This window comes from Wolbachia endosymbiont (group A) of Clivina fossor (genome assembly GCF_964026865.1).
Lineage (GTDB): Bacteria > Pseudomonadota > Alphaproteobacteria > Rickettsiales > Anaplasmataceae > Wolbachia.
Map to the genome: position 1 here is coordinate 922743 of NZ_OZ034707.1, position 57671 is coordinate 980413.

Sequence of the window (57671 nt, forward strand, 5' to 3'; positions counted from 1 at the left end):
CAACCTCCCTAATTAATTGATATATTACCATTTGTTCACATCTCCGTCAAGCAGAAAATTTTAGTGGGGCGAGCGACCAGGATCGAACTGGCGACATTCAGTACCACAAACTGACGCTCTACCAACTGAGCTACGCCCGCCAAGATATAAAATATCTAACATACGAGCGCAAATAGTCAATTGATTATTTAACTCTCCTTTTGCAGAGGGTTTTAAGTTTAGCCAATAAATATTTTCATTGATACTTTTACTATTATAGTTAATTGTATTGATACTAATGAAGTAGTGGTATGTTTAAAAGTATTTTCACATTTAGTTTTTTTACGGCTATTTCAAGGATCTCAGGGTTAATAAGAGATGTATTGATTGCTACGGTTATTGGTGCAAACTCTCTTGCAGACATATTTTTTTCTTCGTTTCGTTTTGCCAATCTATTTCGCGCATTTTTTGCAGAGGGAGCATTTACCACGTCCTTTATACCGTTATATTCAATAGAATCACACGATGATAAAAAGGCATTTAATTTTGCAAGTAGTGTAATATCCATTACGTTTATTATCTTAGTAATTTTTTGCCTTATCATGCAAACTTTCTCCCCTTATATGATTCAAATTTTTGCTCCTGGATTTGACCAAAGTAAGTTTACCCTTACTGTTACTTTATCAAGAATTATGATGCCCTACATAATCTTTGTTTCAATTGCATCACTTATTGGTGGAATGCTGCAAGTAAAGCAGCATTTTGCTTCAACAGCTATTGCACCAATCGTTTTGAATCTCTGTTTAATCATCAGTTTGTTTGTGCCTTACATAAAAACTCCAGCGCACAACCTTTCTATAGCTGTCCTTATAGGAGGAATTTTCCAGCTACTTTTGATACTATTTAGTGCATACAAGTTAAAGGCAGCTTTTTCTTTTAGCCTTGAATTAAGCAATGAAGTAAGGTTGTTTTTTAAGCGTGTGATACCTGCAATTATCAACAATTGTGTAACTCAAATAAGTGTATGGATTGACACAATCATGGCGAGTTTTATACCAAATGCGGTGTCCTATATATATTATGCCGATAGACTAAATCAACTACCGCAGGGAATAATCGGTACTGCAATCGGTACAGTGCTTCTTCCTTTAATTTCAAAACAGGTAAATAATACTGAAAATATAGTCAAAATACAGAACAAGGCTCTCAACATAGGATTAATGTTAATTATGCCAACAACTGCTGCCTTTATTATTATTCCCGACATAATTTTACTTACGCTTTTTTCTTACGGCCGGTTTGATCATTATGCAGTGCAGCAAACTGCTCCCACGTTAATAGCATTTTCTCTTTCTTTACCTGCATTTATTATAAATAAAGTATTGCTACCCACGTTTTTTGCTAAAGGCAATCTAAAAATACCAACTATGTTCTCACTAATGTGCCTTGGAATTAATGTAGTGCTAAACCTTTTGTTAATGAACGAGTATCAGCACACGGGGATTGCTATCGCTACTTCCGTTTCCACTTGGATAAACTCCATTCTATTAATTAGTTATTTAACAATAAATAAAATGTATAAGGTTAGCCAAGCGTTATTGTTAAATATCATGAAAATTTTTGTAGCAACGGTAGTCATGTCAATAGCCCTTTATATTTTTAATTCTTTGTTGGCAGGATTATTTTTTGATAAAATATTGGCTCGTATTGTTTATTTAACGACTTTAATAGCTTTGAGTGTTATTGTTTATTTTGGTATTCTCTATTTAATGTTTAGAGGAAATTTGAATAATTTGAAATATGTATAAACTAGATCTTTTGCTAAAGGAACAGCAAACGGTGTCATCCCAGTGCTTGACACTGGGATCCAGATATAAAAATATTTGCAAATTATGCAATAGACAACAGATTCTAGGAGCATACGCTGAAATAATGCTCATGATGAAAATAAGATGGATCCCAGTGTCAAGCACTGGGATGACAAGACGAAGAGATGCCGGAATGAGAGGTCTACTATGAAACTTTCTTTATACGCCATATTATCAATTTCTTTAGTATTAGTCCTTCTTCATGTTGCCGCAGTTTTTAAGGATTGGAGTGACTACAGGGAATATATCATAAAAGAGTTAGAGGAGAAGTATGATGCTAAAGTCCATATTGGAGGAAAAATTAAAGTTTCACTCATTACTCCAAAGCTCACTATTCATAATGTATATATACAATACAACGAAAATAAAGAGCAAAAGCTATCAGATTTAATTAGTGTAAGAAAAATTGAAATAAGGCCATCGTTCCTATCGTTGCTTTTATTCTCGTTGCAACCAAAGTCAATCACATTGTTTGGCATGAAAAGCAATAAAGAAAATTTAATTAATATTATAAATACAAAAGCCAGTGGTAACACAGTCGATATAGTAATAAAAGACAGCCAAGTAAGTTTTAAGAATGATTTCGCTAATTATAGCAGCATTGTTAATATAAAGGAAGTTGCTGTAAAAAAAAATAGGCAATTCTCTGGTAAAGTAAAGGTAGGTGATAATAATTACGATTTTTCAGGAAAGGTTAATATCACAAAAAAGAATGCATACATTAGTGTTGAATCAAATTTTGTAAATTTGCTATTTACAGGTAATAGAAATCAAGAAGAACTCCAGGGTAATTTAACACTAACGATTAATAATAGTTCTGGTTCTGTGAGTGATTTAGCAAAAATCATTAATCTTAGCTTTCTCTCTTGTGTTATTCCTAGTGAAAATATTGAGATATCATCTAATATCAACCTCGATGAAAATGAGTTTACGGTAACTGACTTGAAAATTGATTCCAAAAGCATGCAAGCCAGTGGTACAATACAAAATGATAGAAAAGGCGATCACACTAATCTCAATATTAGCTTCAGCAAAGTTGACTTAGATTCCATACAAAATGATTCACAAAGAACAACGAATATGAAAGACCTTCTGGAATGCTTTAGAGCAGTTGTGCCAAAGAACTTGAGCTTAAATTTTAATATGGAAGCTTCTAACATTCAATATCAAAACAAAATATTGGACAATTTCCGTGCTGTACTAAAATCCACTGATGGCAAAGTAAAAGTTAATACGCTTCTCAAATTTCCTGGAATCAATAATATATCTTATTTATCAGGAGAGATCTCAAACAATAATGCCCTATCTGAATTCAACGGTGATTTGTTAGTAGAAGGAAATGATTTTGAGTCGTTCATTTCATGTTTTTTCCCTTCTATAAAGATGAAAGAAAACCAGAAAAATCAATTTACACTAAGTTCTAAACTGCACCTTGCACCAAGAATATTATCTATCTCAGACATTAGACTGCTAAATAATAAGGAATCCTTGCAAGGGTCAATTAGAGTAAGCCACACAAAAAAACGCAGTGTGATTGATGGTAAATTTAGCATGCATAATCTTGATGCAGATAAATATGATCATTCATTATTTAGCAGTTTATCTAAAATGCAACGGCTGAAAAATTTTCAGTATGATGCAAATATAAAGGCCAGTGTTAATAACCTTACATTGAATGATACGAAAATTAAAAATTTGGATTTTTTGCTGAAAATGGAAAAAGGTAAGCTAGTTGCAGATAAAATAAAACTATCTGGAGAAGATTTCGATATTACCGGTAATGCAAAAATATTAGTAGATCAAAAATACGCCAAACCTTTATTAGATGTGAACCTTACGGGCAATAAATTTAATGGAAATATCTTTAAATTACCAAATTTAGTAGAGGTAAAAAGAAATTCAAGAAATGAGATAGATCAAATTCAATGGTCAACAAAGCAGCTTGATTTTTTGGATGACAAAGAAGGCTTTGATGCAAATGTGCAAATCAATACTGCAGAATTTAAAACCGAGCAGAATGTTTTGAAAGATTTTAATTTGGATGCGGTAATGAGAAACAACGTTATCACTATCAGGCAGGCAAGTTACGTATTAGAACACGGGCAAGTGTTTTTTCAGGGTTATTTAAGATCAGACTCAATGAATACAAGATTTTCTATTGTAAATTTGGACACTAAAAAGATTGGTAAGGTTATAGGAATTGACAATGTAAATGGTCAGATAAGCTTAAGTGGTGCAATCAAAACTCAAGGAAAAAGTTTTCATGATTGGGCTAATAGCTTATCAGGAGATGTAAACTTACAAGCGCAGGGAATAGAAGTTACTAATGTAGATTTCAATTCATTTATCGCTAATTTGTTAAGCAGTAAGAATAAGTCTGAAATTTCCACATTTGCTTATGTTGATATATATAATGGCAGTACATTTTTTGAAAATATTAGCGGAAAAGCAAGTATTAAGAGTGGTATATGTTCAACTAGTTTACAATTCGGGATTGATCAAGCATCAGGGTCGATCTCTTCTAATTTAACCTTATCTAACTTCGCTTTAGCTTCTATATTCAGGTTCTTTTTCATACCACCAAACTATAGTAATCCAATCTATATCGATATGCATTTGGATGGCCCTATTTGGCGTCCTAAGATGAGTTTTGATGTAGACCAAATCTTCATCGCTCTGGTTGGCAAGAGGAATAGTTAATTTACTAATATCTGTTTATAAGAGTCATATGTGCTTGACACCTGGTTAATATTAGGTTAATATATTGATATGAGCGTTAAGTTGTAGGTAAAAAAAAATGTTTAGTATGTTTTCGAATCTTTTTGGCAAAAATTCTAATAATTCAAGTGTTATTGGAAGTGATGTAGAAGTTAGCCCTATAAAAGAAACAGTGACTCCTGTAGATATTGATGAGGGTTTTGAAGAGATTGATCTTGCAGAAATTGATGAGAAAGAATTTTTTGAATGTGCAGCAACACAAGAAGAACTAAATTCGTTGCTTGAATCTGAATCACAAGGTAAAACTATTTCTTATGCCCTTAAGCCATTGCTTTATACTGCAAAATATGGAGCTAAAGCGCTATCAGCAACAACGGTAGTTGTATCGTACGCCTTAAATGGGGCTTCATATGGTATAGCTGGTATATCTTATATTCCTCATGGTGCATCAAAAGTGCTTAAAAAATGCAAAGGAGAAGATAAAAACACAGTAGGGTATAAAATTACCACTTCTTCTCAGAACTTACTAGATTTTACGTCAGGTGCTATATATACTGTGTCATATGTACCATATGGTGCTGGAGTAGTTTTAAATGGAGTGTCTGGTATAGCGAATCAATTAGATTCCTCTTTATCTCCTGAAAAAATAGAGCAGATCTGCACTAAATCAGATTTGTTTGTAGACAACTTATCCAGTAAATTAAAGGGAATAAAAATAGAGAATTTTTCACAAGCTCTAGCGGTAGCTTGTTAGGCGTGTACGGTTTAGGAGACAATAAACTCATCTGAACGGATATCTTCAAGCATATCTGTTCAATGGTGCGGTAGAAAATGGTTGCGCAGACAAAGTTGCTATAGCTAGTGCAACCCTACGTCACACCGCCGCGGCGCTAACATGTAGCAGAATGACGAACCCTCGGTAAACCCAAAACTATAGGATAAAATAGACTAAATATGGTGTAATTTGGCTGATTTTTTTAATATTTTACAAAGTACAAAGCAAAAACTTAAACTCTTTTAAGTTGTCTTTTAGCCGTACAACTGAACGGATCAAACTTAACCTAACTCATCACCACCTGGCAGTGGTGGCAAGCCAAATGCTTCCCTTTTTTCATTGAGTGTCATAAAGCTTGCGTTTTCTACGTATTTCCACAACTTTTGCCTCTTTTCCATGAGAATTTCTATTGCATCTTTGTCGTACGACAAGCACAGATCCTCGCCAAATTTTGGTGTTAGCCAAGAATTCAGGTGACAGATAATATTTTCTAGCGTTGGTAAAACCGTCTGTTCCCAGAGGGATAAGCGTGCTTCGACTAAATTGCTATAAGTGTTATCACCTGGTATGCCAAGCAACTGCGGCGGGACGCCAAAAGCCAGGGCAATATCACGAGCTGAACTGTGTTTGGACTCAATAAAATCCATATCCCTTGGTGATAAGCTCATTTCTTTCCACTCCAAGCCTCCTTCAAGCAATATCGGTCTTCCAGCATTGACAGAACCTGAATAATGATCATTTATTTGCTCTTTTAAGCGTTGGTACTGCTCTTGACTTAAACTTCCACCACTCCCGTCCTTCGCTGATTTCACAACTATTGCACCACTTGGTCTTGCCCCATTTTGCAACATCGCTTGATTCCAAGCACCCGCCTGATTATGCTGATCTATACTGTATGCAGCTGCCTCAATTGGTGATAATCCATACCAATCATTCAAAGGGTTAAAGGTCTTTAGGTGCAACACTGCTGAACGTCCGGTTAGTTTATCAACTTTAAAGTCATAACCGTTGTTATTTATGGTATAACGATAGATATAAGGAACGTTATTTCTCCCTGGAACAATTTCAACCCTATCAGGGCGCAGAAGATAAAGCTCTGTTGGTGGTTTTCTATTGTTCTGCGACTCAACCATCAATATATAAGAATTGCCGTTAACTAACCGATAAGTTACAATCCCCTCAATAAATTCCGATTTTGATGTCATTGGATTAGGAGAATAAAGTAATTTCAGTAATGGATGGGCTTTTAGTTGCGATTTTCCCTGTTCAGTAAGCTGGCAGAGAGTAAAAGGTACCGAAGATGCAGCACTTGCAATCATATTAATTGCTCGAAAGGCAATAACATTTTTTATGTAACCTTCCTCAGCAAAACTTACATAATCACGCTTACTCCAACTTGGCTCCATCATTAGTTGCAAAGCAGAATATTTAGTAAATACTGCGCTTTTTTTTCTTTGAAAGATGTTGAAATTCATATGTGCCTCATGAAAGATGTTTAAAAGTTAAAAGTGTTTTAGATTCTGTAGTTAAACTAAGACATAGATCCCAGTGTCACGCACTGGGATGACATCATAGGGGGCACTGGGATGACGGAAGGAAAGCACTTGGATGACAGGAAAAGAATGCACTGCTATACTAAAAAGAAAAGAAATTGAACATGACAGAATGGCTAATATCTAATCAGCTTATTGATTATAACTGTGCCGTAAAATCTATGGAAGAAAAAATTCAACAAATTTACAATAATTCAGCAGACGAATTGGTATGGCTACTCCAGCACCCTCCACTTTATACTGCAGGAATCAGTGCAACAGATGATGATATTGTTGAAAAACTATTTCCTATATATAAAACAGGAAGGGGTGGTAAACACACATATCATGGTCCAGGACAGCGCATCATATATTTAATGTTAAACCTTAAAAAAAGAAATAAATGTGACATAAAGCTATATATTAGAGACCTAAGTAAGTGGATAATAAATGTTTTAAAGCAATTTAATATACTTGGAGAATTTAAAGAGGATAGAATAGGTGTTTGGGTGAATAACAATGGAGTAGAAAAAAAAATTGCAGCTTTTGGTATTCGCTTAAGAAAATGGGTAACTTATCATGGCATAGCGCTTAACGTCTTTCCAGATCTCTCTCACTATAAGGGTATTATTCCTTGTGGACTGCAAGGTTATGGCGTCACATCAATGGAAGAACTAGGAGTGAAAGTTCCACTCTCTGAATTGGATGATATACTAAAAAAAGAGTTTTATAAGATATTTTAATGATCATTTACCTTTTATATTTTATTTTCACTTTATGTGCTAACACAGGTATTCATGCAATCGACCGAGTTGATATTATTGCTCCTTCTTCCAAGGGAAAAGAATCAGATCTGACTACTATAAAAGAATATGTAGAAGCTTCGGATTTTAATCCCCATATTTCGGAAAAAATATATAGTAATGACAATCCATTTTATTCCAACTCTGATGAATTCAGAGCAAATGATTTGGTTAGTGCACTAACTAATGATAGTAAAATAATTTGGTGTATCAGAGGAGGAGAAGGGGCTTCTCGGTTAATTCCCTATCTAGAAAAGTTACCCAATGATAAAAAAGAAAGGATTGCTCAAAACAAAAAAATCCTCATAGGCTATAGCGATATAACTGCCTTGCACATCTATCTACAAGCTAAATATGATTGGCAAACTCTTCACGGCACCATGTTGGAAATGATAGTAAATAGCTCCGTTTCTGAAAGCTCTGTTGAAAAATTGAAAGAGTTAATTCTTAACAAGCGGGATTCTATCAGATTTGATAACCTAAAGATGATAAACAATGGCATTAGACTAAAAGATGGCAGATTAGAGTCTAAAATCATCGGTGGTAATATGACTTTAGTTGAAAATAGTATAGGAACCGCTTGGCAAATAAATGCGAAAGGTAAAATTCTATTTTTAGAGGACATAAGAGTTTACCCATACGCAATAGAGCGCAGTTTAGATCACCTAAAACAAGCTCACATTTTTGATGGAGTGCATGCAGTAATCTTTGGGGATTTCGTTAACTGTTATAATGATAATCTTGTTGAAGTTGTAAAAGAAAGGCTTGCAAAAAGTGTTAACTTTCCTGTATTTACAATGAAAGGGGTAGGCCATGGACATACAAATGACCCTTTACCTCTTAACACTCACGCTATTATTAGCGTTCAAGACGAAAAAGAAGGTTTGTTTTTTATGGATGTGCAGAATGTTAGCTAATCTTATAGCTAATGCGAGCTCTACGTCATGCCGCCACGGTATCTCTTAGCCGCTAACACGTAGCGGGATACTTAACCGTCATACCGCGATTCATTCGCGGTATCTCTAGATCCCGCTAACACGTACTTAACCGTCATACTGCCGCGGCGCTAACAACTGTACGAACGTTGTAGTTTGGGCCACCAGTGGGGTGTCATCCATAAGTGTTGAAAGTGCTATAAATGGCATTATATAAGGTGGTTAACGGCATAAATTTCAATGGTAATAAAATAAATTAAAAAAGCGCCTTTTTGCCTGTGGTTAGAAGGTTTAAGCGAATTTTCGACGTGGTTTATCTGCTTTCCCAACAACGAAGGTTGATATCAAGAGGAGATTTACATACCATTAATCACCTTGTGTGATTGCACTTTCAACACTTATGGGTGTCATCCCAGTGCCCAGACACTGGGATCCAGCTTCTATGCAACTTAATTAAAAACGTTTGTTTTAGCGTAAGACAACTACCTTTAGCTCATCAGCTCAGTTATAAGCAAAATTTCTGGATCCCAGTGTCTGGGCACTGGGATGACACCATTTGCTATGCAATTTACCTTCAAAAACGAATGTTCGTACAGCTATGAGTGAGATCAAAGAATTGCAGAATTAAGTGTGAATGGTTACAGAGTAATTTCAAAGTGCATTTGCAGTTGGACTGGCTGAATGGATATATTTAATGAAAGTCCCATTTCACGGTGTTCAAATCTACTCCTTCTTGTACCATCTCCCAAAGTGGGCTCATTTCTCTCAGTCGGCCAATATTTTTAGCAACAAGATCTGCTGCGTACAAAACTTCTTCTTTAGTTGTAAATCGGCCTAGGCCAAATCTAATTGATGAATGCTCAAGGTCGTGGCCATTATTTAGCGACCGTATGACATAGGAAGGCTCAAGAGACGCAGACGTGCACGCAGAACCAGAACTTACTGCTAAATCCTTGATTGCCATGATGAGAGACTCACCCTCAACATAGGGAAAGCTCAAGTTTAGGTTGCCAGGAATTCTATTTTCATAATCACCATTTAAAACGATATCAGGAAATGCTTCTTTTATCTTATTGTACAAAATATCTCTCAGTCCTTCCAATTTGCTTGCTTCTGTTTCCATTTCTTCTTTAGCGATACGTGCCGCTTCACCAAAACCAACTGCAAGAGGTGTTGGAACTGTTCCAGAACGCATACCTCTTTCTTGTCCACCACCACTAATTAGTGGTATTAGCCTAACACGAGGATTCTTTCTACGGACATATAATGCGCCTATTCCCATAGGTCCATAAATTTTGTGGCTAGAGAGACTCATAAGATCAATGCACATCTCATTAACATCAATTGGAACTTTTCCAAAGCTTTGAGCTGCATCTGTATGGAAAAATATATTATGCTTTCTGCATATTTTACCAATCTCCTTTACAGGCTGAATTACTCCGATTTCATTATTTACCATCATCACTGAAACCAGGATTGTTTTATCAGTAATTGCTTCCTCAAGCTTTGATAAATCTATAATTCCGTTTTGCTTAACAGGCAAATATGTAACTTTAAAGCCTTCATTTTCCAGATGCCGACAAGAATCCAGAACACACTTATGCTCCGTGCAGACAGTTATTATATGATTTCCTTTATTTTTGTAAAAGTGAGCAATGCCCTTGATTGCTGTATTATTTGACTCAGTTGCACCTGAGGTAAAGATAATTTCTTTGCTATCTGCGTTCACCAGATCAGCGATGTGTTTCCTTGCTTTTTCCACTGCTTCTTCAGCAGTCCAACCAAATGAATGGCTGCGAGAGTGTGCATTACTGAACTCACCAAAATAAGGTATCATTACCTCCAAAACACGGGGATCCACTTTAGTAGTAGATTGATAATCAAGAAATATTGGTAATTTTATTTTAGTATCATGTATTTTCTTACTTTCAACATTCATAAAGCTACCACAGGGACAAAATTTACAACTATTTAATAGCACTAAAACTTAATTTTTTCAAGGTATAATCTTGCATTTGTAATAGTAATTGAGATTCTGGATTATCGCTAATTTGATAATTTAAAAAAATGACTTCCACTCCTAATTTCTTAAACTCTTCAAGTAATATCATCTGATATGCATACTTACGAGATAAACGATCAGGAGAATGAATATAAACCTTATCAATGTTACCTTCTGCTATTTTATCACGTAATTTTTCCAAACCAGGACGGATTATGTTATACCAAATCTCATAAATAAGTAGGCAAATAACTCACAGAACAAATGGTTTTGATCGAACTTTCCGTAATATTACGAATGAATGCACATACAGTATCCTCCAATAAACTAACAGAGTCATATATTCTATTTTTAATGAGATTGTCTTTCAAATATTGCCATAAACGCTCTACTGGATTTAACTCTGGTGAATATGGAGGTAAATAGATTAAGGTAATATTTTGTGGTATTTTTAAACCTTTGGATCTATGCCATCCTGCACAATCCACAACAAGAAATGCCTCCCTTGTTCCTAAATATTGTGACATCTGCTCAAGGAATATATTCATACAATCAGTATTGACGTTTGGTACGAATAAGCTAGAACTCTCTCCATTTCTAGGATTAACTGCACTATAGAGATAAAAGTTTTGCCTACCTAATTTTACCTTAACCTGTGTCCTAATGCCTTTTTTAAACCACCCGTGTCCAATCTTTGAATGTGTGCCAAACCGCGACTCATCGAAGAAAAATAGCTCTTTTTCGGGATACGTGACAATAGTTTCATTAAGATTTTTTTTTAAACTCTTCTTGTTTATTTTTATCCTGTTTATTGTGCACAGGCCTTGGAGTAATATACGAAAAACCTAACTTTTGCATCAGTCTATGTGCTGTAGACTTACTTATACCAAATCTCATAAATAAGTAGGCAAATAACTCACAGAACAAATGGTTTTGATCGAACTTTCCGTAATATTACGAATGAATGCACATACAGTATCCTCCAATAAACTAACAGAGTCATATATTCTATTTTTAATGAGATTGTCTTTCAAATATTGCCATAAACGCTCTACTGGATTTAACTCTGGTGAATATGGAGGTAAATAGATTAAGGTAATATTTTGTGGTATTTTTAAACCTTTGGATCTATGCCATCCTGCACAATCCACAACAAGAAATGCCTCCCTTGTTCCTAAATATTGTGACATCTGCTCAAGGAATATATTCATACAATCAGTATTGACGTTTGGTACGAATAAGCTAGAACTCTCTCCATTTCTAGGATTAACTGCACTATAGAGATAAAAGTTTTGCCTACCTAATTTTACCTTAACCTGTGTCCTAATGCCTTTTTTAAACCACCCGTGTCCAATCTTTGAATGTGTGCCAAACCGCGACTCATCGAAGAAAAATAGCTCTTTTTCGGGATACGTGACAATAGTTTCATTAAGATTTTTTTTTAAACTCTTCTTGTTTATTTTTATCCTGTTTATTGTGCACAGGCCTTGGAGTAATATACGAAAAACCTAACTTTTGCATCAGTCTATGTGCTGTAGACTTACTTACCTCAATAGAAAACATTTTCTCAATTATGATTTTTAATTTCTTAGCCGTTAGGTTGGCTCCTTCTTCTGCTATGACATTTTTAATTTCTTCTTGCTGCTTGTAGCTCAACTTCGGCTTTACTCCACGTCCTGGTTGTATTTTAAACGCATTGACTCCTCCTTCCTTAAATCTTGTAATCCACTTCATCAATGTAGTTCTAGTAATTCGGTATATTTGAGCAACTTTTGTTATTCCATATTCTTTTGCAGATATTATTGCCTGTAATCTTCTTCCTATCTCTCCTCTTATGCCGTGCTTCTTTAATTCCAGGTTACACTTATTATATAATTCTTCTCCTATTGCTTTACTTTTTCCTGCCATAACTCCCCACTAATTCTTAAATTATTCTATTTTAGAAATTTTTCTTTATTCGTCTATTTATTTTTAGGAATTGGTATTACCTCAATAGAAAACATTTTCTCAATTATGATTTTTAATTTCTTAGCCGTTAGGTTGGCTCCTTCTTCTGCTATGACATTTTTAATTTCTTCTTGCTGCTTGTAGCTCAACTTCGGCTTTACTCCACGTCCTGGTTGTATTTTAAACGCATTGACTCCTCCTTCCTTAAATCTTGTAATCCACTTCATCAATGTAGTTCTAGTAATTCGGTATATTTGAGCAACTTTTGTTATTCCATATTCTTTTGCAGATATTATTGCCTGTAATCTTCTTCCTATCTCTCCTCTTATGCCGTGCTTCTTTAATTCCAGGTTACACTTATTATATAATTCTTCTCCTATTGCTTTACTTTTTCCTGCCATAACTCCCCACTAATTCTTAAATTATTCTATTTTAGAAATTTTTCTTTATTCGTCTATTTATTTTTAGGAATTGGTATTAGAACCACTATAACCATTATCAATAAATTTATATTCATTTAATAATTTATGTCCATCCATACTAATTTGATTCTCTATAGCAGCAATTTGGCTTGCTATTGTATCTTCTTGTGCTTGCCTACCTGAAGAAACTCTTGCATATAAACTAACTGTTACCATTTTACCGTCCTCAAATCTACTTTCTTATACCAATTCTCAATAATAATGAGACAAATGAAAAAGAGTGCTTTCCGCCTATAACTGGAGGTTTAAGTGAATTTATCGTATATTCTATTTGTCTTCCCAATAACGAAGTTTGGTATTATATTCAGAGTTTTCTTCCTTTTTGCTCGCTTTTATTGGTTTACTTAACACTAATTTTTCATATGCATCTAATAGATACAACTCTGCTAATCGATTTACTTCATAACTACAACTAATCCGAACTATTAATTTTTTGTTGCCCATGAGCTCTACCATATATTATTCATCGAGACATATGGTTATTTGATCATTAGCTCTATAAATAAATTCAACTCTCCGTTCTTTTTGTAGAAGCTTTCGAGAAATAGTCTTCTCAAGTTTCAGGTTTATTGCAATATTGTTGGCGGAGTCTTTGCGCTTGTTATAGCAATAATGGTAAGTGAGATGAGCAAAAGATATATAGAAAAGGAATTTCAGAAAAAGATGTTTATGGAACTGGAGGAGTGTAGTTCTACTGTTAATGATGTTGCAATTGTGAGTAGATGCAGATAATGATATACGCTAGAGCTTTTTCTGAAGGTTTAAGACCAGATCCGCAACTTAAAGTATCAGAGTGGGCGAATGAGTATCGAGTTTTAGCAGCAACTGCAGCATCAGAGCCAGGTAAATGGAGAACAGAAAGAACTCCTTATTTAAAAGAAATCATGGATTCACTTTCTCCGTCCTCACCAGCAGAAAAAGTAGTATTCATGAAAGGAGCGCAGATTGGGGGAACAGAAGCTGGCAACAATTGGATTGGCTATATCATCGATCAAACACCAGGACCAATGCTAGTAGTACAGCCAACAGTTGAAATGGGGAAACGTTGGTCGAAGGGAAGATTTGCACCGTTAATAGAGAGTACACCATGTTTAAAAAGTAAAGTAAAAGACCCAAGATCAAGAGATTCAGGGAATACTGTACAAAGTAAGGAATTTCCAGGTGGAATAGTAGTAATAACCGGAGCAAACAGCAGTGTAGGCCTCCGATCTATGCCAGTAAAATATCTCTTTCTTGATGAAATAGACGCCTATCCAGGAGATTCAGGAGGAGAGGGAGATCCAGTACTGCTCAGTATTGCTCGAACTAATACATTTGCACGGCGAAAGATTTTTTTAGTATCAACACCAACGATTCATGGAATAAGCAGAATTGAGAAAGAATTTGAAGCAACAGATAAGCAGTACTTTTTTGTACCATGTCCGTATTGTAATTACTATCAAGTTCTAAAATGGTCACAAATAAAATGGGAAAATAACGACTCAAGAACAGCACATTATGTCTGCACTGAATGTAGCGGCAAAATAGAAAATCATCAAAAAACAGAGATGCTAGAACATGGAGAATGGAGACCTACTAATCCAATAAAAGGTGAGAAAAAAGGATTTCATCTTTCAAGTCTTTATAGCCCAGTTGGTTGGTATAGTTGGCAACAAGCAGTAGAAGATTTTCTCCATGCCAAAGAAAGTGAACAATTACTGAAAGTTTGGATAAATACAACGCTTGGAGAAACCTGGGTAGACAAAGGAGAAGTACCAGACTGGAAGCAATTATTTAACAGGAGAGAATTTTTTCCCATAGGCACAGTACCAAAAGGAGAAGTGGTACTTACTGCAGGTGTTGATGTCCAAAAAGATCGTTTAGAAGTAGAAGTTGTTGCATGGGGAAAAGGCAGAGAAAATTGGTCAATAGATTATCGAGTATTTGAAGGAGATACAGGAGGTGGAGAAGTATGGAAAAAGCTTTCGGAGCTCCTCAATCATCATTTTATCGGTGAAAATGGGCTTGAATACATGATAAGCATGATGGCGGTTGATGCTGGATATGCAACACAAGAAGTATACAATTGGGTAAGAGGTCATCAAGGATCGGGAAGAGTAATGGCAGTAAAAGGTGCAAATAAAGCACTAGTGCCGCTGAGTAGCCCAAGTAGAGTTGATATAACAGTTGGTGGTCAAAAGCTAAAGAGAGGAATAAAGCTCTGGCCAGTAGGAGTATCGATATTAAAGTCAGAGCTTTTTCAGCTACTTAATATTTTAAAAGAAGAAGAGAAAGTGCCAGCAGGATATTGTCATTTTCCTGAGTATGCACCTGAATATTTTAAGCAGTTAACGGCAGAGCAATTAGTCAGCAAAGTGGTGAAAGGATATACCAAACAAGAGTGGCAAAAGGTAAGAGAAAGAAATGAAGTACTAGATTGCCGAATTTACGCAAGAGCAGCATCTATTGCACTTGGAATTGATCGTTGGCCAGAGAGTAAATGGAATAGTTTGAGTGGAAAAATGGAAAGCAAAAAGCCCAAAAAATTAAGACAGAGTAAATGGCTTGGTAATCAAAATGTACAGTGAAGAATATTTAACTCAAGTTGAGAAAGCAATTCAAAAACTGCAAAGCGGAGAAAGAGTTGTCTCAATTGCATATGGTGACCATGTTGTGCGGTACGGGGAAGTTCAAATAAAGGATTTATTGGATCTCAGGCAACGAATAAAAGCGGGGTTAAAAGTTGCAGGCATGAGGCCAAAGAGGAAAATTGTTTTTTCAACGAGTAAAGGAATTTTATAAATGCTGCTCAAAACCTTCAAGCAATTATTTAACAAACCAAAGATAAAAAGCTCTGCATGGGATGCAGCAGGCTCAGGAAGAAGATTTTTTCACTTTCAACCAGAGTTAGGAAGTGTAAACAATTTGCTGTCTCAAAGCCTTGAGCACTTGCGTAGCCGCTCTCATGATATGGTAAGAAAAAATCCATATGCAGCAAATATCATTGACACAATAGTAAGTAACTCTATTGGAACAGGAATAAAACCACAATCAAAAGCAAGAGATGGGGAATTTCGAAAGAAGGTGCAAGAATTATGGCTAAGATGGACAGATGAAGCAGACAGTAGCGGAGTAAGTGATTTTTATGGATTACAAGCTCTAGTATGCAGAAGTATGATAGAGGGAGGAGAATGTTTTGTACGTTTAAGAACGAGAAAGCTAGAGGATAGATTTTCTGTACCACTACAACTGCAAGTACTTGAGTCTGAACATTTAGACAATAAAACAAATCAAACTTTAGCAAATGGTAATGTAATAAGAAACGGGATTGAGTTTAACAAGCTTGGGCAAAGAGAAGCATATTACCTATTTAAAGAACACCCTGGTGAAGGCTCGTTTGGTGAATCAGTGAGAGTACCAGCAAATGATGTTTTACATATTTATAGACCTTTAAGACCTGGGCAAGTTAGAGGGGAGCCTTGGCTTTCTAATATACTGCTGAAGCTTTATGAGCTTGATCAATACGATGATGCAGAATTAGTAAGAAAAAAGACAGCAGCGATGTTTGCAGGGTTTATTACGAGACTTGATCCTGAGGCAAATATTTTAGGTGAGGCGCAAGCAAATGAGCAAGGAGTAGCATTATCTGGCCTAGAACCTGGAACTATGCAGCTTTTAGACCCAGGAGAGGACATAAAATTTTCAGAGCCGTCTGATGTTGGAGGAAGTTATGAAGCATTCATGAGACAGCAACTGAGGGCAATAGCGATTGGTACAGGGATAACATATGAACAGCTAACAGGAGATTTAACAGGTGTTAATTATTCATCCATTCGAGCAGGGCTGATAGAGTTTCGCAGAAGGTGCGCAATGTTACAGCATAACGTGATAGTGTTCCAGTTTTGTAGACCTATTTGGAATAGATGGCTAGAGTTAGCAGTACTTTCTGGAGAATTGAGTATAGATGAAAAAGTAGTAAAAGCAGCGAAAGAAGAAGTAAAATGGATACCACAGGGATTTGATTGGGTGGATCCTTTAAAAGATCAACAAGCACAGCAAATGGCAGTAAGAAATGGATTTAAGAGTCGATCGGAAGTAGTATCAGAAATGGGTTACGATGTTGAAGAAATTGATCAAGAAATAGCAGAGGATCAAAAACGTGCAAATAGTCTCAACTTAATGTTTGACTCTGATTGTAAAGGATTATGATGCTCTTAGGAAAACCATTAATGCTTGAGCCAAGAAGTTTTGAGCTATTGTCATTGAACAATCAAAAACATCCTACGTTTAAAAATATAAAGCATTCCATCAAAAGTAACGTAGAAAGAACTGAAATTATACCAATTCATGGAATCTTGACGAAAAAACCAGGTGCGTTTGATGAAATGCTCGGAATGACATCATATGAGCAAATAGAAGTACAAGTAAAGCAAGCATTGGAAGATAGTAGTATAGAGGCTATTTTACTGGACATAGATAGTCCCGGAGGAGAGGTAAACGGTATATTTGACCTTGCTGATTTTATCTATAGTGCAAGAGGAAAAAAGAGGATAATAGCGATAGCAAATGATGATGCGTATTCTGCTGCATATGCTATAGCTTCTAGCGCTGAAAAGATTTTTCTCACCCGCACTTCAGGAGTAGGAAGCATAGGGGTAATCGCAAGTCATATAGATCAAAGTGGTTTTGATGAAAAACAGGGAATAAAATATACCACAGTATTTGCAGGAAGTAGAAAAAATGATTTAAATCCGCATGAGCCAATAACATCTGAAAGTCTGGGAAGCTTAAAAAAAGAAGTAGACCGACTATATGAAATGTTTGTGCAGCTAATAGCAAGGAACAGAGGTCTTTCAATTGAAAAGATTCGATCAACAGAGGCAGGGCTATATTTTGGGGAGAAAGCAGTAGAAATAGGTCTTGCAGATGGAATTACAATTCTTTCATCTATTAATAAAAACAGGAGTATTACTATGAATGAACAAACTACAACTGACCTAAAAACTGATAATTTAACTAAGTATCGTAATGAAGTTCTTGAATTAATACGTTTATGTAACTTATCACGAATGCCAGAAAAGATAGGAGAATTTATTGAGCAAAGCGTAAGTGTTGAGCAAGCCAGGGAAGTTTTAATGGAATTACTTGCAGAAAGAACAAAGAAGACAGAGATAATAAGTACAATACCACAGAATTCAGGAGAAGAGTTGATGATGCAGGTAGCAAAAAGTCGTGCGCAATTAGGCATTTAAAATATTTGCAGTATAATAAAAGGAGAAAAGCAAAATGAGTACTATAACAGAACAAAATAACCTTGGTGATCTTCTGAAATACGAAGTTTCAAATCTATATTCAAGAGACCAAATAACAGTGGCAAAGGGGCAAAATCTTAAACTTGGTACAGTTGTTGGTCGTGATGAAGATGATCTAATTAAGATTGTAAACCCAACTGCAACAGATGGTACACAAACAGCAATAGGTGCAATAGTAAGTGATGTAAATGCGACAGAAAATGTGAAAGCAGTAATTATTACTCGTGGTGCAATTCTAGCAGATCATGCAGTTGTATGGCCAGCAAATATCACTGAAGAACAGAAAGCTGCAGCAATAAAGCAACTTGAAGCACGAGGGATCATCATCCGCAAGGGAGTTTAACTAGCTATTTAAAAACAGCATTAAAGGGGGAAAGATGCAAAATCCATTTACAAATACAGCATTTAGCATGACGGCACTAACAAATGCGATGAATATATTGCCGATAAATTATGGACGAGTTGAAAATTTAAATTTATTTCCAAGTAGGTCAGTAAGATTTAGACATATTACCATAGAAGAACATAGTGGAGTTTTAAGTCTACTACCAACGCAAGTCCCCGGAGCACCAGCAACAGTGGGAAAAAGAGGAAAAAGAAAAGTAAGAACGTTTACGATTCCACATATTCCGCATGATGATGTAGTATTACCAGAGGAAGTACAAGGAATAAGAGCATTTGGATCAGAAAGTGAACTTAAAGCGCTGGCAGATGTAATAACTGACCATTTGCAGCTAATGAGAAACAAACACGCGATAACATTAGAACATTTGCGGATGGGAGCGCTGAAAGGGATTATTCTAGACGCAGATGGCAGTGAATTATTAAATCTGTACAACGAATTTGAAATAACACCAAAAGTAGTAAATTTTGCCCTTGGAACAGCAACAACTGATGTAAAACGTAAGTGTCTGGAAGTATTGAGGCATATTGAGGATAACTTAAGTGGTGAATATATGACCGGGATTCATGCCTTGGTAAGCCCTGAGTTTTTTGATGCACTCACTTCGCATAGTAAAGTAAAAGAAGCATATGAAAGATGGCAAGAAGGAGCAGCACTTCGAAATGATATGAGGTCAGGATTTACGTTTTGTGGAATAACGTTTGAGGAATATAGAGGGCAAGCAACAGATCCTGAAGGAACCGTGAGAAGATTTATAGAAAGAGATACAGGTCACTGTTTTCCACTAGGAACAGCGAGCACATTTACAACATATTTTGCACCAGCAGATTTTAATGAGACAGTAAATACTCTTGGACAGCCACTATATGCAAAGCAAGAACCAAGGAGGTTTGATAGAGGGACCGATTTACATACGCAGTCAAACCCTTTGCCAATGTGCCATAGACCTGGAGTATTAGTAAAAGCCTCTATAGCGTAACATACTGGTAGAGTAATTACAAGTTGGTGAGGCACAAGAAGACTCTACCAGCATATAGCATACTTATGAAAGAATGCAAGCATCGAACAGACGAAATCTGTCAAATCAGAAAGAAACACACAAATTTAAGTTTTTAGTAGTTTTCAAGTATAGTTGTACAGGGAGCGCCTCTGCAGTTATGACCGACATTTTCAATGGTGCCTAAGTGCCCGTATGCAAGCATGGTTTTGGAAGGAACGGTCAAATCATTGATGGAGTCATTTAGACTACCTCGGTTAGGAGATTGTACTATCAACCGTTCCAAGCTGAAGCGTTTCCCTATTACAAATTATATGTAGGAGTTACCATGAAAAAAGCAAAAAGTAAATTAGAAATAGTGAATCCTAATGCAGCAGGAATAGACATTGGTTCAGCTGTACACTATGTGTGTGTACCTGAAGGAAGAGATGAACAACGCGTTCAGAAATTTGACTGCTTTACTGAAGACCTTCATAACTTAGCACAGTGGTTGAAAAAGTGTAAAGTTACAACAGTAGCTATGGAATCAACAGGAGTATACTGGATTCCTTTATTTCAAATACTTGAGTCATACAAATTCGAGGTAAGATTGGTAAATGCACGGCATGTAAAGAATGTACCTGGTAGGAAGTCTGACGTTCAAGATTGCCAATGGCTCCAACAACTGCATAGCTACGGACTGCTTCATGGATCGTTTAGGCCAGATAATCAGATGTGTGTATTGCGCAGTTACGTGCGGCAACGCAAAAATCTCACTGAAAGTGCATCTACACATATTCTGCGTATGCAGAAGGCATTAATTCAAATGAATATACAATTACACAAGGTTATTAGTCATATTACTGGGATAACTGGTATGAAAATCATTGAAGCTATAATTGAAGGCGAAAGAGATTCTGAAAAATTAGCAGAATTCAGGGACGTGCGAATGAAAAATGATCAGTCTACTATTGCAAAAGCGTTAGCTGGTGACTATAGAGAGGAACACTTATTCACGCTAAAGCAAGAATTTGAGTTATATAATATTTATCAAGAAAAAATAGCAGAATGTGATAGAAATATTGAAGCCTATTATAAAACGTTTGAAACAAAGTCTTGTGAAAGCAAACAGCTAATACCAAATCTCATAAATAAGTAGGCAAATAACTCACAGAACAAATGGTTTTGATCGAACTTTCCGTAATATTACGAATGAATGCACATACAGTATCCTCCAATAAACTAACAGAGTCATATATTCTATTTTTAATGAGATTGTCTTTCAAATATTGCCATAAACGCTCTACTGGATTTAACTCTGGTGAATATGGAGGTAAATAGATTAAGGTAATATTTTGTGGTATTTTTAAACCTTTGGATCTATGCCATCCTGCACAATCCACAACAAGAAATGCCTCCCTTGTTCCTAAATATTGTGACATCTGCTCAAGGAATATATTCATACAATCAGTATTGACGTTTGGTACGAATAAGCTAGAACTCTCTCCATTTCTAGGATTAACTGCACTATAGAGATAAAAGTTTTGCCTACCTAATTTTACCTTAACCTGTGTCCTAATGCCTTTTTTAAACCACCCGTGTCCAATCTTTGAATGTGTGCCAAACCGCGACTCATCGAAGAAAAATAGCTCTTTTTCGGGATACGTGACAATAGTTTCATTAAGATTTTTTTTTAAACTCTTCTTGTTTATTTTTATCCTGTTTATTGTGCACAGGCCTTGGAGTAATACCAATTCCTAAAAATAAATAGACGAATAAAGAAAAATTTCTAAAATAGAATAATTTAAGAATTAGTGGGGAGTTATGGCAGGAAAAAGTAAAGCAATAGGAGAAGAATTATATAATAAGTGTAACCTGGAATTAAAGAAGCACGGCATAAGAGGAGAGATAGGAAGAAGATTACAGGCAATAATATCTGCAAAAGAATATGGAATAACAAAAGTTGTTCAAATATACCGAATTACTAGAACTACATTGATGAAGTGGATTACAAGATTTAAGGAAGGAGGAGTCAATGCGTTTAAAATACAACCAGGACGTGGAGTAAAGCCGAAGTTGAGCTACAAGCAGCAAGAAGAAATTAAAAATGTCATAGCAGAAGAAGGAGCCAACCTAACGGCTAAGAAATTAAAAATCATAATTGAGAAAATGTTTTCTATTGAGGTAAGTAAGTCTACAGCACATAGACTGATGCAAAAGTTAGGTTTTTCGTATATTACTCCAAGGCCTGTGCACAATAAACAGGATAAAAATAAACAAGAAGAGTTTAAAAAAAAATCTTAATGAAACTATTGTCACGTATCCCGAAAAAGAGCTATTTTTCTTCGATGAGTCGCGGTTTGGCACACATTCAAAGATTGGACACGGGTGGTTTAAAAAAGGCATTAGGACACAGGTTAAGGTAAAATTAGGTAGGCAAAACTTTTATCTCTATAGTGCAGTTAATCCTAGAAATGGAGAGAGTTCTAGCTTATTCGTACCAAACGTCAATACTGATTGTATGAATATATTCCTTGAGCAGATGTCACAATATTTAGGAACAAGGGAGGCATTTCTTGTTGTGGATTGTGCAGGATGGCATAGATCCAAAGGTTTAAAAATACCACAAAATATTACCTTAATCTATTTACCTCCATATTCACCAGAGTTAAATCCAGTAGAGCGTTTATGGCAATATTTGAAAGACAATCTCATTAAAAATAGAATATATGACTCTGTTAGTTTATTGGAGGATACTGTATGTGCATTCATTCGTAATATTACGGAAAGTTCGATCAAAACCATTTGTTCTGTGAGTTATTTGCCTACTTATTTATGAGATTTGGTATAATATACGAAAAACCTAACTTTTGCATCAGTCTATGTGCTGTAGACTTACTTACCTCAATAGAAAACATTTTCTCAATTATGATTTTTAATTTCTTAGCCGTTAGGTTGGCTCCTTCTTCTGCTATGACATTTTTAATTTCTTCTTGCTGCTTGTAGCTCAACTTCGGCTTTACTCCACGTCCTGGTTGTATTTTAAACGCATTGACTCCTCCTTCCTTAAATCTTGTAATCCACTTCATCAATGTAGTTCTAGTAATTCGGTATATTTGAGCAACTTTTGTTATTCCATATTCTTTTGCAGATATTATTGCCTGTAATCTTCTTCCTATCTCTCCTCTTATGCCGTGCTTCTTTAATTCCAGGTTACACTTATTATATAATTCTTCTCCTATTGCTTTACTTTTTCCTGCCATAACTCCCCACTAATTCTTAAATTATTCTATTTTAGAAATTTTTCTTTATTCGTCTATTTATTTTTAGGAATTGGTATAAGTAAGCAAAAGAATAAAAATAGCAAAAGTAAGCCAAGCTTTGCTTTGTATGAGGAACTGCACCGAATAACTGGTATGGATTTCACTAAAATTCCTGGATTTGATGTATTAAGTATACAAACCATAATTTCAGAAGTTGGTATAAACCATAGTAAATGGCCAACAGAAAAGCACTTTTCGTCGTGGTTGGGACTCAGTCCTGCTAATAAAGTTACAGGGGAAAAAGTGTTTAACACAAGAACACGTAAAGTCATTAACCGTGCTGCGAATGCTTTGCGAATAGCTGCTCATTCTGTAGGAAATAGTAAAAGTGCGTTGGGTGCATACTACAGAAGATTGAAAAAACGACTAGGAGCACCAAAAGCAATAACAGCTACTGCAAGAAAAATGGCATGCATATTTTATAGTATGCTCAAATACGGACAGGAATATGTAGAAAAAGGAATGGAATACTATGAAACACGCTATAAAGATAGAACTGTAAAAAATTTGATCAAAAAAGCGAGCGAATTTGGCTACATATTAGTTCAACAAGAAGAGTTAGTTGAGTGAGTTTCTTAGGAGAAAATATTAAGCGATTATTAAAAGATTGTTTTGCCCATTTAGGAGAAGTAGCTTTGTATGAGTCGAAAAATAAGGCGTACATGGTACAAGTATTAAAGCAAGAGCCAGATAAATTATACGAGATTGGTGAAGGACAATTTGTAGGAGAAACTTTAGTGTTGGAAGTAAGTGCGTTTGATGTACTGCAGCCAATTGTAGGAGATATTTTTGTTATAAGTAACCGTAAATATAAAGTATATTCTCCACCGCTGCAAGATAATTCAGGAATGGTATGGAAAATTCGAGCGTCAGGAGTATAAATGCGTATTAACACCGGTAGTATTATACAAAGTATAGATGCTGAAAGGAAAAAAGTGGAAAAAGCGACGGTGAGTGCATTAAACAAAACAGCAATATGGCTAAAATCAAAAGCAGCTAAGGAAATTAGTGAGGAAAAGAAGATAAAATTAAGTTTGATAAGAAAGAGATTAAGAATTTTTAAAGCAAAAACAAGCAGATTGGAGGTTTTAATAAGAGCAAACTTGTATGATATCAGAGTATCATCAATGAGTAAAATGAAACAAACAAGAAGGGGTACAAAAGTAGGAAAACATGAATTTATTGGAGCTTTTACTGCAACCATGCCAAGAGGTTATAAAGGAGCTTTTAAACGTGAAGGAAGAGCAGCATTACCAATACAAGAAGTTAAATTGCCACTGGAACCAGAAGCTTCAAGGATAATAGAAAATCTTGTTAATTATGAAGTTGAAAAGGTATTTGAAAAATATTTCATACATTACATGAGTTAAATTATATGCATGACAAAGTTCTGGAAAGATTTACATCAAGCAATTTGCAGCACACTGAAGGAAGAAATACCAGCAATTCAAACTTGCGATCAATCACCTTAATACCCCCTTCAACAACCAAAAAGAAATTACAGTTACAGATCCAACACATCCGCTATTCGGTAGGACTTTTCCCATATCATCTGCCAGTGTAAAAGCCTATAACAGTGGTAATGTACTCGTTATTTACCGTAGTAATATAACTCTGCGTATTCCTTTTTCTGCTACCAACTTGGCCGGTAAGCAAGATTTACTCACCAGTAAGTTAACATGGAATTCATTATACGAATTTGTTTCTCTAGCAAAGGAGTATAAATTATGCCATGTAAACCAAATAGAGTGTGGAAGAAAATGCCGCAACACCTCAAGTCAGAAGTTTTAGAAAATATATTACTAGGATCAAAAAAGGTTATTCATGAGTACATCAGAGCTAATCACAGTACAACATCTAGCACGCGAAGCAATAATTTACATCAGACAATCAACACCTCATCAAGCACTGAGCAATCAAGAAAGTTTGGAGTTACAGTATGCACTGAAACAAAGAGCAATTGACCTTGGGTGGAAAGCTGATAATATTGTTGTTATTGATAATGATCTCGGCTTAACTGGTGCTAGTGCTGAAAAGCGCGAAGGATATAAAGAGATTCTCGCTAAAGTCGCTTTATCAAAGGTAGGGATTATCCTATCTTACGATGTGACTCGTTTGTCACGTAATTGTTCTGACTGGTATCCGTTATTGGATATATGTGGCTATAAACAGTGTTTGATAGCTGATCGGGATGGTGTTTATGACCCTGGTACTATTAATGGTCGGTTGTTACTTGGTCTGAAAGGACAGCTTGCTGAAATGGAGTTATCTACTATAAGAGCCAGACTAAATGCTGGACTGCTAAATAAAGCAACCAGAGGAGATACCGTCTTGTTAGTCAACAAAAAAATTATAAAAATTTCCCAAGTTGCATCATAAAATCAAAAAATACTTCCAATTGTGTAACAGTACACAGATTATAGTTAGTGGATATGTTGATAAGTAAATTAGTTTTATACGCACAAAACAGATGAAGTTTACTTATCAACATATCCACTAACCAACAACATTCAATAAATTTGTGTAAGATACCACTTTACATAAGATAGATAGGAAGCATTTTTGATTTTAAAGTACTAAACCTTCAGTCAACCTCCTAGCCCTGTAGTTTTTGATATGGTTAGGATCAAAAGCACTTTTGGATGTCAGAATACCGAAAATGATATGGAGTAGCTTACGCATTGCAGCACCAACGATGGCCATATTATGCTTACCCTTTTCCTTTAATCTTTGGCAAAAGCTCATAATGATAGGATTGTGATTCTTAGCTACTATGGCAGGAAAGAAAAGTGCCTTACGTAATGTTTGTGAACCGGATTTACTTAATCTGGGTTTGGCATATACAGAGGAACCTGACGTCATATTTCGTGGTATAACTCCTGTATATGCTGCCAATTGCCTGGCATCTCTAAAAACCTCTATATCAGAAACTTCAGCTAAAATAGCTATTGCTGATTCTTCTCCTATGCCTGGAATAGTCAATAGAAGTTGAAAATTTTCCAACAATTCTTTGTGTTGATTTAATAGTTCACGTACGGAGTTTTTTATTGTTTCTATTTTTTGAGCTATATTCATTGCAAGGTCTTCCCAAGCATTTGCAACTTCTTTAGGCAGTCTCTCTTTTTTTTCTAAGTGGTTATTTACTAATGTTAACTCATCTTTTAACGCAACTGAGCAACGATAAAGATGTTTTAATTTTTTCATTTCAGGAGAAGGTGGTGTCCAACTAGAAGGTTCCTGTCTTTGGCAATAATCAGCAATAACTTCTGCATCGGTCTGATCATTCTTTTGTCGTATCAGCTTACTCCTTGCATAAGATTTTATGCAATAAGGATTTACAACACTTACAAAATGTCCAGCATTGTGTAGAAATTCAGCCAGTGCTTCGCTATAACAACCAGTAGATTCCATACAGGTTTTTGCTTTTTCTACATTATGTTTGTGTAGAAAATTCAGTAGACTTTGAAACCCATGATCATCGTTCTTAAAGCTTCTTTTTCTAGTTTCACGCTTTCCTTTTTTGCTTATAAATGAGAGAAAAACATCAAAGCGATCTTTTGATATATCTATGCCCAAAAAGTTGTTGATCATATATAACCCCATACGTTACCATTAAAAATGAAAAGTAAGGCTAGTCTTGTGAATACAGAATTAGAACCATTCAGGTCTTTCTACGATACCGTCCAGCCTATACTTTTGAGAAGGGAATTCTTATCTCCTCTACAGATTTTATATCTAAGAAGAAGCACAGAGTTCCTCCCTTCTCCACCTAATGCTTAAGCTTAAAACATTAGATGCTTTTGACAAGATACAAGATTTAGCCTTATCCCTTCCAGTCGGTTTCGTTCGTAACATTGATGATTCTGTGCATAAGGATCCTAACCTTGAAGTTCAGCACCGTATTAAGCTTATTTTTGAAACTTTTTTAGAAAAGCGAACAGTAGCAAAAGTTCTAAGATACTTTAACAACAACCAACTTACCATTCCTAGGTATGACAAATTTAAAGAATTGCAATGGAAAAAACCGACGATTACAGCAATTCTCTCAACACTAAAAAATCCAGCTTATGGAGGAGCATTTGTTTATGGTCGTTCTTGTACTACACGTCACAAACCATCTTCTGCTGACAAAACAACAAAGAAATTGCCAATGGAGGAATGGAAAGTTCTGATTAAAGATAAATATCCAGCTTATATAGATTGGGAAACTTTTATAAAGATTCAGGGAATACTAAAAGATAATCATGCAGAGTATAATCACAATAGAACACGTGGTATAGCTAGACCAGGTGCAGCATTATTACATGGAATAATCTATTGTGGAGAATGTGGACACAAAATGAGAGTGAAGTATAAAGGAGGAAATCATTATTTATGCAAGTACTTACACCAACAATATCTTTTACCTGCATGTCAATTTTTACCTGCTGATATTATTGACAATGAAGTAGTTCCTAAATTTTTTGCAGCACTTAGTCAAATCGAGCTAGACGCTTATACCGAGGCTATTAATTCGCAACTACAATCTGAACAAGCAGTTAATAAAGCTTATTTACAACAATTAGAACGCCTGAGATACCAAGTGGGATTGACAGAACGACAATTTAATCAAGTTGATCCTGATAATCGTCTTGTAGCTGCAGAACTTGAAAGACGTTGGGAACAAGCGTTGAATGAACTTAAGCAAGCGGAAATTACATGTGAACGTCAGTATCCAAGTAAACCGATTCCTCAATTATCTGAGGAACTGAAAACAGTATTTTTAGATGTAGGTAAGAAATTACCTGAAATTTGGCATCAATCAGTTCTGTCACGTCAGCAACAAAAATCTTTTCTTCGTTGTCTAATTGATAAGGTGGTAGCACACCGGATCAGACGTGATTGCCTTCAAGTACGCATTGTATGGCATGGCGGTGAAACTACGACTTCTCACGTTCCTATTCCAGTACGCTCCTTCCACACATTGACTAGAGCAGCAGAAATGGAACAGTCTATAATAGAGTTGAGTAAAGAAGGTAAAACAGATGCAGAAATCGCTAAGTACTTAGAAAAACAAGGACATCGTTCTCCCTCATGCTCAAAGAATATCGTTTTAGAATGTACAGTAGCAAATATTCGATTAAAAAATAATATTATGCGAGAAAAGAATAAATCACAACCACTTAAAGTACCTGGATACCTTACTGTTCCACAAATTGCAAAAATCCTCAATGTTACTAAATATTGGCTTTATTATAGAATCGATAATGGCCAAATTAAAATACGAAAAGATTATAGTAAAACCAAAGGCAAATATTTATTTGAAGATACGCCAGAGACTGTTAGAATCCTTACGGATTTTAAAAATGGTAAACTCAACAACCCAAATTTTTTATAGGAGCATCAATATGTATAATCATGTGAAATTTATCCAGCAATAAGAAAAGAATTATTAGCGCCAGCGGTATTTGTAGAGCTTGTGAGTTTAGAATCGGGAAAAGATCCTGGAACAGAGGAATTAGCGTTGAAAGCAAGATTTGAAGCGAGAATTGTAGTTGATGGAACAGTCGAGGATTCCTCGTTAGTTGTAAGGTCATTAGCAGCAGAAGTAGCAAGAGTAGTAAATAAAAATACTTGGAACGTGAAGAATGTTTCGCCAGGAGAATTTATCTCTGCGGAAATTGACGGATTTAGGCCGGAGTTAGATGCGTATTTAGTGTGGTTGATTGAATGGGTCCACTATCTGCATTTGGGAGAATCAGTCTGGTTAGAGGGAAAAATTAAGGGACATAAAATAAACGTGGGAAATATAAATGTTAGAAAATAATTTTGCAATTTCGGAATTACAGAGGAAACTGGCCAATATTGTCCGTATAGGTGTTGTAAAAGGAGTAGATTATGAAAAAGCAAAAGTAAGAGTGAAAATAGGAGAATTTTTAACAGATTGGTTGCCATGGATAACAATGAAAGCAGGAAAAGATAGAAATTGGTCTCCGCCAGATATCGATGAACAAGTTGTGGTATTTTCTCCTCTTGGTGAACTATCATTAGGAGTGGTATTAGGAGGAATATATCAGGAAAGATACCCTGCATCAGAGAATAAAAAAGAAATAAATAGTGTAAAATTTCAAGATGGGACAAGATTGTTATATGATAAAGAGAATCATCATTTAGAGATTGAGGTAGTAGGCAAAATAACACTGAAAGCTGGGGAATCAAGTATAGAAATGACGAAGAGCGAAATAAAACTGAAAGCAGATAGAATAGAACTTAATTAATTGGAAAAATGAATAAATCAGTTGTGCGATTAGGAGATTATTGTGTAGAAGCAACACCGCATTTTTGCATTAGCGGCAGTAACAATGTTTTTGTAAATGGTAAGCCGATATGCAGACAAGGAAACAATTTTAGTGAAGGAAGAGCATTAACTGAAGGATCAAAAACAGTATTTGCAAATGGTCTTGGTATAGGAAGAGTAGGAGATGTAGTTTCATGTGGGTTTAAAGTAATAAAAGGCAGTGAAAACGTGTTTGCAGGCTAAAAATGAAAGGAATGGATGGTAAAATAGGAAAAGCTCTTGAAGGAATAGAGCACTTAAAGCAATCAATAATTGATATACTGACCACTCCTATTAACAGTAGAATAATGAGGAGAGATTATGGGTCAAGACTATTTGAATTAGTAGATAAGCCAGTTAGTCGTGATTTAACACTAGAAATTTACGCAGCAACAGCAGAAGCACTGGGGAAATTTGAGAGAAGATTTAAATTAGAAAAAGTAAAAATTACAGAAGTAAAAGAGGGAAAAGTAACGCTTGATCTAGAAGGATTGTACTTACCAGTGGGGAAAAAGATTCGCTTCGATGAGGTTGTAATATAAAGATGCAGCAGACTAACATTATTGAGCCGCTGAACTTCGAAGAAATTCTGTCTCGGATGAGGGAAGAGTTGGTGAAGCGTGACGCAAGTTTTACAGCATTCGTTGAAAGTGATCCAGCGATAAAGATTCTGGAGGTAGCAGCATGGCGAGAACTTTTGCTTAGAGAAAGAATAAATGAAGCTGTAAAAAGTAATTTACTAAAATTTGCAACGGGAGAAGATCTTAATAATTTAGCTGAATTTTATGGAGTAGAGAGAGAAAAAGAAGAAGAGGACGAACGATTTAGAAAGAGGGTAAAAGCAAAAATAAAAGGCTGGAGCACATGTGGGAGCAAGGAGTATTATAGGTATCATGCACTGTCAGCAGATAGTAGAGTAAAAGATGCATCAGTAGAATCACCTATACCAGGGAAAGTACAAATTTCAATCTTATCAACAGAATTATCCACACTGCCAGAAGAGCTACTTGAAATTATAAGAAAGCAGGTTACTAGAAATGATATAAGGGTTTTAACCGATACAGTAACAGTAATTGGTTGCAATATTATGGAAATAGATATTCACAGCAGAATGAGTATAAGTCCTATAATATCAAAGAAGGAAATCAAGAAGCAGTTTATTGAGAAGTTTGAATTAGCAAAAAGATTAGGGTGGAGTGTAACAAGATCATGGATAATAGCGAATCTATTTGTAGATGGTGTAGAAAATGTGGAATTAATCGAGCCAAGAGAGGATGTTATGGTGCTAGGTAATGAGTGTGCAAATTTGAGAAATTTAAAGATTGAGTTGAATTAATGTTACTGCCACCAAATGCAACAAAACAAGAAAAAGCGCTAGTAGATGCAACAGATTATAGGGTTGATCCAAGCTGTATAAGAGGGTTTAAATTTAGATTGGAAGAAGAAACATTGCCGTGGATAATAGAAGAATATGGCTTAGAGGAAATACTACGCTGGGTAAAAGATAAAAGAAGAGCTATAGTAGAAGGAGTAAAATTTCAAAGACTGAGAGGAACTCCAGCATCACTCAAAATAGCGCTCAAATGGGCAAATATAGAAGATATTACAATCATAGAAGAACCACCTGGTAAACATTTTTTCGAGTTGCAAATAGGAATAAAAGATGTTCCAAATGACTTTTTTGTGGATGCAGTAGTAGAACTTGCAAAACTATCGTTACCAGCAAGATCGCGGCTAATGAGGATTTTCAATGAAAACTATAATATTAGCAGATTTATTTTAGATGAAAGCTTTTTTGGAAGTTTATTATCGGATTACTCAGGGATAAAAATTGAAAAAGATGGACCAGTACTGTCATTTGGTAGAAAGAACACATTTGAGCTAAAAGTCTTGAATTCAAGTTTTAAGTTTAGTACTTTTCGTGTTCATTATGAGCAAGCATTTAGTAATGACATATATCGGTTAGATATAGCAGTACTTGGAGAAACAGAGCCTCATACAAAAGATTACAAAGGCATCTATGAAAGAAGTCATCAGTGGTACAACTTAAAAGCACTATATCCACTACCACAGAGCTTATTGCCAGAAATAAAGTTTGCTAAGGCGCAAATAGTATTATCGGATAGTTGGGATTTAGGAGAAATAAATGCGTGCTTTCCAGTTAGTAGTGTAGAGGAAAGAGGGAATAAATTTGTATTGGGAAGTAGTAAACTGTCTGAACAATTTTGGAATTTAAAACACAAGCCAATTTTAGAAAGATTCAGCGTTACCCATGATTACAAAGTAGAAAATCATACCGATCAAAAGATTACAAAATACGCTTTAGCAGAGCACAATATTCATTTTGAAAGTGAATTAGATTCAGAGCAAAAAGACTCAATACACGAATTAGAAAAGCGCATTTTAGTATTTTACCCAGGAGTACTGAAATGGCACGAACATCGACATTTGAACAGAAGTTGGAAAAGTAGTCAAGTTGTATCTATAATAAGTTAAGTACTTATATTTAGATCCTCATACATTATATTAATAATAGTTTAAAGTGTATGAAATAAAAAGAAAAAGACTTGCTTTTTTATGCTAAAACAGACATGACTTGAATAGCAGCAGGTAAATATAAGAAATTTGTCTGACGCTAGAAAAGCTAATTTTGTGAGGTAAGTATGAAGTTTAGCAAAGAAAAGAGAGAATCTTTTAGTAAGTTTTTTAAAGAAGTATCAAGTAACGGATTTAAAGATATTAATAAAAGAAATGAAGAAGGAGAGACAATATTACACCAAGCGGTAGAAATCTCTGATTACAAAACAGTAAGGTTATTAATAAATAAAGGAGCAGAGATCAATGCAAGAGATAAAAATGGTTATACACCACTACACTGTGCAGTATTTGCGAAAAGCTTAGAAAATATAAAAGTGCTGCTAAGATCGGGAGCAGAAGTAAATGCCACTCAATATGTCACTGGGTGTACGCCACTGCACTCTGCGTGCAAAATAGGAGGAGCAGGAGTTGAAATAATAAAAGAGCTAGTAAAAGCGGGAGCTGAGGTTAATCAACTGAATAAGTACGGTGCAACACCAATGTATTACATCTGGGAAAGTGAAAAGTATTGCCTATGTGATAGCAAAGAGAGTGAAAAGGCGAGCAAATTTCTGAGAGAAAAAGGTGGAGTAACAAAAAGTAGAGAACTGACGTGCTATGGAATAGAGAGGTTATGGGAGAAATAGCAGACATGTTGAATGGGAGTTATTTACCGGAGCTAAAAATAATAGAGATAGGAGAAATAAGGAAGAAAGATAAGTCACTAATAAAGGAAGAATGTAAAAATTTAGCAAGCAAGATAATGGGCCAAGTGAACGAAATGATAGATGAGGTGGTGAGAAAGAAGGCTTAAAATTTAAAGAAAAGGTGAGGTGGATTATGTTAAAGCTTGGTAAATTTAATAAGTCAGCAAAAGAATTATTAGAGAACTCATATAAAAATATTTATGCAAGAGACGAGAAGGAAAGAACAGCTCTGCATTATGCAATAGACGCAAAAACAGTGAGGTTATTAATCGAAAAAGGAGTAGATGTGAATGTAGCAGATGTAAGAGGACATACAGCACTGCATCTAGCGATAACGGAGAAACGTCTAGAAACAGTTAGAGAATTGATAAAATCAGGAGGGAATGTAAATGCTGAAGAGTATGGCAATAAATGCACTCCGCTGCATCTTGCATGTATGGTAGGAGAAAAAGAAATAGTGGAGGAGCTAGTAAAAGCAGGGGCTGAAATAGAGCAAGCAGATAAATTTGGAATGACAGCGATGGATTATGCGAAAAATAGCAAAGAAATAGCCGAGGTATTAAAGAAAGAAACAGAGAAAATGGAAAGTTTGTTAAAAAAATAAGAGTCGTATCAGAAAGCGCAACAGCAGTTGGCAAAGGAAGGGCTAGACCAAATTTAAAGGCTGTAGCTGATAAAAGTTGGTCTTTTTCATAAGAGTAAATGGATTGATGGAAAAAAGGAGTGGTAAGGCTCCTTGCACTACAAGAACATTTGCAGGAGAAACTATGAGAAAAAGAACATTAACTTGCCGATACGAGCCAGATGAATTAGCGGAACAACATCTAGCAGACGCCTATGAGCTGTTACTAAGGTATGCGGTAAAAAGAAACAATGAAAAGGAGATAAAGAAAAATGATAACAGTGGCCTTATATGCAAGAGTTTCATCGAAGAGTCAAGCGCAGAACAATACAATAGAGAGTCAAATTGCCGAGCTCAAGCATAGCAACGAACCAACAAACTGTTGGTTATACCAGAAAGAAACTCCTCTCTTCATTTATACGATCTTAGTATAATCGTGACGAAGAAGCTGCTTCTGCAGTTATAGCCGAACATTTCAGTGGTGTCGTAAGTCCCGTAGCATAGCATGGTTTTGAAGGTGACGGTTAAACCATTGATGGAGTCTATTCAGACTACCTCGTTTAGGAGAGTGCCTTAATTTTACCGTCCCAAGCTGAAGCGCTTCTTCAATTATAAATTATATACTAGAGGTGTAAAATGACAAAAGTAAAAAATAAGTTGGAAGTAATGAACCCTGATGCGGCAGGGATTGATGTTGGCTCAGCCGTGCATTATGTATGTGTTCCAGAAGGAAGAGATAAGCAACATATCCAAAAGTTTGGCTGTTTTACAGTGGATCTACATAACTTAGCAAAATGGTTGAAGAAATGTGAAATTAAAACAGTAGCTATGGAATCAACAGGAGTATATTGGATTCCTTTGTTTCAGATACTTGAATCATATGGATTTGAAGTAAAATTAGTGAATGCACGACATGTTAAAAACGTACCTGGTAGAAAATCTGACGTTCAAGATTGCCAATGGTTGCAGCAGTTACATAGCTATGGACTGCTCCGAGGATCATTTAGACCAGATGACCAAATTTGCGTACTGCGTAGCTACGTCAGACAACGTAATAATCTAATTAGAAGTGCAAGTACACATACTCAACGTATGCAAAAAGCATTAATTCAGATGAACATTCAGTTACATAAGGCAATTAGTGATATTAACGGTGTAACAGGTATAAGAATTATTAAAGCGATAATTGAAGGTGAAAGGAATCCTGAAAAATTAGCTGAATTTAGAAGTGTAAATATGAAGAATGATAAGGCTACTATAGCAAAAGCATTAACAGGCGATTATAGAGAAGAACACTTGTTTACACTTAAGCAAGAATATGAAGCGTATATTTTCTTCCAAGAGCAAATAAAAGAATGTGATAGAAGTATTGAAAACTATTATAAAACATTTGAAACACAATCTGATGAAAGCAAACCAGTAAGTAAAGCAAAAGGCAAGAAAAAAAATGATCCAAACTTTACTTTGCATGAAGAATTATACCGAGTTATAGGGATAGATTTTACTAAAGTTCCAGGATTCAATGTACTAAGCATACAGACCATAATCTCAGAGACTGGTATAAACCATAACAAATGGCCAACAGAAAAGCACTTTTCGTCTTGGTTAGGGCTAAGTCCAGGTAATAAAATCACTGGAGAAAAAGTGTTTAGTACGAAAACTTGTAAAGTCATAAATCGTGCTGCAAATGCCTTACGACTTGCTGCACATTGTGTATCAAAAAGTAATACCGCTCTGGGCGCACAGTGCAGGAGATGGAAAAAACGACTAGGAGCCCCAAAGGCAATTACTGCTATGGCAAGGAAATTAGCATGTATCTTTTACAGTATGCTAAAATATGGACAGGAGTACGTGGAAAGAGGAATTGATTATTATGAAAAGCTTTTTCAAGATAGAGTTATGAAAAATCTGAGTAAAAAAGCCTCTGAACTTGGCTATATACTGGTTAAGAAAGATGAATTAGTTGAGGGAGTTTCTTAGGAGTAGATGTGAATGTAGCAGATGTAAGAGGACATACAGCACTGCATCTAGCGATAACGGAGAAACGTCTAGAAACAGTTAGAGAATTGATAAAATCAGGAGGGAATGTAAATGCTGAAGAGTATGGCAATAAATGCACTCCGCTGCATCTTGCATGTATGGTAGGAGAAAAAGAAATAGTGGAGGAGCTAGTAAAAGCAGGGGCTGAAATAGAGCAAGCAGATAAATTTGGAATGACAGCGATGGATTATGCGAAAAATAGCAAAGAAATAGCCGAGGTATTAAAGAAAGAAACAGAGAAAATGGAAAGTTTGTTAAAAAAATAAGAGTCGTATCAGAAAGCGCAACAGCAGTTGGCAAAGGAAGGGCTAGACCAAATTTAAAGGCTGTAGCTGATAAAAGTTGGTCTTTTTCATAAGAGTAAATGGATTGATGGAAAAAAGGAGTGGTAAGGCTCCTTGCACTACAAGAACATTTGCAGGAGAAACTATGAGAAAAAGAACATTAACTTGCCGATACGAGCCAGATGAATTAGCGGAACAACATCTAGCAGACGCCTATGAGCTGTTACTAAGGTATGCGGTAAAAAGAAACAATGAAAAGGAGATAAAGAAAAATGATAACAGTGGCCTTATATGCAAGAGTTTCATCGAAGAGTCAAGCGCAGAACAATACAATAGAGAGTCAAATTGCCGAGCTCAAGCATAGCAACGAACCAACAAACTGTTGGTTATACCAGAAAGAAACTCCTCTCTTCATTTATACGATCTTAGTATAATCGTGACGAAGAAGCTGCTTCTGCAGTTATAGCCGAACATTTCAGTGGTGTCGTAAGTCCCGTAGCATAGCATGGTTTTGAAGGTGACGGTTAAACCATTGATGGAGTCTATTCAGACTACCTCGTTTAGGAGAGTGCCTTAATTTTACCGTCCCAAGCTGAAGCGCTTCTTCAATTATAAATTATATACTAGAGGTGTAAAATGACAAAAGTAAAAAATAAGTTGGAAGTAATGAACCCTGATGCGGCAGGGATTGATGTTGGCTCAGCCGTGCATTATGTATGTGTTCCAGAAGGAAGAGATAAGCAACATATCCAAAAGTTTGGCTGTTTTACAGTGGATCTACATAACTTAGCAAAATGGTTGAAGAAATGTGAAATTAAAACAGTAGCTATGGAATCAACAGGAGTATATTGGATTCCTTTGTTTCAGATACTTGAATCATATGGATTTGAAGTAAAATTAGTGAATGCACGACATGTTAAAAACGTACCTGGTAGAAAATCTGACGTTCAAGATTGCCAATGGTTGCAGCAGTTACATAGCTATGGACTGCTCCGAGGATCATTTAGACCAGATGACCAAATTTGCGTACTGCGTAGCTACGTCAGACAACGTAATAATCTAATTAGAAGTGCAAGTACACATACTCAACGTATGCAAAAAGCATTAATTCAGATGAACATTCAGTTACATAAGGCAATTAGTGATATTAACGGTGTAACAGGTATAAGAATTATTAAAGCGATAATTGAAGGTGAAAGGAATCCTGAAAAATTAGCTGAATTTAGAAGTGTAAATATGAAGAATGATAAGGCTACTATAGCAAAAGCATTAACAGGCGATTATAGAGAAGAACACTTGTTTACACTTAAGCAAGAATATGAAGCGTATATTTTCTTCCAAGAGCAAATAAAAGAATGTGATAGAAGTATTGAAAACTATTATAAAACATTTGAAACACAATCTGATGAAAGCAAACCAGTAAGTAAAGCAAAAGGCAAGAAAAAAAATGATCCAAACTTTACTTTGCATGAAGAATTATACCGAGTTATAGGGATAGATTTTACTAAAGTTCCAGGATTCAATGTACTAAGCATACAGACCATAATCTCAGAGACTGGTATAAACCATAACAAATGGCCAACAGAAAAGCACTTTTCGTCTTGGTTAGGGCTAAGTCCAGGTAATAAAATCACTGGAGAAAAAGTGTTTAGTACGAAAACTTGTAAAGTCATAAATCGTGCTGCAAATGCCTTACGACTTGCTGCACATTGTGTATCAAAAAGTAATACCGCTCTGGGCGCACAGTGCAGGAGATGGAAAAAACGACTAGGAGCCCCAAAGGCAATTACTGCTATGGCAAGGAAATTAGCATGTATCTTTTACAGTATGCTAAAATATGGACAGGAGTACGTGGAAAGAGGAATTGATTATTATGAAAAGCTTTTTCAAGATAGAGTTATGAAAAATCTGAGTAAAAAAGCCTCTGAACTTGGCTATATACTGGTTAAGAAAGATGAATTAGTTGAGGGAGTTTCTTAGGAGAATTGCTGCAGATAAGCATGAGTTATTGAATGAGTATGAATTTAAGGATGATGGGCTTAGTGGGTGGAGTTTAGAACGTGAAGGTTTAGATGCATTACGTGATAAAGTAGGAGAAGATCAAATTGATAAAATTTATATTCATTCACCTGACCGACTATCAAGAAAATCTGCACATCAAATGATACTACTTGATGAATTTGAAAAAGCAGGAGTAGAAGTAATATTCTTAAATCATAAGACTGAAAATAATCCAGAGTCTAAATTGTTATTGGGAATGCAAGGATTAGTGGCAGAATATGAGTGTACAAAGATTATGGAACGTAGTCGTAGGGGAAAACTCCATAGAGCAAAAAAAGGCTGTGTAAGTGTAATTGGCATTGCACCTTTTGGTTATAATCGTATAAAGCATGTAGATAGAGAAAAGACAAAGTTTGAAATAAATGAAGAGGAAGCAAAAATAGTAAAGCAGATATTCATGTGGGTAGGGCAAGAGAGAATAAGTATAAGGGAAGTGATACGTAGACTAAGAGATAAGTCAATTAGAACAAGAACTGGAAAGAAGGTGTGGTGTCCAATAATAATTTGGAAGGTATTAAGAAATCCAGCATATAAAGGACAAGCAGCGTTTGGTAAATTAAAGAGGGTTGAAAGAAGAGAAAGAAATAAACAAAAGGTTTCTATCTGTCGCACAGATGAGGACAGCTGGATTTATATACCAGTACCAAAAATAGTTGATGAAGGGTTATTTAATAAAGTACAAAAGCAACTGGATGAAAATAGAAAAAGAGCAAGGATGCAGAGAGAGGGAGGAAAAAAGAAATATCTATTACAAGGTCTAGTTGTGTGTCAAAACTGTGGATATGCGTATAGTGGTGCACAATGTGGAGTTGAGGGAAAAAAGTTTAGCTATTATCGCTGTAGTAGTACTATACGTATTACTGATGGTAGGGAGAAGTGTACTAATAAATTGGTCCGTACAGATATGTTAGAAACAGCTATATGGGAAAAGGTGAAAAATTTACTAAAAAACCCAGAGATAATAAAAAATGAGTATCACCGTAGAATTGCAGAAAATAAAAATGATGAATCATCAGATAAGAAGTTTGCAAGAAGGGAAAATCAAATAAAACAAGGCATCGAAAAGTTAATGGAAGACTATTATAGTCAAGAAAATGTAGGAGATAAAGGATATATAAGTGAGGAAGAATTTAAACAGACGATGAAAAGAATGAGGGAACGCTTAAGAGGGATAGAAGAAGAGAAGAAAAAGGTAGTTGATCAAAAAGCAATAGAGAAGGGAATGAACCTTATCATCAACAGTATAAAGAGTCTTTATTCCAGTGTAAAATCTAATTTGGAACAGCTAGATTGGCAAACTAAGCGTGGCATCATTAAAGCATTAGTAGAACGAATTCAGATTGGTTATGACCAGGTAGAAGTGGCGTTTAGAATCGAAGAACCAGCACAGGATGGAGAGATTTTTAATTTGCAACATTGTACTGGACGTCATGAAAATGAAGGTATTCAGTTATCTTCATCTGTGCAGATTAAACAGCAAGAAAACAACGTAGTTGGCGTCTTATTTTTAATTTTTTGCACTATGTGCACCTTATGTCTTCACAACATTTCTAGGTTTTTACCTATATAAGCTGAAACGCGCTTATAAGTCGTTTAAGACAGTATAGTACGCCAATTTGCAGGATTAGGGAGTGAACACTAATTACCACGGGGTTTCTTTTGCCTTTTTTTCTGCTTAGTAAATTTCTTAAACATTTAAACAAAGGTGAGTTGCATTTAAAAGCAGCTAAATTGCAGTGTTTAAGACTTAAAAAACGCCAAATACTGAAAATAGACAATGACTAGGGCTTCTTTTGCCTTTTTTTTCGCTTGGTAAATTTCTTAAACATTTATAGCTAAACGACAACCGTCATCCCGCAGCGGGATCTCTTGTTAGCGGCTGAGATACCGCGAATGAATCGCGGTATGACGGTTAAGTAGGGTGTCATCCCAGTCTGGAATCTAGTCTTGATTATGCAGCCACTTATTTAAAGTTAAGTTTCCTGGATCCAAGTAGTCTGGGCACTGGGATGACGAGAAAGGAGCACTGGGATGACAGAAGAAGGAGGCTACTTACATGACATCATTCTTTTTCCTGGATCCAAGTAGTCTGGGCACTGGGATGACATCATAGAGGCGCTGGCCCTGACAATCGTCATCCCGCTGCTTGTTAGCGGGATCTAGAGATACCGCGGCGGTATGACGGTTAAGTAGGGTGTCATTCCAGTGCTTGACACAGTTGTCTAAGTGAGGAAAGTCACCAGTGGTTATATTATTGCTATATTTCTCACTTACCCAACAAACTTAGATTTTACACTAAACTGTGCTGCCACTAACTTTGCAACCGGTACTCTATAGGGTGAGCATGAAACATAATCCACCCCTGATTCGATGAGAAACTCTATAGATTTTGGATCTGCTCCATGCTCTCCACATATACCTAGTTTTATTTCTTTTCGGGTTTTTTTGCCTCTTTCAATGGCTATCTTGATTAACTCCCCTACCCCTTCGATGTCCAGCACTTCAAATGGATCATTGTCAAATATATTGCTTTCCTTATAAGAATCGAGGAAATTAACTGAATCATCTCTTGAAAGTCCCATGGTTGTTTGCGTTAAATCATTAGTGCCAAAACTAAAAAACTCTGCATGTTTTGCTAACTTATCAGCAATCAGTGCTGCTCTTGGTAGTTCTATCATCGTCCCAATTGAATAAGCCTTGTCTGATGTCATTCCAGCGCGTGACGCTGGAATCTGCGTCTGGATTCCAGCTGAGATGACAGAGGATTCTTTCTTTGCTAGCTCGCATATCAGAATAAATTCTTTCTCATTCATTATAAAAGGGATCATGATCTCAGGCTTGATTTCTACACTTTTTTCCTTTTTTAGCTCATTTGCAGCACTAAGTATTGCCCTAATCTGCATGCTATATATTTCAGGATGAGAAATGGCAAGTCTACAACCTCGATGGCCAAGCATTGGGTTCTTTTCTGACAACTGTGCTATTTTATTTTTTACTGATTCAACTGACTTACTAAGTGATTTGGCGATTTTTTCTATAGTAGACTGATTATTGGGTAAAAATTCATGTAAGGGTGGATCAAGCAACCGTATAGTGACTTCCCTACCCTCCATAATAGAAAATATTTCTTTGAAATCAGACTTTTGCATTTCTTCCAGTTTAATGAGCGCATTTGCCCTTTCATTTTCATCGTCAGCTATTATCAACTTTTGAATGAATTCGATTCTATCACTAGCGAAAAACATATGTTCTGTGCGACATAAGCCTATACCTTCTGCACCGAATTCTTTTGCAATTTTTGCATCTTTTGGAGTATCAGCGTTCGCTTTCACTTTGACCGTTTTGATTTCATCTATCCAGTTGATTATCGTTTTGAATTCTTGCGATAATTCAGGTGAAATTGTAGGAAGAATGCCAAGCATAACCTCCCCTGTTCCTCCGTTGATGGTAATTGGTTCACCTTTATTTACTTTTGTATCCCCCACAGAAAAGAAAGTTCCATCTTTATCGATATAAAGTCCACTTACACTGCAAATGCATGGCTTACCCATTCCACGGGTTACAACAGCAGCATGCGAGGTCATCCCTCCCCGTGCTGTTACTATGCCACTTGCAGCATTCATTCCATTAATATCTTCAGGACTCGTTTCTAACCTTACTAAAATCACTTTTTTACCCTGCTCTGCAGCTTTTTCAGCATCACTTGCACTAAACACTACATATCCAGAAGCAACCCCTGGAGAAGCCGGCAGTCCCTTCCCTATTACTTTTTGGTCACTCTTAACGTCAAGAACTGGATGCAATAAATTGTCAAAAGTTTTTGGATCAATTCTCAATATTCCTTCTTCTTTTGTAATCGTTCCTTCGTTTACCATATCAACTATTATGCGAATAGCAGCTTCAGCCGTGCGCTTGCCAGACCTAGTCTGCAAAATCCATAACTTACCGTCCTGCACAGTAAATTCGATATCCTGCATGTCTTTATAATGCCTTTCAAGTTTTTCACATACCACACATAATTCTCGGTAGACACTTGGCAGCAACTTCTCCATGGTGTTTTCTTGCTCTCCGTCAATTGGCATAGGAGTATAAACACCAGAAACCACATCCTCACCCTGAGCATTAACCAAAAACTCACCAAAAAGCTTTTTTTCTCCAGTTGAAGGATTTCGTGTAAATATCACACCAGTTGCAGAATTATCATTTAAATTACCGAAAACCATTGCTTGCACGTTGACCGCTGTTCCAAGGTTTTCAGGAATGTTATGTATTCTTCTATAGGAAACAGCCCTATCATTTTTCCAAGAGGTAAATACTGCATTAACTGAGTTTAACAATTGCTCTTCAACGTTCTGCGAAAAATGTTTCTCAGTTTTTTCATATACTATCCTTTTGAAATTGTTAACAATTCTCTTTAAAACATCAACATCAAGATCAGCTAAGCTTTTTGCTCCACTCTTTTGCTGCTTATTATCAACAATATCTTGAAATAGGTGATGGTCAAGCTGTAGTACAACATTGGAGTACATCATGATGAAACGGCAGTAGCTATCATAGGCAAAACGTTCTCCACTTTTTTTTGCAAGCCCAATAACTGTTTCATCATTTAAACCAACATTTAAAATAGTATCAAGCATGCCCGGCATTGAACTAACACTACCAGAGCGTATTGAAACTAATAAGGGGTTATTTAAATCCCCGAATTTACAACCGATGTCATTTTCGAGCATCGCCATGTAGTTTTTAATCTCGTTACGTAGGTCGTTAGACAATTCATTATCCTGACAGTAGGCCTGACAAACAGAGGTGGAAATTGTGAAACCAGGTGGAACAGGAATGCCAACATTGCACATTTCTGCTAAATTTGCTCCCTTTCCTCCCAGCAGATTTTTCATTTCTGCATTGCCTTCGCATTTACCCTGGCTAAAGTAATGTATTAACTTTTCCCCCATCATTTTCTCCGGATTTTCACTGATAAACACATTGTACATATAGTTCCAATAAACCTGTGAGGACTTGAAACCTTAGGATAATAAATTTTACAAAATTTGGCAACAACGTTCCTTCTGGCAACATCAGTAAAGTTAACAAAAAAGATGACAAATTATTATCAATAAGAATATATAATATAAAGATATATTTAAAAATTTTTTTATGGCTCTTTCTAAGTTTTTCAACCCTAAGAATAATGGTGTGCTGCAGTAACAAACAAAGTAATGTTTGTTTTATTGAAGATGAAGGAAGGCCCTTCGAAATCGGGTTTCAGGAGCAACCACCCTAAGTGGCTCTATTTAAGAGATAGGGTTAATTTCTCTATGAGCAGCTACAATTTAAAGACCTTGCTTCATCAATGTAATGGAACAAAACCTTTTTAGTAAGTTCAAAACCTTCTAAGGTATCTCCTTCGCATCTTGCTGTAATGCAGTTTTGTGTATTTGATGCTCTAAGGAGCCACCAACCTTTATTATCGTTATCATTTACCTTAACACCGTCAAGATCTGAAAATACAATATTTTGCTGCTCTAGTGTTTTCTTTATTGATTCAATGATTTGAAATTTTTTCTCATCTTTAACTACAATCTTTACTTCATGAGTGATATATAACTTCGGTAAATCCTCAATCACCTGAGATAGGCTTTGGTTTTTCTTAAGCAAAATGTCAACTGCTTTAACAGCAGAATATAGCCCATCATCAAAACCTAGCTCAGAAAAGAAGAAGTGCCCGCTTAACTCACCAGCAAACTTTGCCTCTTCCTCTACCATCTTCTTCTTAACTAGTGAATGTCCAGTAGCGCAGGTAATAACTTGCCCTCCTAACTTACTAACAAAATCATGCACCTTCATACTCATTTTTACGTTGGCAATAACTTTGCTTTCTGGATATTCCTCCAGCACTTCACGTGCAAAAATTATAAATAAATGGTCATTGGAAACAACGTTGCCTTTATTATCAATTAAGCGCACCCTATCGCTATCGCCATCTAGCGCAATGCCAAGATCACATCCATATTCCTTCACAATGTCAATTAATTGAGCGAGATTTTTTTCCTCTATGGGATCTGGATCATGCAGTGGAAATGCCCCATCTATAGAGTTATTGGTTACGATATGCGTATGACCAGGCAAGATCTTTTCAATACACCTTATAATTCCACTTACTGGACTATTTCCACAATCCCAGGCTATTTTTAATTTCTGTGTAGTATTATTCTTCACTGCACCTTTTAATATGCGAATGTACTCACTATATATATTTATGTTAATTAAGCTTCCAATTCTTGTACTGTTTTTAATTGGACTGCTTATAATTTCCTTTATCTCTTGATCTGAGAAGACTTTTTTATTACTAAAAAATTTAAAGCCATTATATTCGCTGGGGTTATGAGAGGCAGTTATTATGATACCAAGATCCGCCTGCGTGATTTGCGTTGCAGCGTAGAGCATAGGTGACGAGCATAGTCCAACACGTATAACATTTGCTCCAGATAAAGTTAAGCCCCTAATTAATTCTCTTTCTATACCTGGTGAATCTATTCTGCTGTCGTAGCCGACACAAACACTAGCTACGGTTTGGCCAAACTTTCTACCTATCTCGTACCCATCATTAATCTGCAAATCTTTGCCTACTATACCTCTAATATCGTATTTTCTTATAATGCTATTGTCCATACTGCACTGCTTAAGGAGTAACTACTATATAGCATAGTGGACAAGTGCTCAAGTTTATTTACTCAACGATTAGTTGATTTTTTAAAAAAATCTGTTAATATTATAGTATACTTTTTAAAGATGCAAAATTATGCCACAGGAAAACGAAAATGTATTTATAGCTGAGAATCAAAGTCTCAATGTAGATGAACAGAAGAAAAATGATATTCTAAGTGTCATTGAATCTTGCAACGATCTTCAGGATTTTATTAAAAGACTGGAGGAAGAAAATTTAATCTGGTACTTTATTGGTCCTTTACGCAAAGATGAGGACATTACAGGACAGATAAATTTAAAGTGGGAAAAGGAGTTCCAAAAATTTGAGCAATCAATAAACACAATGCATAAAGAACTTAAGTCGTCTCTGCCTGGTCAAAATTTCTTAGCGTATTCAACAAAAGATAACGACTTCAAAATTAGATTTGAAAATGAAGAAAAACCAATAGAAATTAGCAATATTTTAAGAGCCAGCAGAGAAGGTAAGGTTTATAACATATCTTTAGAGAAAGATAGTCAAATAACTGCGACCAAAAAAGGCAGCGAAAGGCACTATGATTTTACTGGTTCAAGCTCATGTGAAATGACCATTAACTGGCAGGCTAAAGATTCTGAAGGTAACAGCATAGACTGTAGCATGATCGTAAAATTGGATTCTAGTGGTATACAAAGTGTCATTGGTGAGCCAAAGTTTGGTGATTTAAAGTTCACACCAGAGGAAACAAAAGATAAAATATTAAAATTAGTTGAGCAGAATAAAGAAGTTTTTATCAATGGAAAAACTCTGCATCAAACTTTTACTGACATGTCCAGGAGTGTAGACGATCAGCAAGTACCAGCAGAGGAAATATTTACAAAAGATCCACATATATCACCACAGTCACCTACACCAAGCAGCAGTGGGTATTCCTCTCCTAGCACACCTTCTTCACGTAGAAGTTCTTTCTCTAGTGTTAGTGAATTTAGTGATGAAGATGAAATATTTGAGGATGATATGTCTAGTGATGAAGAAGAGCATGAACAAGAAGGAGCAAAAGGTGAAGTAGACGAAATTGAGGAATTAGAGAAAGAAAAAGAAACATTTGCTAAATATTTTGCAGCGCAGGCAAAGCAGCTTGAGGATCTAAGATTAGAACGTGACTTCTTGAGAGATGAAGTTAATGAACAACGGCAAGTTATATCTGAAAAAAATCAAAGAATAAAGGAACAAGGTACTTTAATTGAGTCGCTTATGAGTAAAGAGCAATTAAAGAATCAAGAGTTAGTTAAGGAATTAAATCAACTGTACAAAGAAAAAGAAGATTTAGAAATGGCAATTCAGCAATCTGGTATAGGTAAAAAGTCTCTTGCAGATGAGATAGAAGAAGTGGAGAAAAATGAGAAAATAGAGAGTTTGAGAAAAGAAATTAAGCAGAAGGATGAAAAGATACAGCAGATAGTAAGAGAGAGCCAGAAATTAGAAGGAAAGCTTCAAGATTTAAGGGCAAAGTATTCGGAAGTAAAAAACGAAGATAGTGAGTATATTGAAAATTTAACCCGTAAACTAAAACAAGCTGAGATTGAATTTATCGATAATAAAGATAAGCTGACTGAGCAAATAGAAAAATTGGCAGAAGAAAAGGAAAATTTATTTAGACAATTAAGAGCAAAAAGTACAGATTCAACATCGTTCAGAAAGCAACAATCAGAAATAGATAAGCTTAAACAACAGCTTAAGGAAAAGGAAGGGATGTTAACGTGTACACAGGAAGAGCTGGCATCTGTCAAAGAGAGTCTAGAGCAACTGCAGAACATATTACAGCAGGAAAAAGGTCAGGCAACTCAAACTGAAGTTGAATATGAAAGTAGAGGAACAAGCATGCAGCAGCAAGACCAAGGTACACAAGCTGTAAACAACAACTCAAGCAGAATAGCTAGTGGGTTAAGACAAGAAAACAAAAAATTGACTAGAGACAAACTAACTATATCTGAACAATTAAAACAAAAAATAAGAGAGATTGACGAGTTAAAGAAAAATTTAAAGCAATTACAAGAAGAAAATAAACAACTAAAACAAGAAGTTACTAAAAATGCAGGAGTTGATACACCATCTTCAACAGGTCAAAAAGAAGCTAAAGAAGCAGAAGTTATACCGCAAAACATTATGGATTGGCCTGTTCCAATTCCAGACGATAAACCGGAAGAGCAGAAAACTCCATTAGAGCCAATCAAGGTAAATACAGAATTATCAGATCCAAAATCAATCCCCGCTGAGGATCCAGAAAAATCTCCTCCTCTTTCAAAAGGATGAGTTTTGCTTCTATTGTTAACTATAGCTAATACCAATTCTCAATAATAATGAGACAAATGAAAAAGAGTGCTTTCCGCCTATAACTGGAGGTTTAAGTGAATTTATCGTATATTCTATTTGTCTTCCCAATAACGAAGTTTGGTATAAGACGTCATACCGCCACGGCGCTAACGAGTAGCGGAATGACGAGGTTATCGTCATTCCGCCGCGAACCGTCACACTGCCGCAGTATCTCACATAGATCCCGCTAACACGTAGCGGGATGACGAGATGCCACCGCGAACCGTCATTCCGCCGCAGACCGTCATACCGCCGCGGCGCTAACACGTAGCAGGATGACGATTGTCAAGGTGTCATCCGAGTAGCTTGACTACTTGGATCCAGAAAACTTAACTTTAAATAAGTGGCTGCATAATAAAGACTAGATTCCAGCGTCACGCGCTGGAATGACACCATTTTCGGTCTCTTAAATTGCTTTAGCTACAAACATTAAGAAATTTACCAAGCAGAAAAAAAAGGCAAAAGAAGCCCCGTGGTGCGAGTTTTGACTCTATATTACTGTAAGTGGCGCTGTAATAATGTGCTAACGCTTAAAATAAGCGCGATTTGGCTGAATGTAGAAAAAATAAAAAAGACATGCAGCCGCTATAATTTTATGTAATCCGCCAATAAATACCCTGAGTTTTTTACTGAATTTTGTCATTGAGCCTGCAGGTCAAAAACAAGTTTTGAGTCATAAATACCCTTATTGTCATAATAAGGGGGCTGGCGGAGTTTGTCAAGCAAGTTTTTTCGTTTCTATGGGTTAGTTGGTACGCGCTTTGCCTTTTAACAGATGTAAAAGCACAATTATTACGAACAACATTCCACCAATAACTGATATAGCTCCACCCGCAATAAAACAAGCACGTGCCAACATTGATGAAATACTTGGCAGATCTGCAACTTTTCTTAAGGCACCATATCCACCAAGCCATACAAGTCCAGTAATATGGAGAAAATGCCCCACACTGTACGCATAAATCTGTAATCTTACCATGGAACTTTTTACCTTTTTAAAGTTTAATTTAGGTAACAGCCAATAAATGAAATTCATAAAAGCTATAGTGATCCCAACTACAGAACCATGATAATGAGCGGGAATGGTGACATTTCCTTCAATAGTCAGCACTCCAAGCACATCTCCATAAATGAACAATAAAAATGAATGTAATAAATAGTTGCTTTTATCATTAGTAAAAGTCCTGATGTTGCAGCACACTAATATTATCAAAAAGCACGGCAAAACTGCTCCAGCAATTCTCATATGCCAAGTAAAAAACTGTATTAACTTGGCGCTATCAATTGGATAAACAAAATATATAAACGATGCACCCATAGCCAAAATTGTGTTTATAAATAGTGGTAAAATAGTAATTTTATTGCTTGAAGCTAAACTAGCATCGCTTAACATTATTAAATAGACTAAAAACATTCCTTGAGTAAAAGCAAACTGCAATAAATGTCCGCCTCCCCAAAAGAGATATTCGTAAAACAAATTCTTATCTGAGTGATATAGACCTGGAGGCATATTTTGATATGCTAAAACAAAGCAAAGAAATGACGAAACAAGTGTAATAACCAGCCCAACTTGCCCCACAGAGAGAAATGAAACCTCTTTTTTTGATGTGTATGTTAGCATTGCATTTACTAATATACTGGTGGTAAACAAACCAAGACCAAATAAGAATAATTTGTTTTGTAACACGGGAATATAGTTACTTTTGATAACTTCAGTGTTTGGAACGAATGCGGATATAAACATCAGCAGCATCGAAAGGGTTGATAGAACCCATGAAAAGTTAAACCAATTATTGGTATTTTGTAGGTTTATAATAAAAAGCAGAGATATTATAGAGCACATCCACACCAAAATTGACAAATTCACGTGTATCACCAGCGCATTATCAAAGATATATTGTGCAGAAGGAACGAGAGAGGAGATAAAAGGCAATCGTAAAAAAATAACAATTATTGACAACAATCCAGAGCAAGCAAGGGCACATACTGCTAAGAATATCCACTGTTTGCAAAGTGTAGCGTTATTTTGTATGTTGAGCACGGTCATTTTCTCTTTTTATTTTTGATTGATAAAGTATTATAATATAAAGCGCTATAAATTTTTCAAATTAATTGGCATTGATGAATAATATCACAGCAAAGCAGGTCATATCCTTATGGAATGCACAAGTTAGTGGATTTTTGCCGGACAAAAGAGAAATGGAGATTGTATAATATCTTCTTAATCTAATGCTTCAATGTTTCCGACATAGGAAAAGTATCATCTTTATTTTCTATAGAGGAAGGCACACTATTTTGATTATCACTATCAATTGGAGTAGTAGGGTGCATTAAAGCAACTTTCATAACTTCATCAATATTCTTAGCAAAAACTACGTTGATCCCCTCTTTGATGCTTGCAGGAATCTCTTGCATATCTTTCTCATTTTCACTTGGTATAATCACAGTTTTGATTGATCCTCTGAGCGCTGCAAGTAACTTTTCTCTCAAGCCCCCAATAGCTAAAACTCTACCACGCAATGTCACTTCGCCTGTCATAGCAACATTTTTGTTAACTGGTATATTTGTCATAAGAGAAACAATAGACGTACATACCGCGCCGCCAGCAGAAGGGCCATCTTTTGGTACCGCACCCTCAGGTACATGCAAATGTATATCATTATTTTGGAATTTTTCGGGCTTTATACCAAAAAACAAACAATTTGATCGAATATAACTATACGCAGCTTTTATAGATTCTTGCATAACCTCTCCAAGCTTTCCTGTGTATTTTATTTCTCCCTTGCCCGGAATTAGGACTGATTCTATCATCAAAATATCACCACCTGTTTCAGTATAGGCAAGCCCAGTTACTACTCCCACTAAACTCTCATTTTCTGCAATACCAAAGGTATATTTACGTACCCCTAAATAATCTTGTAAATTGTCAACCCCTACGGATATTTTCTTATTTTTATCAGTCAATATTTCTTTAACTGCCTTTCTCATGAGCTTTGCAAGCTCCCTTTCCATACTCCGCACACCACTTTCACGTGTATATAAACGTATCAACTTGTATAACGCCTCATTAGTTATGTCCCATTCCTTCTGATACAAACCATGCTCCTTCTTTAACTTCGGAATAAGGTGGTGTGTAGCAATACTGATTTTTTCATCTTCAGTATACCCGGACAATTGTATAATTTCCATCCTATCACGCAAAGGATGTGGCAAATTTAAGCTGTTTGCCGTAGCTACAAACATTACACTTGAAAGATCAAACTCAACTTCCAAGTAATGATCCGTAAAGTGTTTATTGTGCTCAGTATCTAAAACCTCAAGTAATGCAGATGCAGGATCGCCACGCGAATCAGAACCCATCTTATCTATTTCATCAAGCAGAAAAAGCGGGTTGCATGAATTAGCTTTTTTCATATGTTGAATAATTTTACCAGGCATTGAGCCAATATAAGTTTTCCTATGCCCTCGTATCTCGGACTCATCACGCACACCACCAAGAGCTATGCGAACAAAATCTCTTCCTACTGCTCCTGCCATAGACTTAGCTAAAGAAGTTTTACCAACACCTGGCGGTCCAACCAAGCAAAGTATAGGACCTTTTATCTCTTTTACTCTTTTTAATACTGCTAAAAATTCTATTATCCTATCTTTTACTTTCTCTATGCCATAATGATTTTCATCTAAGATTTTCTTAGCTGCATTTAAGTTAATTTTTGCATCTTTGTACTTTCCCCACGGCAAATCAAGTAACCAATGCAAGTAACTAGATATAACTGTAGCTTCAGGAGAAATGGGATTCATTTTCTTGTATCTCTTCAAATCAGTTATAGCTTTCTCTCTTACTTCCTGAGAAAGCTTTGTTTCATTTATCTTTTTTTCAAATTCATTGAGTATATTCCCTTCATCACCATTCTCAAATTCGTCTAATTCTTTCTGTATAGCTTTCAATTGCTCGTTAAGGTAGTAAACTTTCTGAGTGCTTTCAACTTGCGATTTAATTGTCTTATATAAACGGTTTTGTGCGTTCAAAATACTTATTTCTCCCTCAATAAAAGCAAAAGCTTTTTTTAAACGCTCTTCTGGGTCATAAGCCTCAAGTATGCTTTGTTTATCCGATACTTTTATATTTAAATGTGAAGCTACCGTGTCTACAAGTTGATCAACTTCTTTGATTTGATCAATGGGGTTAATGGCAACTTCAGGCTGATTTTTCTTGTTTAGCTTACACCAGCTATCGAACGCGTCTATAACAGATCGCCTTAAAGCTTCTAAATCAATATTGTCTTCATCTTCTTTATAATGATTGTCTAACTCTACCCTGGCTTGTAATAAAGTATGAGAGCTAATATATTCTACAACTCTTCCCCTTCTTATCCCCCGGATTATAACTTTTACTGCATTGTCAGGCAATTTTATTAATGGTTGTATAATGTTTGCTAACACACCTACTTCATAAAGATCTTCTGGCTCCGGATTATCAACAGAGCCATCTTTCTGTGCTACAAGAAAAATCTCATTTTGGTGACTACTACTACTTGTTGCATATTCTAGTGCATTAACAGATTTTTCTCTGCCTATGAATAAAGGCACCATTATATTTGGAAAAATTACTACATCTCTTAAAGGTAATACTGGCAATGCAGTAAAACTAGAGCTCACAGCACGTTCAATGTTCATAATATATGCCTCAAATTAATCATTAACCGTTATAACATTGCCATTATTATTATGATTAACCGTTGCTTTTCCTAATTCTACCATTTTCTTAGTGATTACTATAGTGCTACCTTCAAAATCTCCGTTTCCAGCTGTATACATAACGTCAAGCAAAAGTGACTCCAAGATAGCACGTAACATTCTTGCACCTGTTTTATAGCTTATAGCCTTTTTAGCAATAGCTGATATTGCTTCATCTGAAAACTCAAGGTTTACTTTGCTAAACGCAAGCAATGCTTTGTACTGTTTTATTAGTGCATTCCTTGGCTCTGTCAACACATGTATTAAATCTTCATGATCCAACTCATCTAAAACAGCAGTTATTGGAACCCGCCCTACAAATTCGGGTATTAAACCGAATTTGATTAAATCTTCAGGTTGAACATCATGTAAAGCATTCTTTTTCTTTTGCTCTTTAGACTGACTTATATCTGCTCCAAAGCCAACTGACGTTCCCTTTTTTCTCGCTTCAATAATCTTATCGAGGCCTTCAAAAGCTCCTCCACAAATAAATAGTATGTTACTAGTATCCACTTGTATAAACTCTTGTTGTGGGTGTTTTCGCCCTCCTTGTGGCGGAACATAAGCAACTGTACCCTCCATAATCTTAAGCAGAGCTTGCTGGACCCCTTCACCTGAAACGTCACGGGTTATTGAAGTGCTTTCAGATTTTCTTGTAATCTTGTCTATTTCATCTATAAACACTATACCACGCTGTGCTTTTGCAACGTCATAATTTGCAGCTTGTAATAAACGCGACAACACGCTTTCTACATCATCACCCACATAACCTGCCTCAGTTAAAGTTGTCGCATCAGCCATAGCAAATGGCACATCTGAAACTTTAGCAAGTGTTTTGGCTAGCAAAGTCTTACCAGAACCAGTGGGACCAATAAGCATTATATTTGACTTCTCGATTTCAATATCACTTATAGCATGAAATTGTACCATGGATTGACAATGGTTATACATAGCTACAGATAAAACGTGTTGCGCGTGTTCTTGACCTACAACATGCTTGCTGAGAAAATTTTTTATATCCTCAGGTTTCTTTAGTAATAGCTTCATATCAGATATACGATCTGAATTAAAAGATCTATCTTTCTTTTGACTTATTGCTTTATGGGATAATTCTATGCACTCATTACAAATAAACACCTTTAAACCATCCGAGGAGTTAGTAATCAATTTATCTACTTCATCTTGCGCCTTGTTGCAAAAAGAACAGTAGTGTAAATCATTATTGTTATCCATTAACCCACCTTTTGTTTAACTTTAATATTTTCAATTTCAATATCTGTACGCTCAGCTATCACCCTGTCAATTAAGCCAATTTTCCTTGCTTCTTCAGGATCCATGAATTTATCTCTTTCCATCATTCCTTCAATTTTCTTCAGTGAATTTCCAGTATGTTTTTCATAAATTTGATTTAGTTTTTTCTTAACTCGCAAAATTTCATTAGCATGTATTTCTATATCAGTTGCTTGACCATGATAACCACCAGATGGCTGATGTATCATAATTCTTGAATGAGGTAGAGAGTAGCGCTTACCTTTTGTACCAGATGCAAGCAATAAGGAACCCATAGACGCAGCTTGACCTATACATAAAGTTGAAACGTCTGGGTTTATATACTGCATTGTATCGTAGATCGACAAACCAGCAGTTACAATACCACCTGGTGAGTTGATGTACATACAAATGTCTTTATCGGGATTTTCCGATTCTAAAAATAAAAGCTGTGCTACTATTACACTGGCCATGTTGTCCTCAATAGGACCTGTTACGAAAATTATTCTTTCTTTCACTAGTCTTGAATATATGTCATAAGCGCGCTCACCGCGACTAGTTTGTTCAACTACAATTGGTATAAGAGTCATACCTTTTCCTATTAAATATTACCAAACAATTCCTTTAATTCTTTCACAGAAATAATCTGCTCTTCTTTACTAACTTTTTCTATTATATAATCTGTCACTTTATACTCAAGCGCTTGCCCTCTAACTAATTCTTGAAATTGTTTATTTGATTCAAAATGCTTAAGTACTCTGTCAAACGGTACATCCTTACTGATATATTGATTTACAATAACATTCAAAACATCATTTTGAGTTAATGATATTTTATTTTCTGCACTAAATTTCATAAATAACATAGCAAGCTTTACACGTTTTTCAGCTTCTTTACAAGAATCATTTTGAGCACCCAGTTCTCCTTCCATTCTTTGTTGCTCCTGTTTTACTATGTCTGTGGGTAAATCAAAACTATAATTAGCATCCAAATAATCAAATAGCTCCTTTTTAATTAAGAGATTTCTCATTTCGGTGCACTGATCACCAATCATTTTTTTTGCATGACTTATTAGCAAAGAATAATCTTTAAAACCAATACTCCTAGCTATTTCATCATCATTTTCAAAATCTTTGGCAATTTGAATCTCATTAACTCGCACAGAAAAATCAGCTTCCTGTCCTGCAAGGGAAATGGCTTGGTAATTTTCAGGAAATTGCAACTTAAAGTCCTTTGTTTCTCCCTTTTTCATACCAGTTAATTGATCTTCAAAACCATTAATAAATGTGCCAGACCCTAAATTAACGGCAAAATTTTTGCTACTTCCACCCTGAAAGAGCTTATTCCTAATCCGCCCTTCAAAATCAATTATCAATTTATCCCCATCTTTCGCTTGATAAGAAGCATCATCAACAGAGGCGAAATTGGGGAACTTTGTTTTAATAGAATCAATAAATTCTTTTATATCTTCCTCTTCAATCTTTGCTTCAATTTTCTTTAAGTTTATTTTGTCAAGATCTATCATCGGTACTTCAGGCATCGACTCAAAAGATAGCTTGTATACAAAATTGCCCTCCTCATTTTCTTTGCCCAGATCTGGTAATGATATAACATCAACCTTAGGATAAATGTGAGACTTGACTTCAATTTTTTTCATCAAATCACTTGAGCAATAATCAATTGTATTATTTATCACATATTCCAAAGCTTCGTTTTTATAATTTGCAACAACAAGGTCATAGGGCATCTTTCCAGCCCTAAATCCAGGTGATTTTGCATTTTCTGCTATCTCTTGCAACCTGGAATTTACCTTTTGTTTTATATAATCACTACCAACTGTGATTTCATACTCATACTTTAGTTTATCTATACTAAGCTCTTTGTAGGTATATACGCTACTTACTTCGACTGTATTTTGAGGTATATTATTAGACATCATAATTCATTTATTAACATTTTAATTCATATCTTAATAGAGTCATTTTACCAGAATTTAAGTTAAACACAATCCTTAAGAACAGGTTTTTATACAAACAAAAGTGTATTCAGTGATTATAAATTTTCCCTTAAAACCTAAGTTACATGACTTTAAAGTGCGGATAGAGGGACTTGAACCCCCACGAGCAAGCTCACCAGGACCTAAACCTGGCACGTCTACCAATTCCGCCATATCCGCAAGAAATTTTCAGTACCCTATTATAGGTATTCCATTAAAAATATTCAAGGTTTAAAGTCTTACTTAATTTATAGTATTTACACAATCAAAAAAGCTTATTAACATTTCTTAATGAAAGCTCTAAATCCTGAAAATCAATAATGAGATTAATAACAAGCTTCTTACTTGCAATTTTTTTGATTACACAAAGTGGTTGCACAACCCTTATAATAGGTGGTGTGGTGGCTACAGCGACAGCAACAGCAATAACAATGCAGGACAAATCCTTGGGAAATATCATTGATGATACGACTATGGTCATCAGAATTAATAAGGGGCTCTTAAAACATGGGCTATTTTCATCCATAAAAGTTAAAGTAAGTGAAGGAAGAGTATTGCTCATTGGAAGTGTTGACACTCCTGAAAAACAACTTACAGCAGAAAAAATAGCTTGGCAGCAAAAAGAAATTAAAGAAGTGATAAATGAAATAAGAGTAATACCAATTCAAATGGCTTCCATGCTAGACACTACTGTAGATGGCATGATAACAGCGGAAATAAGAACAAGACTTCTGGGGAAAAGAAATATTAAATCAATTAATTATAGCGTTAATACGGTTGATAGAGTTGTTTATTTGATGGGTATAGCCCAAAATAAAGCGGAATTAAAAGCTGTAATATCAATTGCAAGAAAAGTAAAGGGAGTAAAACAAGTTGTAAGTTATGTACGATATAAGTACAGTAAATTACGCCATTAGGCAAAAATCGCCTTCAAATTATAACATTTGTACAGTTGTGACAATAGGTAGAGAACATAAATGAAAGTTGCCTTTCAGATGGATGAAAATATAAATTTTGAAACTGACACTACATTCGTGCTAATAAAGGAAGCACAAAGGAGGAAGCACGAAGTTTTTGTCTATGCTCCTAACAATTTAGCACTAAAGCTAAACCATCCAATTGCTCTTGCTCAGAAAGTCAGCGTTGATGATTTTAGTTTTATCTCTAAAGAGGATGTAGCAATCAACTTGAATGAAATGGACATCATATTTATCAGACAGGATCCACCCTTTGATATGCGCTACATTACAACAACCTATATCTTAGAAAAAACCAGCGCATTGGTAATTAACAATCCAACAGAAATAAGAAATTGTCCTGAAAAATTGATAACTTCATTATTTCCAGAGCTAATTCCGCCGACTTTGATCACTGAAAATATATCGATGATTAGAGATTTCTACCACAACTATCAAGATATTATTCTGAAGCCGTTGTATAGTTATGGAGGAAACGATGTAATAAGAATACGAGATGAAAACAGCATTCAAGTGGTAGTGGATCTCATGATAGCAAAATATGAATGTCCTGTAATTGCGCAATCATTTTGTAAAAACATAGATAAAGATAAAAGAATATTGCTACTTTATGGTCAACCAATTGGAGTAATGAAACGAGTTCCAAAAATCAGTGGAGAGATCAGAACAAACATGCGGCTTGGAGCAAGTTTTGAGCCCGCTCAAATGAACGATAGAGACAATGAAATATGTAACAAAATTGGTCCTGAATTAAAGAAAAGGGGGCTAATATTTGTTGGTATTGATATTATAGATGACTTCCTGCTCGAAATTAACACAACTTCACCCACGGGAGTGGTTTATATCAATAAATTATATAATATATCGCTAGAAAAAGACCTTTGGGATGTGTTTGAAGAAAAAGCAAGCAGCCATCAACTAAACCTGTGAACAATTACCTTAACAAACTCAGTAGTCCCATTCTTTATCCCTGTTTTTTTTGTATTATTGGTCATATCACGCAATTTTTGAGAATTATTTAATAGATCAAATAGTACCTCTGTTAGATTTTTTTTTGCTTCACTATTCTGCTCAACTATTACAGCTGCTCCCGAATCTTCAATATATTTTGCGTTATAAAATTGGTGATTATCTTTTGAGTCAGGGTAAGGAATGTATATAGCAGCGCGCCTAGCAAGAGTGATCTCTGCTATTGAAGTTGCTCCTGCTCTGCTAATTACCAAGTGAGCATTGGCTAGTCTATTTCCCATATCATCAAAAAATTCACTTAATTCACAATCGATCTTTTCACTTTTGTATAGACTCTTGACCTTGTTTATATTTTTCTTCGTACATTGCTGCGTCACTCTAATTTTCTTTTTCATTTTAATAGGCAAATTACAAATTACGCTGCTTACCACATCATCAAAAAAATTTGCACCTTGGCTGCCTGCTATGACCAATATGTTTAGGACTTTCTCAGTGCTAGAATGGCTCTGTGCTTTTATATCAACAAAATTTCCTGTAAAAATACATTTATTGCCCTCTGCATATTTAGTCTCCGGAAAGCTGGTTGCAATTAATTTTGCACTCTTGAAAAAGAATCTATTTACTCTCCCTAAAACTGTGTTTTGTTCATGTAAAATTATAGGTATAGAAAGAACTCTTGCTGCAAGAAGAGTTGGAAAAGAAGCGTAGCTACCAAACCCAATTACTAATCTTGGCTTCAATTTTCTGATTTTATATATTGCTAGCACACAACTATACATTAATAAAAGGAAAAACTTAAATTTGTTGCCGCTCGGTTTACGTAATGGTAAGGTGTAGTTTTCTATGTCGGTATTTTTATTTGTTTTTTTATCAGTGAATAATATGCAATTGTATCCTTGTGCCTTTAGTGCTCTTGCTAAAGTTATAGCTGGAAAAATGTGTCCGCCTGTGCCACCTGTTGCTAAAATAATATCCATCTGTAAATAATGAATCCTAGATTGTTAACTGTTATTTAATAATTTGCACG

Annotated in this window: 48 protein-coding genes, 2 tRNA genes and 8 pseudogenes; 36 read left to right on the plus strand and 22 right to left on the minus strand. The window is 35.6% G+C overall.

Annotated features, from left to right (window positions below):
* Positions 1-64: 64 nt before the first annotated feature.
* Positions 65-140: transfer RNA gene (locus AAGD99_RS04725), tRNA-His, on the minus strand.
* A gap of 150 nt (positions 141-290) precedes the next feature.
* On the opposite strand from AAGD99_RS04725, the gene murJ reads away from it, so the two are divergent.
* The 3 genes from murJ to AAGD99_RS04740 all read left to right on the plus strand — a co-directional run bounded on the left by murJ (position 291) and on the right by AAGD99_RS04740 (position 5319).
* Positions 291-1787: a murein biosynthesis integral membrane protein MurJ gene (murJ, locus tag AAGD99_RS04730; RefSeq protein WP_341822730.1), complete on the plus strand. Its 1497-nt coding sequence runs from the start codon at positions 291-293 to the stop codon at positions 1785-1787.
* A 207-nt stretch (positions 1788-1994) separates the two neighbouring features.
* A complete protein-coding gene (locus tag AAGD99_RS04735) occupies positions 1995-4547 on the plus strand; it encodes an AsmA-like C-terminal region-containing protein (RefSeq protein ID WP_341822731.1) in 2553 nt (850 codons plus the stop codon).
* A 97-nt stretch (positions 4548-4644) separates the two neighbouring features.
* Positions 4645-5319: a hypothetical protein gene (locus tag AAGD99_RS04740; RefSeq protein ID WP_341822732.1), complete on the plus strand. Its 675-nt coding sequence runs from the start codon at positions 4645-4647 to the stop codon at positions 5317-5319.
* Between the two features lie 302 nt (positions 5320-5621).
* Here AAGD99_RS04740 and AAGD99_RS04745 read toward each other — a convergent pair whose 3' ends face one another.
* A complete protein-coding gene (locus AAGD99_RS04745; RefSeq protein WP_264732042.1) occupies positions 5622-6815 on the minus strand; it encodes a phage portal protein in 1194 nt (397 codons plus the stop codon).
* Positions 6816-6997: 182 nt separating this feature from the next.
* Between AAGD99_RS04745 and lipB the strand changes: the two genes are divergently transcribed.
* Together lipB and AAGD99_RS04755 are read left to right on the plus strand one after the other, a co-directional pair.
* Positions 6998-7615 (plus strand): lipoyl(octanoyl) transferase LipB, encoded by a 618-nt coding sequence (lipB, locus tag AAGD99_RS04750; RefSeq protein ID WP_253309637.1) that lies wholly within the window; start codon positions 6998-7000, stop codon positions 7613-7615.
* Complete coding sequence (locus AAGD99_RS04755) at positions 7615-8592, plus strand: LD-carboxypeptidase (RefSeq protein ID WP_341822733.1); 978 nt, start codon at positions 7615-7617, stop codon at positions 8590-8592. Before lipB ends, AAGD99_RS04755 begins: the two co-directional genes overlap by 1 nt.
* 709 nt (positions 8593-9301) lie before the next feature.
* On the opposite strand, the gene AAGD99_RS04760 is transcribed toward AAGD99_RS04755, so the two are convergent.
* The 7 genes and pseudogenes from AAGD99_RS04760 to AAGD99_RS04790 form a co-directional block, all read right to left on the minus strand.
* Positions 9302-10549 (minus strand): IscS subfamily cysteine desulfurase, encoded by a 1248-nt coding sequence (locus AAGD99_RS04760; protein ID WP_253309635.1) that lies wholly within the window; start codon positions 10547-10549, stop codon positions 9302-9304.
* A gap of 28 nt (positions 10550-10577) precedes the next feature.
* The gene (locus AAGD99_RS04765) at positions 10578-10814 is read right to left on the minus strand and encodes a recombinase family protein (RefSeq protein ID WP_341822734.1); all 237 of its coding nucleotides are present in this window, start codon (positions 10812-10814) and stop codon (positions 10578-10580) included.
* Positions 10815-10842: 28 nt separating this feature from the next.
* Positions 10843-11497, minus strand: a pseudogene (locus AAGD99_RS04770) (IS630 family transposase); the annotation flags it as partial.
* Between the two features lie 8 nt (positions 11498-11505).
* Positions 11506-12520, minus strand: a protein-coding gene (locus tag AAGD99_RS04775; protein WP_341822214.1) for an IS630 family transposase whose coding sequence is annotated in 2 segments (ribosomal slippage) — positions 11506-12054 and positions 12056-12520 — 1014 coding nt in all. Because the reading frame shifts where the segments join, the coding sequence is not laid out codon by codon here.
* A gap of 53 nt (positions 12521-12573) precedes the next feature.
* Positions 12574-12960: a helix-turn-helix domain-containing protein gene (locus AAGD99_RS04780; protein WP_341822735.1), complete on the minus strand. Its 387-nt coding sequence runs from the start codon at positions 12958-12960 to the stop codon at positions 12574-12576.
* Between the two features lie 63 nt (positions 12961-13023).
* The gene (locus AAGD99_RS04785) at positions 13024-13197 is read right to left on the minus strand and encodes a recombinase family protein (RefSeq protein WP_341822736.1); all 174 of its coding nucleotides are present in this window, start codon (positions 13195-13197) and stop codon (positions 13024-13026) included.
* 111 nt (positions 13198-13308) lie between these two features.
* The gene (locus AAGD99_RS04790) at positions 13309-13485 is read right to left on the minus strand and encodes a hypothetical protein (RefSeq protein WP_341822737.1); all 177 of its coding nucleotides are present in this window, start codon (positions 13483-13485) and stop codon (positions 13309-13311) included.
* A 135-nt stretch (positions 13486-13620) separates the two neighbouring features.
* Here AAGD99_RS04790 and AAGD99_RS09010 point away from each other — a divergent pair.
* From AAGD99_RS09010 to AAGD99_RS04825, 8 genes and pseudogenes are all read left to right on the plus strand, one after another.
* Positions 13621-13773, plus strand: a pseudogene (locus tag AAGD99_RS09010) (ankyrin repeat domain-containing protein); the annotation flags it as partial.
* Positions 13773-15608 (plus strand): phage terminase large subunit family protein, encoded by a 1836-nt coding sequence (locus AAGD99_RS04795; protein ID WP_341823211.1) that lies wholly within the window; start codon positions 13773-13775, stop codon positions 15606-15608. The pseudogene AAGD99_RS09010 and the gene AAGD99_RS04795, both read left to right, overlap by 1 nt.
* Positions 15598-15822, plus strand: coding sequence for a gpW family head-tail joining protein (locus AAGD99_RS04800; RefSeq protein WP_341822738.1), 225 nt, complete (start codon positions 15598-15600; stop codon positions 15820-15822). Before AAGD99_RS04795 ends, AAGD99_RS04800 begins: the two co-directional genes overlap by 11 nt.
* On the plus strand, positions 15823-17229 hold the full coding sequence (locus AAGD99_RS04805) for a phage portal protein (protein ID WP_341822739.1): 1407 nt from the start codon (positions 15823-15825) through the stop codon (positions 17227-17229).
* The gene (locus tag AAGD99_RS04810) at positions 17229-18272 is read left to right on the plus strand and encodes a S49 family peptidase (protein ID WP_341823212.1); all 1044 of its coding nucleotides are present in this window, start codon (positions 17229-17231) and stop codon (positions 18270-18272) included. The genes AAGD99_RS04805 and AAGD99_RS04810 overlap by 1 nt, the downstream gene beginning before the upstream one ends.
* 34 nt (positions 18273-18306) lie before the next feature.
* The gene (locus AAGD99_RS04815; protein ID WP_341822740.1) at positions 18307-18675 is read left to right on the plus strand and encodes a head decoration protein; all 369 of its coding nucleotides are present in this window, start codon (positions 18307-18309) and stop codon (positions 18673-18675) included.
* Between the two features lie 34 nt (positions 18676-18709).
* On the plus strand, positions 18710-19714 hold the full coding sequence (locus AAGD99_RS04820; protein WP_341822741.1) for a major capsid protein: 1005 nt from the start codon (positions 18710-18712) through the stop codon (positions 19712-19714).
* 346 nt (positions 19715-20060) lie between these two features.
* Positions 20061-20843: pseudogene (locus tag AAGD99_RS04825) on the plus strand (IS110 family transposase); the annotation flags it as partial.
* A 13-nt stretch (positions 20844-20856) separates the two neighbouring features.
* On the opposite strand, the pseudogene AAGD99_RS04830 reads toward AAGD99_RS04825, so the two are convergent.
* Positions 20857-21460: pseudogene (locus AAGD99_RS04830) on the minus strand (IS630 family transposase); the annotation flags it as partial.
* Positions 21461-21535: 75 nt separating this feature from the next.
* Between AAGD99_RS04830 and AAGD99_RS04835 the strand changes: the two are divergent.
* Positions 21536-22550 (plus strand): IS630 family transposase gene (locus AAGD99_RS04835; RefSeq protein ID WP_341822251.1). Its coding sequence is split into 2 segments (ribosomal slippage): positions 21536-22000 and positions 22002-22550, totalling 1014 coding nucleotides; the frame shifts between segments, so codons are not numbered across the junction.
* Here the strand turns inward: AAGD99_RS04835 and AAGD99_RS04840 are convergent.
* Positions 22537-22974 carry a helix-turn-helix domain-containing protein gene (locus tag AAGD99_RS04840; RefSeq protein ID WP_341822742.1) on the minus strand — a complete coding sequence of 146 codons (438 nt, stop codon included), beginning with the start codon at positions 22972-22974 and terminating at the stop codon, positions 22537-22539. The genes AAGD99_RS04835 and AAGD99_RS04840 overlap by 14 nt on opposite strands.
* A 78-nt stretch (positions 22975-23052) precedes the next feature.
* On the opposite strand from AAGD99_RS04840, the pseudogene AAGD99_RS04845 reads away from it, so the two are divergent.
* The 4 genes and pseudogenes from AAGD99_RS04845 to AAGD99_RS04860 form a co-directional block, all read left to right on the plus strand.
* A pseudogene (locus tag AAGD99_RS04845) lies at positions 23053-23604 on the plus strand (transposase); the annotation flags it as partial.
* On the plus strand, positions 23601-23915 hold the full coding sequence (locus tag AAGD99_RS04850; RefSeq protein ID WP_341822743.1) for a hypothetical protein: 315 nt from the start codon (positions 23601-23603) through the stop codon (positions 23913-23915). The pseudogene AAGD99_RS04845 and the gene AAGD99_RS04850, both read left to right, overlap by 4 nt.
* The gene (locus AAGD99_RS04855; RefSeq protein ID WP_341822744.1) at positions 23916-24404 is read left to right on the plus strand and encodes a phage tail protein; all 489 of its coding nucleotides are present in this window, start codon (positions 23916-23918) and stop codon (positions 24402-24404) included. It abuts the gene before it with no gap.
* A gap of 454 nt (positions 24405-24858) precedes the next feature.
* On the plus strand, positions 24859-25413 hold the full coding sequence (locus tag AAGD99_RS04860) for a recombinase family protein (protein ID WP_341822745.1): 555 nt from the start codon (positions 24859-24861) through the stop codon (positions 25411-25413).
* 189 nt (positions 25414-25602) lie between these two features.
* Here AAGD99_RS04860 and AAGD99_RS04865 read toward each other — a convergent pair whose 3' ends face one another.
* Complete coding sequence (locus AAGD99_RS04865; RefSeq protein WP_341822746.1) at positions 25603-26625, minus strand: IS110 family transposase; 1023 nt, start codon at positions 26623-26625, stop codon at positions 25603-25605.
* A 181-nt stretch (positions 26626-26806) separates the two neighbouring features.
* Between AAGD99_RS04865 and AAGD99_RS04870 the strand changes: the two genes are divergently transcribed.
* The 15 genes and pseudogenes from AAGD99_RS04870 to AAGD99_RS04940 all read left to right on the plus strand — a co-directional run bounded on the left by AAGD99_RS04870 (position 26807) and on the right by AAGD99_RS04940 (position 39211).
* Complete coding sequence (locus tag AAGD99_RS04870) at positions 26807-28411, plus strand: recombinase family protein (protein WP_341822747.1); 1605 nt, start codon at positions 26807-26809, stop codon at positions 28409-28411.
* 18 nt (positions 28412-28429) lie between these two features.
* A pseudogene (locus tag AAGD99_RS04875) lies at positions 28430-28840 on the plus strand (hypothetical protein); the annotation flags it as partial.
* Positions 28827-29291 (plus strand): phage baseplate assembly protein V, encoded by a 465-nt coding sequence (locus AAGD99_RS04880; RefSeq protein WP_341822748.1) that lies wholly within the window; start codon positions 28827-28829, stop codon positions 29289-29291. The pseudogene AAGD99_RS04875 and the gene AAGD99_RS04880, both read left to right, overlap by 14 nt.
* A gap of 8 nt (positions 29292-29299) precedes the next feature.
* Positions 29300-29554 carry a PAAR domain-containing protein gene (locus tag AAGD99_RS04885; RefSeq protein ID WP_341822749.1) on the plus strand — a complete coding sequence of 85 codons (255 nt, stop codon included), beginning with the start codon at positions 29300-29302 and terminating at the stop codon, positions 29552-29554.
* Between the two features lie 2 nt (positions 29555-29556).
* Positions 29557-29892 carry a GPW/gp25 family protein gene (locus tag AAGD99_RS04890; RefSeq protein WP_341822750.1) on the plus strand — a complete coding sequence of 112 codons (336 nt, stop codon included), beginning with the start codon at positions 29557-29559 and terminating at the stop codon, positions 29890-29892.
* Positions 29893-29894: 2 nt separating this feature from the next.
* On the plus strand, positions 29895-30686 hold the full coding sequence (locus AAGD99_RS04895) for a baseplate J/gp47 family protein (protein WP_341822751.1): 792 nt from the start codon (positions 29895-29897) through the stop codon (positions 30684-30686).
* Positions 30686-31846, plus strand: a complete 1161-nt coding sequence (locus AAGD99_RS04900; RefSeq protein ID WP_341822752.1) for a phage tail protein — start codon at positions 30686-30688, stop codon at positions 31844-31846. The genes AAGD99_RS04895 and AAGD99_RS04900 overlap by 1 nt, the downstream gene beginning before the upstream one ends.
* A gap of 167 nt (positions 31847-32013) precedes the next feature.
* Positions 32014-32741, plus strand: a pseudogene (locus AAGD99_RS04905) (ankyrin repeat domain-containing protein).
* Between the two features lie 26 nt (positions 32742-32767).
* Positions 32768-33238, plus strand: coding sequence for an ankyrin repeat domain-containing protein (locus AAGD99_RS04910; protein WP_341822753.1), 471 nt, complete (start codon positions 32768-32770; stop codon positions 33236-33238).
* 106 nt (positions 33239-33344) lie between these two features.
* On the plus strand, positions 33345-33620 hold the full coding sequence (locus tag AAGD99_RS04915) for a hypothetical protein (RefSeq protein ID WP_341822754.1): 276 nt from the start codon (positions 33345-33347) through the stop codon (positions 33618-33620).
* 272 nt (positions 33621-33892) lie between these two features.
* A complete protein-coding gene (locus tag AAGD99_RS04920; protein WP_341822755.1) occupies positions 33893-35236 on the plus strand; it encodes an IS110 family transposase in 1344 nt (447 codons plus the stop codon).
* Positions 35236-35562 (plus strand): annotated as a pseudogene (locus tag AAGD99_RS04925) (ankyrin repeat domain-containing protein); the annotation flags it as partial. The gene AAGD99_RS04920 and the pseudogene AAGD99_RS04925, both read left to right, overlap by 1 nt.
* Positions 35563-35668: 106 nt before the next feature.
* Positions 35669-35944, plus strand: a complete 276-nt coding sequence (locus tag AAGD99_RS04930) for a hypothetical protein (RefSeq protein ID WP_341822754.1) — start codon at positions 35669-35671, stop codon at positions 35942-35944.
* A 272-nt stretch (positions 35945-36216) separates the two neighbouring features.
* Positions 36217-37560, plus strand: coding sequence for an IS110 family transposase (locus AAGD99_RS04935; protein WP_341822755.1), 1344 nt, complete (start codon positions 36217-36219; stop codon positions 37558-37560).
* Positions 37544-39211 carry a recombinase family protein gene (locus AAGD99_RS04940; RefSeq protein WP_341822756.1) on the plus strand — a complete coding sequence of 556 codons (1668 nt, stop codon included), beginning with the start codon at positions 37544-37546 and terminating at the stop codon, positions 39209-39211. The genes AAGD99_RS04935 and AAGD99_RS04940 overlap by 17 nt, the downstream gene beginning before the upstream one ends.
* 700 nt (positions 39212-39911) lie before the next feature.
* Here AAGD99_RS04940 and ppdK read toward each other — a convergent pair.
* Together ppdK and AAGD99_RS04950 are read right to left on the minus strand one after the other, a co-directional pair.
* A complete protein-coding gene (gene ppdK, locus AAGD99_RS04945; RefSeq protein ID WP_341823213.1) occupies positions 39912-42593 on the minus strand; it encodes a pyruvate, phosphate dikinase in 2682 nt (893 codons plus the stop codon).
* A 361-nt stretch (positions 42594-42954) separates the two neighbouring features.
* Complete coding sequence (locus AAGD99_RS04950) at positions 42955-44310, minus strand: phosphomannomutase/phosphoglucomutase (RefSeq protein WP_341822757.1); 1356 nt, start codon at positions 44308-44310, stop codon at positions 42955-42957.
* A gap of 130 nt (positions 44311-44440) precedes the next feature.
* Between AAGD99_RS04950 and AAGD99_RS04955 the strand changes: the two genes are divergently transcribed.
* Positions 44441-46636: a hypothetical protein gene (locus tag AAGD99_RS04955; protein ID WP_341822758.1), complete on the plus strand. Its 2196-nt coding sequence runs from the start codon at positions 44441-44443 to the stop codon at positions 46634-46636.
* A 15-nt stretch (positions 46637-46651) separates the two neighbouring features.
* Here the strand turns inward: AAGD99_RS04955 and AAGD99_RS04960 are convergent, their stop codons facing one another.
* The 7 genes from AAGD99_RS04960 to AAGD99_RS04990 all read right to left on the minus strand — a co-directional run bounded on the left by AAGD99_RS04960 (position 46652) and on the right by AAGD99_RS04990 (position 54878).
* Positions 46652-46837, minus strand: a complete 186-nt coding sequence (locus tag AAGD99_RS04960) for a hypothetical protein (protein ID WP_341822759.1) — start codon at positions 46835-46837, stop codon at positions 46652-46654.
* Positions 46838-47441: 604 nt separating this feature from the next.
* Positions 47442-48737, minus strand: a complete 1296-nt coding sequence (locus AAGD99_RS04965) for a cbb3-type cytochrome c oxidase subunit I (RefSeq protein ID WP_341822760.1) — start codon at positions 48735-48737, stop codon at positions 47442-47444.
* 185 nt (positions 48738-48922) lie between these two features.
* Positions 48923-51373 carry an endopeptidase La gene (gene lon, locus AAGD99_RS04970; protein ID WP_341822761.1) on the minus strand — a complete coding sequence of 817 codons (2451 nt, stop codon included), beginning with the start codon at positions 51371-51373 and terminating at the stop codon, positions 48923-48925.
* Positions 51374-51388: 15 nt separating this feature from the next.
* The gene (clpX, locus tag AAGD99_RS04975) at positions 51389-52666 is read right to left on the minus strand and encodes an ATP-dependent Clp protease ATP-binding subunit ClpX (RefSeq protein ID WP_253309481.1); all 1278 of its coding nucleotides are present in this window, start codon (positions 52664-52666) and stop codon (positions 51389-51391) included.
* Positions 52666-53292, minus strand: coding sequence for an ATP-dependent Clp endopeptidase proteolytic subunit ClpP (gene clpP, locus AAGD99_RS04980; protein ID WP_253309482.1), 627 nt, complete (start codon positions 53290-53292; stop codon positions 52666-52668). The genes clpX and clpP overlap by 1 nt, the downstream gene beginning before the upstream one ends.
* Positions 53293-53303: 11 nt before the next feature.
* The gene (tig, locus tag AAGD99_RS04985) at positions 53304-54638 is read right to left on the minus strand and encodes a trigger factor (protein ID WP_341823214.1); all 1335 of its coding nucleotides are present in this window, start codon (positions 54636-54638) and stop codon (positions 53304-53306) included.
* Positions 54639-54796: 158 nt separating this feature from the next.
* A tRNA-Leu gene (locus AAGD99_RS04990) sits at positions 54797-54878 on the minus strand.
* A gap of 140 nt (positions 54879-55018) precedes the next feature.
* On the opposite strand from AAGD99_RS04990, the gene AAGD99_RS04995 reads away from it, so the two are divergent.
* Together AAGD99_RS04995 and gshB are read left to right on the plus strand one after the other, a co-directional pair.
* On the plus strand, positions 55019-55615 hold the full coding sequence (locus AAGD99_RS04995; RefSeq protein WP_064124795.1) for a BON domain-containing protein: 597 nt from the start codon (positions 55019-55021) through the stop codon (positions 55613-55615).
* A gap of 60 nt (positions 55616-55675) precedes the next feature.
* On the plus strand, positions 55676-56605 hold the full coding sequence (gshB, locus tag AAGD99_RS05000) for a glutathione synthase (protein WP_264688409.1): 930 nt from the start codon (positions 55676-55678) through the stop codon (positions 56603-56605).
* Here the strand turns inward: gshB and murG are convergent.
* Entirely contained in the window at positions 56590-57621 is a 1032-nt protein-coding gene (murG, locus tag AAGD99_RS05005; RefSeq protein WP_341822762.1) for an undecaprenyldiphospho-muramoylpentapeptide beta-N-acetylglucosaminyltransferase, read from the minus strand. The two genes, gshB and murG, sit on opposite strands and share 16 nt — an antisense overlap.
* Between the last annotated feature and the right edge of the window lie 50 nt (positions 57622-57671).

Bases quoted from the DNA above. Each gene is read 5' to 3' on its own strand.
- murJ (WP_341822730.1), top strand. From the start codon at position 291: ATGTTTAAAAGTATTTTCACATTTAGTTTTTTTACGGCTATTTCAAGG.
- AAGD99_RS04735 (WP_341822731.1), top strand. From the start codon at position 1,995: ATGAAACTTTCTTTATACGCCATATTATCAATTTCTTTAGTATTAGTC.
- AAGD99_RS04740 (WP_341822732.1), top strand. From the start codon at position 4,645: ATGTTTAGTATGTTTTCGAATCTTTTTGGCAAAAATTCTAATAATTCA.
- AAGD99_RS04745 (WP_264732042.1), bottom strand. From the start codon at position 6,815: ATGAATTTCAACATCTTTCAAAGAAAAAAAAGCGCAGTATTTACTAAA.
- lipB (WP_253309637.1), top strand. From the start codon at position 6,998: ATGACAGAATGGCTAATATCTAATCAGCTTATTGATTATAACTGTGCC.
- AAGD99_RS04755 (WP_341822733.1), top strand. From the start codon at position 7,615: ATGATCATTTACCTTTTATATTTTATTTTCACTTTATGTGCTAACACA.
- AAGD99_RS04760 (WP_253309635.1), bottom strand. From the start codon at position 10,549: ATGAATGTTGAAAGTAAGAAAATACATGATACTAAAATAAAATTACCA.
- AAGD99_RS04780 (WP_341822735.1), bottom strand. From the start codon at position 12,960: ATGGCAGGAAAAAGTAAAGCAATAGGAGAAGAATTATATAATAAGTGT.
- AAGD99_RS04785 (WP_341822736.1), bottom strand. From the start codon at position 13,197: ATGGTAACAGTTAGTTTATATGCAAGAGTTTCTTCAGGTAGGCAAGCA.
- AAGD99_RS04790 (WP_341822737.1), bottom strand. From the start codon at position 13,485: ATGGGCAACAAAAAATTAATAGTTCGGATTAGTTGTAGTTATGAAGTA.
- AAGD99_RS04795 (WP_341823211.1), top strand. From the start codon at position 13,773: ATGATATACGCTAGAGCTTTTTCTGAAGGTTTAAGACCAGATCCGCAA.
- AAGD99_RS04800 (WP_341822738.1), top strand. From the start codon at position 15,598: ATGTACAGTGAAGAATATTTAACTCAAGTTGAGAAAGCAATTCAAAAA.
- AAGD99_RS04805 (WP_341822739.1), top strand. From the start codon at position 15,823: ATGCTGCTCAAAACCTTCAAGCAATTATTTAACAAACCAAAGATAAAA.
- AAGD99_RS04810 (WP_341823212.1), top strand. From the start codon at position 17,229: ATGCTCTTAGGAAAACCATTAATGCTTGAGCCAAGAAGTTTTGAGCTA.
- AAGD99_RS04815 (WP_341822740.1), top strand. From the start codon at position 18,307: ATGAGTACTATAACAGAACAAAATAACCTTGGTGATCTTCTGAAATAC.
- AAGD99_RS04820 (WP_341822741.1), top strand. From the start codon at position 18,710: ATGCAAAATCCATTTACAAATACAGCATTTAGCATGACGGCACTAACA.
- AAGD99_RS04840 (WP_341822742.1), bottom strand. From the start codon at position 22,974: ATGGCAGGAAAAAGTAAAGCAATAGGAGAAGAATTATATAATAAGTGT.
- AAGD99_RS04855 (WP_341822744.1), top strand. From the start codon at position 23,916: ATGCGTATTAACACCGGTAGTATTATACAAAGTATAGATGCTGAAAGG.
- AAGD99_RS04860 (WP_341822745.1), top strand. From the start codon at position 24,859: ATGAGTACATCAGAGCTAATCACAGTACAACATCTAGCACGCGAAGCA.
- AAGD99_RS04865 (WP_341822746.1), bottom strand. From the start codon at position 26,625: ATGATCAACAACTTTTTGGGCATAGATATATCAAAAGATCGCTTTGAT.
- AAGD99_RS04870 (WP_341822747.1), top strand. From the start codon at position 26,807: ATGCTTAAGCTTAAAACATTAGATGCTTTTGACAAGATACAAGATTTA.
- AAGD99_RS04880 (WP_341822748.1), top strand. From the start codon at position 28,827: ATGTTAGAAAATAATTTTGCAATTTCGGAATTACAGAGGAAACTGGCC.
- AAGD99_RS04885 (WP_341822749.1), top strand. From the start codon at position 29,300: ATGAATAAATCAGTTGTGCGATTAGGAGATTATTGTGTAGAAGCAACA.
- AAGD99_RS04890 (WP_341822750.1), top strand. From the start codon at position 29,557: ATGAAAGGAATGGATGGTAAAATAGGAAAAGCTCTTGAAGGAATAGAG.
- AAGD99_RS04895 (WP_341822751.1), top strand. From the start codon at position 29,895: ATGCAGCAGACTAACATTATTGAGCCGCTGAACTTCGAAGAAATTCTG.
- AAGD99_RS04900 (WP_341822752.1), top strand. From the start codon at position 30,686: ATGTTACTGCCACCAAATGCAACAAAACAAGAAAAAGCGCTAGTAGAT.
- AAGD99_RS04910 (WP_341822753.1), top strand. From the start codon at position 32,768: ATGTTAAAGCTTGGTAAATTTAATAAGTCAGCAAAAGAATTATTAGAG.
- AAGD99_RS04915 (WP_341822754.1), top strand. From the start codon at position 33,345: ATGGAAAAAAGGAGTGGTAAGGCTCCTTGCACTACAAGAACATTTGCA.
- AAGD99_RS04920 (WP_341822755.1), top strand. From the start codon at position 33,893: ATGACAAAAGTAAAAAATAAGTTGGAAGTAATGAACCCTGATGCGGCA.
- AAGD99_RS04930 (WP_341822754.1), top strand. From the start codon at position 35,669: ATGGAAAAAAGGAGTGGTAAGGCTCCTTGCACTACAAGAACATTTGCA.
- AAGD99_RS04935 (WP_341822755.1), top strand. From the start codon at position 36,217: ATGACAAAAGTAAAAAATAAGTTGGAAGTAATGAACCCTGATGCGGCA.
- ppdK (WP_341823213.1), bottom strand. From the start codon at position 42,593: ATGGGGGAAAAGTTAATACATTACTTTAGCCAGGGTAAATGCGAAGGC.
- AAGD99_RS04950 (WP_341822757.1), bottom strand. From the start codon at position 44,310: ATGGACAATAGCATTATAAGAAAATACGATATTAGAGGTATAGTAGGC.
- AAGD99_RS04955 (WP_341822758.1), top strand. From the start codon at position 44,441: ATGCCACAGGAAAACGAAAATGTATTTATAGCTGAGAATCAAAGTCTC.
- AAGD99_RS04960 (WP_341822759.1), bottom strand. From the start codon at position 46,837: ATGACGATAACCTCGTCATTCCGCTACTCGTTAGCGCCGTGGCGGTAT.
- lon (WP_341822761.1), bottom strand. From the start codon at position 51,373: ATGAACATTGAACGTGCTGTGAGCTCTAGTTTTACTGCATTGCCAGTA.
- clpX (WP_253309481.1), bottom strand. From the start codon at position 52,666: ATGGATAACAATAATGATTTACACTACTGTTCTTTTTGCAACAAGGCG.
- clpP (WP_253309482.1), bottom strand. From the start codon at position 53,292: ATGACTCTTATACCAATTGTAGTTGAACAAACTAGTCGCGGTGAGCGC.
- tig (WP_341823214.1), bottom strand. From the start codon at position 54,638: ATGTCTAATAATATACCTCAAAATACAGTCGAAGTAAGTAGCGTATAT.
- AAGD99_RS04995 (WP_064124795.1), top strand. From the start codon at position 55,019: ATGAGATTAATAACAAGCTTCTTACTTGCAATTTTTTTGATTACACAA.
- gshB (WP_264688409.1), top strand. From the start codon at position 55,676: ATGAAAGTTGCCTTTCAGATGGATGAAAATATAAATTTTGAAACTGAC.
- murG (WP_341822762.1), bottom strand. From the start codon at position 57,621: ATGGATATTATTTTAGCAACAGGTGGCACAGGCGGACACATTTTTCCA.